At 53.0% G+C, this 56,784-nt stretch carries 55 protein-coding genes, 6 tRNA genes and 3 pseudogenes (1 of these 64 only partly in view); 48 read left to right on the top strand and 16 right to left on the bottom strand.

The genetic code is table 11. The features are described 5' to 3' along the window. The first annotated feature begins 21 nt into the window (after positions 1–21). Positions 22–98 (top strand) — tRNA-Asp (locus ACLJR2_RS18160). An 8-nt stretch (positions 99–106) separates the two neighbouring features. After that, a tRNA-Trp gene (locus tag ACLJR2_RS18165) sits at positions 107–182 on the top strand. A gap of 125 nt (positions 183–307) precedes the next feature. Here the strand turns inward: ACLJR2_RS18165 and hdfR are convergent. Next, positions 308–1,156 carry an HTH-type transcriptional regulator HdfR gene (gene hdfR, locus ACLJR2_RS18170; protein WP_001541181.1) on the bottom strand — a complete coding sequence of 283 codons (849 nt, stop codon included), beginning with the start codon at positions 1,154–1,156 and terminating at the stop codon, positions 308–310. Positions 1,157–1,262: 106 nt separating this feature from the next. Here hdfR and maoP point away from each other — a divergent pair, with 106 nt between their 5' ends. Then, complete coding sequence (maoP, locus tag ACLJR2_RS18175) at positions 1,263–1,601, top strand: macrodomain Ori organization protein MaoP (protein WP_000840996.1); 339 nt, start codon at positions 1,263–1,265, stop codon at positions 1,599–1,601. A 24-nt stretch (positions 1,602–1,625) separates the two neighbouring features. Here the strand turns inward: maoP and ACLJR2_RS18180 are convergent, their stop codons facing one another. After that, positions 1,626–3,146: a YifB family Mg chelatase-like AAA ATPase gene (locus ACLJR2_RS18180; RefSeq protein ID WP_000050215.1), complete on the bottom strand. Its 1,521-nt coding sequence runs from the start codon at positions 3,144–3,146 to the stop codon at positions 1,626–1,628. Between the two features lie 351 nt (positions 3,147–3,497). On the opposite strand from ACLJR2_RS18180, the gene ilvL reads away from it, so the two are divergent. From ilvL to ACLJR2_RS18225, 9 genes are all read left to right on the top strand, one after another. Next, the gene (ilvL, locus tag ACLJR2_RS18185; protein ID WP_001311244.1) at positions 3,498–3,596 is read left to right on the top strand and encodes an ilv operon leader peptide; all 99 of its coding nucleotides are present in this window, start codon (positions 3,498–3,500) and stop codon (positions 3,594–3,596) included. An 86-nt stretch (positions 3,597–3,682) separates the two neighbouring features. After that, on the top strand, positions 3,683–3,733 hold the full coding sequence (ilvX, locus tag ACLJR2_RS18190; RefSeq protein ID WP_192930503.1) for a peptide IlvX: 51 nt from the start codon (positions 3,683–3,685) through the stop codon (positions 3,731–3,733). 2 nt (positions 3,734–3,735) lie between these two features. Further along, positions 3,736–5,382 (top strand): acetolactate synthase 2 catalytic subunit, encoded by a 1,647-nt coding sequence (ilvG, locus tag ACLJR2_RS18195; RefSeq protein WP_001012555.1) that lies wholly within the window; start codon positions 3,736–3,738, stop codon positions 5,380–5,382. Beyond that, the gene (gene ilvM / locus ACLJR2_RS18200) at positions 5,379–5,642 is read left to right on the top strand and encodes an acetolactate synthase 2 small subunit (protein WP_000983260.1); all 264 of its coding nucleotides are present in this window, start codon (positions 5,379–5,381) and stop codon (positions 5,640–5,642) included. The genes ilvG and ilvM overlap by 4 nt, the downstream gene beginning before the upstream one ends. 17 nt (positions 5,643–5,659) lie before the next feature. Beyond that, entirely contained in the window at positions 5,660–6,589 is a 930-nt protein-coding gene (gene ilvE / locus ACLJR2_RS18205; protein WP_000208532.1) for a branched-chain-amino-acid transaminase, read from the top strand. A gap of 159 nt (positions 6,590–6,748) precedes the next feature. After that, the gene (ilvD, locus tag ACLJR2_RS18210) at positions 6,749–8,599 is read left to right on the top strand and encodes a dihydroxy-acid dehydratase (protein WP_001127434.1); all 1,851 of its coding nucleotides are present in this window, start codon (positions 6,749–6,751) and stop codon (positions 8,597–8,599) included. A 2-nt stretch (positions 8,600–8,601) separates the two neighbouring features. Then, positions 8,602–10,146: a threonine ammonia-lyase, biosynthetic gene (gene ilvA, locus ACLJR2_RS18215; RefSeq protein ID WP_001535023.1), complete on the top strand. Its 1,545-nt coding sequence runs from the start codon at positions 8,602–8,604 to the stop codon at positions 10,144–10,146. Positions 10,147–10,428: 282 nt separating this feature from the next. Further along, positions 10,429–10,746, top strand: coding sequence for a type II toxin-antitoxin system RelE/ParE family toxin (locus ACLJR2_RS18220; RefSeq protein ID WP_000535852.1), 318 nt, complete (start codon positions 10,429–10,431; stop codon positions 10,744–10,746). After that, positions 10,743–11,084, top strand: coding sequence for a helix-turn-helix domain-containing protein (locus tag ACLJR2_RS18225; protein WP_000560822.1), 342 nt, complete (start codon positions 10,743–10,745; stop codon positions 11,082–11,084). The genes ACLJR2_RS18220 and ACLJR2_RS18225 overlap by 4 nt, the downstream gene beginning before the upstream one ends. A gap of 2 nt (positions 11,085–11,086) precedes the next feature. Here the strand turns inward: ACLJR2_RS18225 and ilvY are convergent, their stop codons facing one another. Beyond that, positions 11,087–11,974: an HTH-type transcriptional activator IlvY gene (gene ilvY / locus ACLJR2_RS18230; RefSeq protein ID WP_001535026.1), complete on the bottom strand. Its 888-nt coding sequence runs from the start codon at positions 11,972–11,974 to the stop codon at positions 11,087–11,089. Positions 11,975–12,138: 164 nt separating this feature from the next. Here ilvY and ilvC point away from each other — a divergent pair, with 164 nt between their 5' ends. Further along, positions 12,139–13,614, top strand: coding sequence for a ketol-acid reductoisomerase (ilvC, locus tag ACLJR2_RS18235; protein ID WP_000024943.1), 1,476 nt, complete (start codon positions 12,139–12,141; stop codon positions 13,612–13,614). A 91-nt stretch (positions 13,615–13,705) separates the two neighbouring features. Here the strand turns inward: ilvC and ppiC are convergent, their stop codons facing one another. Then, on the bottom strand, positions 13,706–13,987 hold the full coding sequence (ppiC, locus tag ACLJR2_RS18240) for a peptidylprolyl isomerase PpiC (RefSeq protein ID WP_001096806.1): 282 nt from the start codon (positions 13,985–13,987) through the stop codon (positions 13,706–13,708). Between the two features lie 193 nt (positions 13,988–14,180). Between ppiC and ACLJR2_RS18245 the strand changes: the two are divergent. The 3 genes and pseudogenes from ACLJR2_RS18245 to rep all read left to right on the top strand — a co-directional run. Further along, positions 14,181–14,336: pseudogene (locus tag ACLJR2_RS18245) on the top strand (Crp/Fnr family transcriptional regulator); the annotation flags it as partial. Beyond that, positions 14,288–14,425 (top strand): annotated as a pseudogene (locus ACLJR2_RS18250) (nicotinamide riboside transporter PnuC); the annotation flags it as partial. The pseudogenes ACLJR2_RS18245 and ACLJR2_RS18250, both read left to right, overlap by 49 nt. Before the next feature lie 99 nt (positions 14,426–14,524). Beyond that, positions 14,525–16,549: a DNA helicase Rep gene (rep, locus tag ACLJR2_RS18255; protein ID WP_001238842.1), complete on the top strand. Its 2,025-nt coding sequence runs from the start codon at positions 14,525–14,527 to the stop codon at positions 16,547–16,549. Positions 16,550–16,588: 39 nt separating this feature from the next. Here the strand turns inward: rep and gppA are convergent, their stop codons facing one another. Continuing rightward, positions 16,589–18,070 (bottom strand): guanosine-5'-triphosphate,3'-diphosphate diphosphatase, encoded by a 1,482-nt coding sequence (gene gppA / locus ACLJR2_RS18260; protein WP_001089447.1) that lies wholly within the window; start codon positions 18,068–18,070, stop codon positions 16,589–16,591. Between the two features lie 118 nt (positions 18,071–18,188). Then, positions 18,189–19,454: an ATP-dependent RNA helicase RhlB gene (rhlB, locus tag ACLJR2_RS18265; protein ID WP_000047524.1), complete on the bottom strand. Its 1,266-nt coding sequence runs from the start codon at positions 19,452–19,454 to the stop codon at positions 18,189–18,191. Between the two features lie 143 nt (positions 19,455–19,597). On the opposite strand from rhlB, the gene trxA reads away from it, so the two are divergent. The 20 genes from trxA (at position 19,598) to ACLJR2_RS18365 (ending at position 36,102) form a co-directional block, all read left to right on the top strand. Continuing rightward, positions 19,598–19,927, top strand: coding sequence for a thioredoxin TrxA (trxA, locus tag ACLJR2_RS18270; RefSeq protein ID WP_001280776.1), 330 nt, complete (start codon positions 19,598–19,600; stop codon positions 19,925–19,927). Positions 19,928–20,174: 247 nt separating this feature from the next. After that, complete coding sequence (locus tag ACLJR2_RS18275; RefSeq protein ID WP_134820045.1) at positions 20,175–20,258, top strand: rho operon leader peptide; 84 nt, start codon at positions 20,175–20,177, stop codon at positions 20,256–20,258. A gap of 87 nt (positions 20,259–20,345) precedes the next feature. Continuing rightward, the gene (gene rho, locus ACLJR2_RS18280) at positions 20,346–21,605 is read left to right on the top strand and encodes a transcription termination factor Rho (RefSeq protein WP_001054532.1); all 1,260 of its coding nucleotides are present in this window, start codon (positions 20,346–20,348) and stop codon (positions 21,603–21,605) included. 229 nt (positions 21,606–21,834) lie between these two features. Beyond that, on the top strand, positions 21,835–22,938 hold the full coding sequence (gene wecA / locus ACLJR2_RS18285; RefSeq protein ID WP_000771937.1) for a UDP-N-acetylglucosamine--undecaprenyl-phosphate N-acetylglucosaminephosphotransferase: 1,104 nt from the start codon (positions 21,835–21,837) through the stop codon (positions 22,936–22,938). A gap of 11 nt (positions 22,939–22,949) precedes the next feature. After that, positions 22,950–23,996 carry an ECA polysaccharide chain length modulation protein gene (wzzE, locus tag ACLJR2_RS18290; protein ID WP_000193413.1) on the top strand — a complete coding sequence of 349 codons (1,047 nt, stop codon included), beginning with the start codon at positions 22,950–22,952 and terminating at the stop codon, positions 23,994–23,996. A 55-nt stretch (positions 23,997–24,051) separates the two neighbouring features. Further along, entirely contained in the window at positions 24,052–25,182 is a 1,131-nt protein-coding gene (gene wecB, locus ACLJR2_RS18295; RefSeq protein ID WP_000866685.1) for a non-hydrolyzing UDP-N-acetylglucosamine 2-epimerase, read from the top strand. Next, complete coding sequence (gene wecC, locus ACLJR2_RS18300; protein WP_000011232.1) at positions 25,179–26,441, top strand: UDP-N-acetyl-D-mannosamine dehydrogenase; 1,263 nt, start codon at positions 25,179–25,181, stop codon at positions 26,439–26,441. The genes wecB and wecC overlap by 4 nt, the downstream gene beginning before the upstream one ends. Then, complete coding sequence (gene rffG, locus ACLJR2_RS18305; protein WP_000822154.1) at positions 26,441–27,508, top strand: dTDP-glucose 4,6-dehydratase; 1,068 nt, start codon at positions 26,441–26,443, stop codon at positions 27,506–27,508. The genes wecC and rffG overlap by 1 nt, the downstream gene beginning before the upstream one ends. Further along, positions 27,451–27,765 carry a sugar phosphate nucleotidyltransferase gene (locus ACLJR2_RS18310; protein WP_223151143.1) on the top strand — a complete coding sequence of 105 codons (315 nt, stop codon included), beginning with the start codon at positions 27,451–27,453 and terminating at the stop codon, positions 27,763–27,765. The genes rffG and ACLJR2_RS18310 overlap by 58 nt, the downstream gene beginning before the upstream one ends. Continuing rightward, a complete protein-coding gene (gene rffC, locus ACLJR2_RS18315) occupies positions 27,743–28,420 on the top strand; it encodes a dTDP-4-amino-4,6-dideoxy-D-galactose acyltransferase (protein ID WP_001145158.1) in 678 nt (225 codons plus the stop codon). The genes ACLJR2_RS18310 and rffC overlap by 23 nt, the downstream gene beginning before the upstream one ends. 4 nt (positions 28,421–28,424) lie before the next feature. Further along, positions 28,425–29,555 (top strand): dTDP-4-amino-4,6-dideoxygalactose transaminase, encoded by a 1,131-nt coding sequence (rffA, locus tag ACLJR2_RS18320; protein WP_000612080.1) that lies wholly within the window; start codon positions 28,425–28,427, stop codon positions 29,553–29,555. A gap of 1 nt (position 29,556) precedes the next feature. Continuing rightward, positions 29,557–30,807 (top strand): lipid III flippase WzxE, encoded by a 1,251-nt coding sequence (gene wzxE, locus ACLJR2_RS18325; RefSeq protein WP_000050291.1) that lies wholly within the window; start codon positions 29,557–29,559, stop codon positions 30,805–30,807. Beyond that, complete coding sequence (locus ACLJR2_RS18330; RefSeq protein WP_000217184.1) at positions 30,804–31,883, top strand: TDP-N-acetylfucosamine:lipid II N-acetylfucosaminyltransferase; 1,080 nt, start codon at positions 30,804–30,806, stop codon at positions 31,881–31,883. Before wzxE ends, ACLJR2_RS18330 begins: the two co-directional genes overlap by 4 nt. Continuing rightward, entirely contained in the window at positions 31,880–33,238 is a 1,359-nt protein-coding gene (gene wzyE, locus ACLJR2_RS18335; protein WP_000055605.1) for an ECA oligosaccharide polymerase, read from the top strand. The genes ACLJR2_RS18330 and wzyE overlap by 4 nt, the downstream gene beginning before the upstream one ends. Further along, positions 33,235–33,975: a lipopolysaccharide N-acetylmannosaminouronosyltransferase gene (wecG, locus tag ACLJR2_RS18340; RefSeq protein WP_000183617.1), complete on the top strand. Its 741-nt coding sequence runs from the start codon at positions 33,235–33,237 to the stop codon at positions 33,973–33,975. Before wzyE ends, wecG begins: the two co-directional genes overlap by 4 nt. 206 nt (positions 33,976–34,181) lie before the next feature. After that, positions 34,182–35,567, top strand: a complete 1,386-nt coding sequence (thrP, locus tag ACLJR2_RS18345; RefSeq protein WP_000818384.1) for a bifunctional threonine/serine APC transporter ThrP — start codon at positions 34,182–34,184, stop codon at positions 35,565–35,567. 102 nt (positions 35,568–35,669) lie between these two features. Next, a tRNA-Arg gene (locus ACLJR2_RS18350) sits at positions 35,670–35,746 on the top strand. A gap of 54 nt (positions 35,747–35,800) precedes the next feature. Continuing rightward, positions 35,801–35,876: transfer RNA gene (locus tag ACLJR2_RS18355), tRNA-His, on the top strand. Positions 35,877–35,896: 20 nt separating this feature from the next. Continuing rightward, positions 35,897–35,983: transfer RNA gene (locus ACLJR2_RS18360), tRNA-Leu, on the top strand. A gap of 42 nt (positions 35,984–36,025) precedes the next feature. Further along, a tRNA-Pro gene (locus ACLJR2_RS18365) sits at positions 36,026–36,102 on the top strand. A 581-nt stretch (positions 36,103–36,683) separates the two neighbouring features. Here the strand turns inward: ACLJR2_RS18365 and hemY are convergent. From hemY to hemC, 4 genes are read right to left on the bottom strand one after another with little or no spacing between them, the layout of a single operon-like run. After that, entirely contained in the window at positions 36,684–37,880 is a 1,197-nt protein-coding gene (gene hemY / locus ACLJR2_RS18370; protein WP_001546072.1) for a protoheme IX biogenesis protein HemY, read from the bottom strand. 2 nt (positions 37,881–37,882) lie between these two features. After that, positions 37,883–39,052, bottom strand: coding sequence for a uroporphyrinogen-III C-methyltransferase (hemX, locus tag ACLJR2_RS18375; protein WP_000138953.1), 1,170 nt, complete (start codon positions 39,050–39,052; stop codon positions 37,883–37,885). Between the two features lie 21 nt (positions 39,053–39,073). Next, positions 39,074–39,814, bottom strand: a complete 741-nt coding sequence (gene hemD, locus ACLJR2_RS18380) for a uroporphyrinogen-III synthase (protein WP_000025494.1) — start codon at positions 39,812–39,814, stop codon at positions 39,074–39,076. Further along, positions 39,811–40,752, bottom strand: a complete 942-nt coding sequence (hemC, locus tag ACLJR2_RS18385; RefSeq protein WP_001521319.1) for a hydroxymethylbilane synthase — start codon at positions 40,750–40,752, stop codon at positions 39,811–39,813. Before hemC ends, hemD begins: the two co-directional genes overlap by 4 nt. 376 nt (positions 40,753–41,128) lie before the next feature. Here hemC and cyaA point away from each other — a divergent pair, with 376 nt between their 5' ends. The 4 genes from cyaA to ACLJR2_RS18405 all read left to right on the top strand — a co-directional run bounded on the left by cyaA (position 41,129) and on the right by ACLJR2_RS18405 (position 45,238). Beyond that, positions 41,129–43,675: a class I adenylate cyclase gene (gene cyaA / locus ACLJR2_RS18390; protein ID WP_000281718.1), complete on the top strand. Its 2,547-nt coding sequence runs from the start codon at positions 41,129–41,131 to the stop codon at positions 43,673–43,675. A gap of 107 nt (positions 43,676–43,782) precedes the next feature. Next, positions 43,783–44,136 carry a membrane protein gene (locus ACLJR2_RS18395; protein ID WP_000752579.1) on the top strand — a complete coding sequence of 118 codons (354 nt, stop codon included), beginning with the start codon at positions 43,783–43,785 and terminating at the stop codon, positions 44,134–44,136. Between the two features lie 185 nt (positions 44,137–44,321). Then, on the top strand, positions 44,322–44,864 hold the full coding sequence (locus ACLJR2_RS18400) for an STM3941 family protein (protein WP_015633187.1): 543 nt from the start codon (positions 44,322–44,324) through the stop codon (positions 44,862–44,864). 11 nt (positions 44,865–44,875) lie between these two features. Continuing rightward, positions 44,876–45,238 carry a hypothetical protein gene (locus ACLJR2_RS18405; protein ID WP_010989084.1) on the top strand — a complete coding sequence of 121 codons (363 nt, stop codon included), beginning with the start codon at positions 44,876–44,878 and terminating at the stop codon, positions 45,236–45,238. 70 nt (positions 45,239–45,308) lie between these two features. Here ACLJR2_RS18405 and cyaY read toward each other — a convergent pair whose 3' ends face one another. The 3 genes from cyaY to ACLJR2_RS18420 all read right to left on the bottom strand — a co-directional run bounded on the left by cyaY (position 45,309) and on the right by ACLJR2_RS18420 (position 48,079). Beyond that, a complete protein-coding gene (gene cyaY, locus ACLJR2_RS18410) occupies positions 45,309–45,629 on the bottom strand; it encodes an iron donor protein CyaY (RefSeq protein ID WP_000999929.1) in 321 nt (106 codons plus the stop codon). Between the two features lie 69 nt (positions 45,630–45,698). After that, the gene (locus ACLJR2_RS18415) at positions 45,699–46,088 is read right to left on the bottom strand and encodes a DUF3021 family protein (protein ID WP_001125569.1); all 390 of its coding nucleotides are present in this window, start codon (positions 46,086–46,088) and stop codon (positions 45,699–45,701) included. Then, on the bottom strand, positions 46,076–48,079 hold the full coding sequence (locus ACLJR2_RS18420; protein WP_001200018.1) for a hypothetical protein: 2,004 nt from the start codon (positions 48,077–48,079) through the stop codon (positions 46,076–46,078). Before ACLJR2_RS18420 ends, ACLJR2_RS18415 begins: the two co-directional genes overlap by 13 nt. A 185-nt stretch (positions 48,080–48,264) precedes the next feature. Between ACLJR2_RS18420 and lptM the strand changes: the two genes are divergently transcribed. From lptM to corA, 8 genes are all read left to right on the top strand, one after another. After that, positions 48,265–48,468, top strand: coding sequence for an LPS translocon maturation chaperone LptM (lptM, locus tag ACLJR2_RS18425; protein ID WP_000799903.1), 204 nt, complete (start codon positions 48,265–48,267; stop codon positions 48,466–48,468). Positions 48,469–48,504: 36 nt separating this feature from the next. Next, the gene (dapF, locus tag ACLJR2_RS18430) at positions 48,505–49,329 is read left to right on the top strand and encodes a diaminopimelate epimerase (protein WP_001160671.1); all 825 of its coding nucleotides are present in this window, start codon (positions 48,505–48,507) and stop codon (positions 49,327–49,329) included. Next, positions 49,326–50,033 carry a DUF484 domain-containing protein gene (locus tag ACLJR2_RS18435; RefSeq protein WP_000812768.1) on the top strand — a complete coding sequence of 236 codons (708 nt, stop codon included), beginning with the start codon at positions 49,326–49,328 and terminating at the stop codon, positions 50,031–50,033. The genes dapF and ACLJR2_RS18435 overlap by 4 nt, the downstream gene beginning before the upstream one ends. Further along, the gene (gene xerC, locus ACLJR2_RS18440) at positions 50,030–50,932 is read left to right on the top strand and encodes a tyrosine recombinase XerC (RefSeq protein WP_000132874.1); all 903 of its coding nucleotides are present in this window, start codon (positions 50,030–50,032) and stop codon (positions 50,930–50,932) included. The genes ACLJR2_RS18435 and xerC overlap by 4 nt, the downstream gene beginning before the upstream one ends. Further along, entirely contained in the window at positions 50,932–51,648 is a 717-nt protein-coding gene (gene yigB, locus ACLJR2_RS18445; RefSeq protein WP_001213560.1) for a 5-amino-6-(5-phospho-D-ribitylamino)uracil phosphatase YigB, read from the top strand. The genes xerC and yigB overlap by 1 nt, the downstream gene beginning before the upstream one ends. 135 nt (positions 51,649–51,783) lie before the next feature. Then, a complete protein-coding gene (gene uvrD / locus ACLJR2_RS18450; RefSeq protein WP_000383436.1) occupies positions 51,784–53,946 on the top strand; it encodes a DNA helicase II in 2,163 nt (720 codons plus the stop codon). 259 nt (positions 53,947–54,205) lie between these two features. Then, complete coding sequence (gene ysgD / locus ACLJR2_RS18455) at positions 54,206–54,262, top strand: YsgD/CorL family protein (protein ID WP_212723238.1); 57 nt, start codon at positions 54,206–54,208, stop codon at positions 54,260–54,262. A gap of 155 nt (positions 54,263–54,417) precedes the next feature. Next, positions 54,418–55,368, top strand: coding sequence for a magnesium/cobalt transporter CorA (corA, locus tag ACLJR2_RS18460; RefSeq protein ID WP_000947139.1), 951 nt, complete (start codon positions 54,418–54,420; stop codon positions 55,366–55,368). A 48-nt stretch (positions 55,369–55,416) separates the two neighbouring features. Here the strand turns inward: corA and yigF are convergent, their stop codons facing one another. The 3 genes and pseudogenes from yigF to rarD all read right to left on the bottom strand — a co-directional run. Beyond that, positions 55,417–55,797 (bottom strand): inner membrane protein YigF, encoded by a 381-nt coding sequence (yigF, locus tag ACLJR2_RS18465; RefSeq protein WP_000356594.1) that lies wholly within the window; start codon positions 55,795–55,797, stop codon positions 55,417–55,419. A gap of 15 nt (positions 55,798–55,812) precedes the next feature. Then, positions 55,813–56,272, bottom strand: a pseudogene (locus ACLJR2_RS18470) (hypothetical protein). A gap of 34 nt (positions 56,273–56,306) precedes the next feature. After that, positions 56,307–56,784, bottom strand: partial view of an EamA family transporter RarD gene (rarD, locus tag ACLJR2_RS18475; protein ID WP_000339080.1) — the 3' portion only. 407 nt of this gene lie beyond the right edge of the window; 478 of the gene's 885 nt are visible here — the last part of the coding sequence; the start codon falls outside the window, past its right edge; it ends in the stop codon at positions 56,307–56,309.

Genomic DNA, 56,784 nt, shown 5'->3' on the forward strand with positions numbered 1-56,784 from the left:
GTGGTTGTAAAAGAATTCGGTGGAGCGGTAGTTCAGTTGGTTAGAATACCTGCCTGTCACGCAGGGGGTCGCGGGTTCGAGTCCCGTCCGTTCCGCCACCCTAATTAGGGGCGTAGTTCAATTGGTAGAGCACCGGTCTCCAAAACCGGGTGTTGGGAGTTCGAGTCTCTCCGCCCCTGCCAGAAATAATCCTTAGCATCTGCTAAGGATTTTTTTTTGCCTAAAATTACCTGATTACCTGATTACCTGATTACCTGATTACCTGGTCAGGTAATCGTAAGTTCCCTTCTTTTTCTTTTCATCATTTTCATTGTTCATCCAGCACATCCGTTTTTAACAGATCGCAAATCAGCGAGTATTTATCGCTGTTTTGCAGCCAAATGGCGTATAGCGGCCGTGAAAGCGTTGCGCTGTCGGCAACGGTATGTAATCCGCCCTTTTCATTTGCCCAGTTTACAGGAAGCCAGCTACAGCCATTTAATGCGCTAAGCTGCTGTCGGGCGAGTTCGGCTGAGCTGGTTGTTAATACCGGCACTTCATCTGCTGCGATCAGCCCGGTTTCATGCTGTTGGAAGTCTGGTCCCCACTCCAGCCGCAGATAATTGAGTTCTGATTTCTTACGGGCAGGGCTGCTGCAATATAACGCCAAAGTGAAGTGCCCTAACAGCTGACTGCTGAACTCATCCATTTTGGGCGCTTCGGTAGTAATGAGGAGATCAAGCTGGCGTTCATGAAGTTGCTTCACAAGCGATTGCCGTTGAGCGATTCTGGCTTCGAATTGCAGGCCGCTTTGCGGCTCCTGTAGTTGGTACAGTCGACCCAGCCAGGCGTTAAGCATACACTCCCATAAAGACGCGCTGGCGCCGATGGAAAACTCGTTATGACGTGAGGTATGCGCCACCTCTTTACGTGCCGCCTGCCACGTATTCATCAGCGTTTCCGCATACGGTAAAAGTTTTTCGCCAGCCGTGGTTAAACGGATATTGTTTCTGTGCCGAGTAAAAAGGTTTACGCCCAGTTGATTCTCCAGTTGCCTGATACGAAAGCTCACCGCGGATTGCGTCAGGTAAAGTGCTTCTGCGGCCCGCCCGAAATGGCGTGTCCGGCTAACTTCCAGGAAAGTTTTTAACAATTCCGTATCCACTGTGCTCTCCACAAAATTATTTGTCGTTATGATTTAAATGTTTTGTTTTACACTCTGTCAAGCGTAACTAATACTCCGCGCCATAAATAGCTCAGACAAAGAATTAGGAGCGTGCAGGATGGCGGAAAGCTTTACGACGACTAATCGATATTTTGACAATAAACATTATCCACGTGGATTCTCTCGTCACGGTGATTTCACGATTAAAGAGGCACAACTGCTTGAGCGTCATGGTCATGCCTTTAATGATCTGGATCTTGGCAAGCGTGAGCCTGTGACTGAAGAAGAGAAGCTGTTTGTAGCGGTATGCCGCGGTGAACGTGAGCCGGTAACGGATGCAGAACGCGTGTGGTCCAAGTATATGACGCGTATCAAGCGTCCAAAACGCTTCCACACCTTGTCTGGCGGCAAGCCGCAAGTTGAAGGCGCAGAAGACTACACCGAAGCTGATGATTAATAAAAAGGGCGTAATGCCCTTTTTTTACGCCAGCAGCTTTTGCAAATGAATTAACAACCTGTCTATCGCCCGATAGCTTACCGCCTCCTGCAAATGCTGGCGCGAGATCTGGTCAGCCAGTTCTATGTCGGCAATGGTTCTGGCCACTTTTAGTAAACGCTGCCAGGCGCGAATGGATAACCCAAGATGCACCAGCGTGTCTTCAAGCCAGCGAGCGTCATCGTGATGCAAAACACAATATTTTTGGATTTCGCGACCCTCCAGACGCGCGTTTAACTTCTTCTGGCGTCGGTACTGCCGTTCATGGGCGGCGATGACCCGCTTTTTTACCGTAGCGCTGCTCTCACCCTTTGAGGCGTGTTGGCTAAGAATCCCGGGCGGAGGAAGCGGTATCTCAAGCGAAAGGTCAAAACGATCAAGAAACGGGCCTGACAACCGATTAAGGTAACGTAGTGTCTGTTCTGGCGTGCAGCGATTATGGTTTCCCTGATAATGTCCGGTCGGGCTGGGATTCATTGCGGCGATTAACTGGAACCTGGCAGGGTACGTTATTTTCGCTCTGGTACGGGATAAATGAATTTGACCGGATTCTATAGGTTCACGTAGCGCATCCAGTGTGCGTCGTTCAAATTCAGGCAATTCATCAAGGAACAAAATTCCGTTGTGCGCCAGCGATATCTCTCCCGGTGCGGGTATTGCGCCGCCGCCGACCATAGCAGTAAGTGAGGCGCTATGATGAGGTGAGCGAAAGGGACGTTGCTGCCATCGTTTTTGTACCGTATCGGCATTAACCAGACTGAGGATCGCGGCGCTTTCCAACGCCTCTTCATTGCTTAATGGTGGAAGAATCCCGCTTAGTCGACTGGCCAGCATGGTTTTACCCGTACCCGGCGGGCCGATCAATAGCAGATTATGTCCCCCTGCCGCTGTAATCTCCAGGCCGCGTTTACCCTGCTCCTGACCGATCACATCGCGAAGATCGGCAGTTGCGGTAGGCGATGCCATATCCTGAGCTAAAGGTCTTTCCAGGGCGTGTTTCCCTTCCAGAAAGGCGCAGACGGTTTGTAGATGATCGGCGATAAAACATCCTTCTTTGCTGATAAGCCCAACCTCCGCCGCGTTCTCTGTTGCGACGATAATATTTCTGCCGGCCCTGATGGCTTCCGTTGCACTTGATATTGCGCCAGGAACGCCGCGTAATGCGCCTGTAAGCGCTAACTCACCCACCAGCTCATATGCCTCAAGATTCGACGCTGTAAGCTGCTCAGACGCGGCCAGAAGCGCAACAGCAATAGGCAGGTCATACCTTCCGCCCTCTTTCGGTAGATCGGCTGGAGCAAGGTTAATGGTTATTTTTTTAGCCGGAAATTCATATCCGCTATTAATAATCGCACTACGTACCCGATCACGCGCCTCTTTTACCGTGGTTTCCGGTAGGCCAACCATGGTTAGTCCCGGTAAACCATTACTGATATGCACCTCTATAGTGATAGGCGGCGCATTGACGCCAAGTGCGGCGCGGGTATGAACAATCGCCAGTGACATAATCCCTCCTGTTACGTGGATTATGCGGAATAGAAGAGAAAATCGAATTACTGACTTTTTGTTTTTTAGCGGCTGATTCCTGAATTTTGGCGTCATTTTCAGGTAAGAAACATCAAACTGGAAGAGCGCTCGCAGAAGCGAAAAGAAGGAAAACAGGGTGTAAAGCGCGCCAAAAGGGGGAGGAAAACGTGAAAATTTTTCAGTTGCTAATTTTTCTTATAAAAAACAAAGCACTTTTAGGCATTCACCTGCATTATCTGAAACGTGGTTAAAAAAATATCTTGTGCTATTGGCAAAACCTATGGTAACTCTTTAGGTATTCCTTCGAACAAGATGCAAGAATAGACAAAAATGACAGCCCTTCTACGAGTGATTAGCCTGGTCGTGATTAGCGTGGTGGTGATTATTATCCCACCGTGCGGGGCTGCACTTGGACGAGGAAAGGCTTAGAAATCAAGCCTTAACGAACTAAGACCCCCGCACCGAAAGGTCCGGGGGTTTTTTTTGGCCTGAAAAACTTAAGCGAGGAGCAGAACGTGAATAACAGCATAAAATTCTGTTTCTCAAGATTTACGACGGGGATGTAACTATGAACGGGGCACAGTGGGTGGTACATGCTTTGCGAGCGCAGGGGGTGAAAACCGTATTTGGTTATCCTGGCGGAGCAATTATGCCGGTTTACGACGCGTTGTATGACGGTGGTGTGGAGCATTTGTTGTGCCGACACGAACAGGGTGCGGCAATGGCGGCAATCGGTTATGCCCGTTCTACCGGCAAAACCGGTGTTTGTATCGCCACTTCCGGCCCTGGCGCCACTAACCTGATCACTGGCCTGGCGGATGCGTTGTTAGATTCGGTCCCCGTCGTCGCGATCACGGGTCAGGTTTCCGCCCCGTTCATCGGCACTGATGCGTTCCAGGAGGTGGATGTGTTAGGCCTGTCGCTGGCCTGTACCAAACACAGCTTCCTGGTGCAGTCGCTGGCAGAGCTGCCTCGTATCATGGCGGAGGCTTTTGAAGTCGCCAACGCTGGCCGTCCTGGCCCGGTTCTGGTGGATATCCCGAAAGATATCCAGTTGGCCAGCGGTGAGCTGGAACCCTGGTTTACTACCGTTGCTAACGAAGCGACCTTCCCGCAGGCTGATGTTGAACAGGCGCGCCAGATGCTGGAACAGGCGAAAAAACCCATGCTGTACGTCGGCGGTGGTGTTGGTATGGCGCAGGCGGTTCCGGCGCTGCGTAAATTTATCGCGGTAACGCAAATGCCAGTTACCTGCACGCTGAAAGGGCTGGGGGCTGTTGAAGCTGATTATCCGTACTATCTGGGCATGCTGGGAATGCACGGTACTAAAGCGGCTAATTTCGCGGTGCAAGGGTGTGATTTACTGATCGCAGTGGGTGCACGTTTTGATGACCGGGTGACCGGTAAGCTGAATACGTTTGCGCCGAACGCCAGCGTAATCCATATGGATATCGACCCGGCGGAAATGAACAAACTGCGTCAGGCACACGTCGCGTTGCAGGGCGATTTAAATTCGCTGTTGCCGGCATTACAGCAACCGCTGAAGATCGACGCATGGCGTCAGTCCTGTGCAGAGCTGCGCGCAGAACACGCCTGGCGCTATGACCATCCTGGCGAGACTATCTATGCGCCGTTGTTGTTGAAGCAATTGTCGGAACGCAAACCCGCAGACAGCGTGGTGACGACGGATGTGGGGCAGCATCAGATGTGGTCAGCCCAGCATATGACTTACACCCGCCCGGAGAACTTCATCACTTCCAGCGGTCTGGGGACGATGGGATTCGGCTTACCGGCGGCCGTTGGCGCGCAGGTAGCGCGACCGAATGATACCGTTATCTGTATCTCCGGTGACGGCTCCTTCATGATGAATGTTCAGGAGTTGGGCACCGTAAAACGCAAGCAGTTACCGTTGAAGATAGTCTTACTCGACAACCAGCGGTTAGGGATGGTTCGACAATGGCAGCAACTGTTTTTCCAGGAGCGATATAGCGAAACCACCCTGACCGATAACCCCGATTTCCTCATGCTGGCCAGCGCCTTCGGCATTCCAGGCCAGCACATTACTCGTAAAGACCAGGTTGAAGCGGCACTCGACACTATGTTGGCAAGCGAAGGGCCGTACCTGCTTCACGTCTCAATCGACGAACTTGAAAATGTCTGGCCGTTGGTGCCGCCTGGCGCCAGTAACTCTGAAATGCTGGAGAAATTATCATGATGCAACATCAGGTCAATGTATCGGCACGCTTTAATCCAGAAACCTTAGAACGTGTTTTACGCGTGGTGCGCCATCGTGGTTTTCAGGTGTGCTCCATGAATATGGAAGCCGCGACCGATGCGCAGAATATAAATATTGAATTGACCGTTGCCAGTCCCCGGTCGGTCGACTTACTGTTTAGTCAGTTAAGTAAACTGGTAGATGTTGCGCATGTCGCGATCTGCCAGAGCGCTGCCACATCACAACAAATCCGCGCCTGAGCGCAAAAGGAAGAAAAATGACGACGAAAAAAGCTGATTATATTTGGTTCAATGGCGAGATGGTGCGCTGGGAAGACGCGAAGGTTCACGTAATGTCTCACGCGCTGCACTACGGTACGTCGGTATTTGAAGGGATTCGGTGCTACGACTCTCACAAAGGCCCGGTAGTGTTTCGTCATCGTGAACATATGCAGCGCCTGCGCGACTCAGCAAAAATTTATCGTTTTCCGGTTTCCCAGAGTATTGATGAGCTGATGGAAGCCTGCCGCGAAGTGATCCGCAAAAACAACCTGACCAGCGCCTATATCCGTCCGTTGGTATTTGTCGGCGATGTCGGTATGGGCGTTAACCCGCCCCCGGGATACACCACTGACGTCATCATCGCCGCGTTCCCGTGGGGGGCATACCTGGGCGCCGAAGCGCTGGATCAGGGGATCGATGCGATGGTTTCTTCCTGGAATCGCGCTGCGCCGAACACCATTCCAACCGCTGCGAAAGCGGGCGGTAACTACCTCTCCTCACTGCTGGTGGGTAGCGAAGCGCGCCGCCACGGCTATCAGGAAGGCATCGCCCTGGATGTAAACGGCTATATCTCCGAAGGCGCAGGCGAAAACCTGTTTGAGGTAAAAGATGGCGTGCTGTTTACTCCGCCGTTTACCTCTTCCGCGCTGCCAGGCATTACTCGCGACGCGATCATCAAACTGGCGAAAGAGCTGGGTATTGAAGTGCGCGAGCAGGTGCTGTCCCGTGAATCGCTGTATCTGGCCGACGAAGTGTTTATGTCCGGAACCGCGGCAGAAATTACTCCGGTACGCAGCGTTGATGGTATCCAGGTAGGTGAAGGCCGTTGCGGCCCTGTTACCAAGCGTATTCAACAAGCCTTCTTTGGTCTCTTCACTGGAGAAACCGAGGATAAATGGGGCTGGTTGGATCCGGTAAATTCATAATAAATAAAATTAATATTTTCCCAAAATAATTTGCGTCACAGGAAGGCGGCAACGCAGCGAATCCCCAGGGCTTACTGTCGTAAGTGACTGGGGTGAGTGAGGCAGCCAACGCACCTGTGGCGTGAAGTATGAAGGGAAAAGATGGGGAGTAAATAAAGCATGCCTAAGTACCGTTCCGCCACCACCACCCATGGTCGTAATATGGCGGGTGCCCGCGCGCTGTGGCGCGCCACCGGAATGACCGACAGTGATTTTGGCAAACCGATTATCGCCGTGGTGAACTCATTCACTCAGTTTGTGCCGGGTCACGTTCATCTGCGCGATCTCGGTAAGCTGGTCGCCGAACAGATTGAAGCTTCCGGCGGTGTGGCGAAAGAGTTCAACACTATTGCCGTGGATGACGGGATCGCCATGGGGCACGGGGGTATGCTCTATTCACTGCCGTCGCGCGAGCTGATCGCCGACTCCGTGGAGTACATGGTGAACGCTCACTGCGCTGACGCGATGGTGTGTATCTCTAACTGCGACAAAATCACCCCAGGGATGCTCATGGCCTCGCTGCGCCTGAATATTCCGGTGATCTTTGTCTCTGGCGGACCGATGGAAGCCGGGAAAACCAAGCTTTCAGACAAAATTATCAAGCTGGATCTGGTTGATGCCATGATTCAGGGCGCGGACCCGAAAGTCTCTGACGATCAAAGTAACCAGGTTGAACGCTCCGCCTGTCCAACCTGCGGCTCCTGCTCCGGCATGTTTACCGCTAACTCCATGAATTGCCTGACCGAAGCGCTGGGCCTGTCGCAGCCGGGCAACGGTTCGCTGCTGGCAACTCACGCTGACCGTAAGCAGTTGTTCCTCAATGCCGGTAAGCGGATTGTTGAACTGACTAAACGCTATTACGAGCAAAACGACGAAAGTGCACTGCCGCGTAACATCGCCAGCAAAGCCGCGTTTGAAAACGCCATGACGCTGGATATCGCGATGGGCGGTTCGACCAACACCGTTCTTCACCTGCTGGCGGCGGCGCAGGAAGCGGAAATCGACTTCACCATGAGTGATATCGACAAGCTGTCCCGCAAGGTGCCGCAGCTGTGTAAAGTGGCGCCAAGTACCCAGAAATACCATATGGAAGACGTTCACCGTGCCGGCGGTGTGCTGGGTATTTTAGGCGAGCTGGATCGCGCCGGGCTGCTGAACCGCAACGTGAAAAACGTATTAGGCCTGACGTTGCCGCAAACGCTGGAACAGTACGACATCACGGTTACGCAGGACGAAGCGGTTAAAAAAATGTTCCGTGCTGGCCCTGCCGGTATCCGTACTACCCAGGCGTTCTCGCAGGATTGTCGCTGGGATTCGCTGGATGACGACCGCGCAGCGGGTTGCATCCGCTCGCTGGAATATGCCTATAGCAAAGACGGCGGTCTGGCGGTGCTGTATGGCAACTTCGCCGAAAACGGCTGCATTGTGAAAACCGCAGGCGTGGATGACAGCATCCTTAAATTTACCGGCCCGGCTAAAGTGTATGAAAGCCAGGACGACGCGGTAGAGGCGATTCTCGGCGGCAAAGTAGTGGAAGGCGATGTAGTCGTGATCCGCTACGAAGGGCCGAAAGGCGGGCCGGGAATGCAGGAAATGCTCTATCCGACCAGTTTCCTGAAGTCGATGGGGCTGGGCAAAGCCTGCGCGCTCATCACCGATGGGCGTTTCTCCGGCGGTACTTCGGGTCTTTCCATCGGCCACGTCTCGCCGGAAGCGGCCAGCGGCGGCACTATTGCGCTGATTGAAGATGGCGACACTATTGCGATTGATATCCCGAACCGCAGCATTCAGTTGCAGTTGAGTGAGGCTGAAATCGCCGCACGCCGCGAGGCGCAGGAAGCTCGTGGCGACAAAGCCTGGACGCCGAAAAATCGTCAGCGTCAGGTTTCATTTGCCCTGCGTGCCTACGCCAGCCTGGCGACCAGCGCCGATAAAGGCGCGGTGCGCGATAAATCGAAACTGGGAGGTTGATGATGGCGGAATCTCAACCTCTGTCAGTCGCGCCGGAAGGGGCGGAGTATCTGCGCGCGGTGCTACGCGCGCCAGTATACGAAGCGGCGCAGGTGACGCCGCTGCAAAAAATGGAAAAGCTCTCGTCACGTCTGGACAACGTTGTTCTCGTCAAACGCGAAGACCGGCAGCCGGTACATAGCTTTAAGCTGCGCGGTGCTTACGCGATGATGGCCGGATTGACCGAAGAACAAAAAGCCCACGGCGTGATTACCGCGTCGGCGGGGAACCATGCACAGGGCGTGGCGTTTTCCTCCGCGCGGCTTGGCGTGAAGTCGCTGATTGTCATGCCAAAAGCAACGGCGGATATTAAAGTCGATGCGGTACGCGGTTTTGGCGGCGAAGTGCTGTTGCACGGCGCTAATTTTGATGAAGCGAAAGCGAAAGCTATTGAGCTGGCGCAGCAGCAGGGTTTTACCTGGGTGCCGCCGTTTGATCACCCAATGGTGATCGCCGGGCAGGGCACGCTGGCGCTGGAACTGCTTCAGCAGGATTCGCATCTCGATCGTGTCTTTGTGCCGGTTGGCGGCGGCGGCCTGGCGGCGGGCGTAGCGGTACTGATCAAACAATTGATGCCGCAAATCAAAGTGATTGCCGTCGAAGCGGAGGATTCCGCCTGCCTGAAAGCGGCGTTGGAAGCCGGTCATCCAGTGGATCTCCCGCGCGTTGGGTTATTTGCTGAAGGCGTGGCGGTAAAACGCATCGGCGACGAAACCTTCCGCCTGTGCCAGGAATATCTCGACGACATTATTACAGTCGATAGCGACGCTATCTGCGCGGCGATGAAAGATCTGTTTGAAGATGTGCGTGCGGTGGCGGAGCCGTCCGGCGCGCTGGCGCTGGCGGGGATGAAAAAATATATCGCCCAGCACAATATTCGCGGCGAACGCCTGGCGCACGTCCTTTCCGGCGCCAACGTCAACTTCCACGGCTTGCGCTATGTGTCTGAACGCTGCGAGCTGGGGGAACAGCGCGAAGCGTTACTGGCGGTGACCATTCCGGAAGAAAAGGGGAGCTTCCTCAAATTCTGCCAGTTGCTTGGCGGGCGTATGGTCACCGAATTTAACTACCGTTTTGCCGACGCGAAAAATGCCTGTATTTTTGTCGGCGTACGCGTCAGTCAGGGGCTAGAGGAGCGAAAAGAGATTATCACCCAACTGTGCGACGGCGGTTATAGCGTAGTGGATCTCTCCGACGATGAAATGGCGAAGCTGCATGTGCGCTATATGGTCGGCGGACGCCCCTCCAAGCCATTACAGGAGCGTTTGTATAGTTTCGAATTTCCGGAGTCGCCCGGCGCGTTGCTCAAATTCCTGCATACGCTTGGCACGCACTGGAATATTTCGCTATTCCATTACCGCAGCCACGGTACCGATTATGGCCGCGTGCTGGCGGCGTTCGAGTTAGGCGATCATGAGCCGGATTTCGAAACCCGGCTGCATGAGCTGGGCTATGAATGCCATGATGAGAGCAATAACCCGGCGTTCCGGTTCTTTCTGGCGGGTTAATTCAGCGTTTAGTTTTTCAGGCCCACAAAGTAAAGTGGGCCTGATATCCAGATATGATCTTCCCTCAGTTATTGGGCTTTTCTGCCAGCCCGGAGCATCCACTCATTTAATTTTGCGAGACGTTTTCCAGAAGGCGCCCAATCTGCTTGTGGTGAAACTCGGCTCACCATATCGTTAGCACCGCTATCACTTGCATCTGCTAAAAACAATGTATAAAATTTTATACACATGAGTGTTATGTTACTCACCCGAGCTTTCTCCAATGAAAAAGAAATTCGATGGGTGGGATCTTCTCTGGAGGATCTCCTGGCTTTTCCCATAACGGTACGCAAAGCAGTCGGTTATCAGCTTCACAAAATTCAGTATGGAATTGAACCCGATGACTGGAAACCGTTTTCAGAAATTGGGGCTGGGGTAAATGAAATTCGGATTCGTGACAACAATGGTATCTATCGCGTTATGTATGTCGCTAAGTTTGAAGAAGCACTCTACGTTTTGCATAGTTTCCAAAAACAGACGCAACAAACCAGTCAGCACGATAAAAACATCGCCAGAACGCGTTATAACCGGGTGGTGCAACAACGGAGAAACAGCTTGTGATTGCCAAAACTGATAGTGATATTCGCCATGTGACGCCATCTGGCGGTAATGTTTTTGCTGATTTGGGGTTTGATAAGCAGGACGCAGAAAAGTTTTACGCTGATTCCCTGAGTGAAATCGAAAACACGTTAGCCATTAAAGAACAGCTCATGGAAGAAATTACCCTCTGGATTACGCGAAACCAGATGAAGCAAGCCGAGGTTGCTACAGTTTTGCATATATCCCGACCGCGCGTTTCGGATGTCGTCAACAAGAAATGCAGCAAATTCACCATTGATGCTCTGGTGAATATGCTTAGCCGTATTGGGAAGCCTGTTCGGGTAATGGTAGGGCCGTAAAACTAATTCGGTAAAATCTTCCAGAACGCATCAATTAGCGGCTCATGCAGCCGCTTTTTTTGCGCGCAGACGCCAAGCTCAAACGGCGTTTTTTCATCACTACGTTCTAAAATCATCACCCGGTTGCGCACCGGTTCCGGGCTATTTTCCAGCACCACTTCCGGCAGCAGTGCCACGCCGCAGCCCAGCGCCACCATTGAGACCATCGCTTCGTGACCGCCGACGGTGGCGTAAATCTGCGGATTGCTGATTTTATGGCGGCGGAACCATAGCTCAATGCGGCGGCGTACCGGCCCCTGATCGGCCATGATAAACGGCACCGTCGACCAGTCGGGCTTATCAACCGAAACCTGATTACGCACCGGGCAGGGCAGCGCCGGGGCGATCAGCACCACCGCCAGATTTTCCAGCATCGAAAACGCCACCGCGCCGGGCAGCGTTTCTGGTTTGCCGGCGATTGCCAGGTCCGCTTCTCCCGTTACCACCTTTTCCATCGCATCGGCAGCATCTCCGGTCGTCAATTTGATTTCAACAGAAGGGTGTTCGGCGCGAAAACGGTCGAGGATCGGCGGCAGATGACTGTATGCCGCGGTCACTGAACAGAAGATATGGAGTTCGCCGGAAAGGGACGGCCCCTGCTGATCGAGGGTATGGCGCAACTGCTGATATTGCAAAAGCGTCTGTTGGGCAAACACTCGCAGCTCTTCGCCGGCTTCGGTCAGTGTGACCGTGCGGTTATCACGCACAAACAGCGCCTGACCGAGGTCCTCTTCCAGCCGCTGAATTTGCCGGGAAAGCGTGGAGGGGCTGACGTGCATCGCTCGCGCGCTGCGGCCAAAGTGGCGGCTTTCCGCCAGATGCAGGAAGGTTTTTAGATCGCGTAAATCCACAGACAGACCTCCGGTTTTTGACGTTGCATAAACCGCAACATAACGTTGTGAATATATCAATTTCCGCAATAAATTTCCTGTTGTAATGTGGGTTAATTCGCACAGATAGCAATCTGTAAACCGAACAATAAGCGCGACAACACAACATCACGGAGTACACCATCATGGCTAACTACTTTAATACACTGAATCTGCGCCAGCAGCTGGCGCAGCTGGGTAAATGCCGCTTTATGGGCCGCGACGAATTCGCCGACGGCGCGAGCTACCTGCAGGGTAAAAAAGTGGTCATCGTCGGCTGTGGCGCTCAGGGGCTGAACCAGGGCCTGAACATGCGTGACTCCGGTCTGGATATTTCCTACGCCCTGCGTAAAGAAGCCATTGCTGAGAAGCGTGCCTCCTGGCGTAAAGCGACCGAAAACGGCTTCAAAGTGGGTACTTACGAAGAGCTGATTCCGCAGGCTGACCTGGTGGTTAACCTGACGCCAGACAAACAGCACTCCGACGTGGTGCGCTCCGTACAGCCGCTGATGAAAGACGGCGCGGCGCTGGGCTACTCCCACGGCTTCAATATCGTGGAAGTGGGCGAGCAGATCCGTAAAGACATCACCGTGGTGATGGTAGCGCCGAAGTGTCCGGGCACCGAAGTGCGCGAAGAGTACAAACGTGGTTTCGGCGTGCCGACGCTGATCGCCGTTCACCCGGAAAACGACCCGAAAGGCGAAGGCATGGCGATTGCGAAAGCCTGGGCTGCGGCCACCGGCGGTCACCGTGCGGGCGTACTGGAATCTTCTTTCGTTGCGGAAGTGAAATCTGACCTGATGGGCGAGCAGACTATTCTGTGCGGTATGCTGCAGGCCGGTTCTCTGCTGTGTTTCGACAAGCTGGTGGCAGAAGGCACCGACCCGGCATACGCCGAAAAACTGATTCAGTTCGGCTGGGAAACCATCACCGAAGCGCTGAAGCAGGGCGGCATCACCCTGATGATGGACCGTCTGTCTAACCCGGCGAAACTGCGTGCTTACGCGCTGTCCGAACAATTGAAAGAGATCATGGCGCCGCTGTTCCAGAAACACATGGATGACATCATCTCCGGCGAATTCTCTTCCGGCATGATGGCTGACTGGGCTAACGACGATAAGAAACTGCTGACCTGGCGTGAAGAGACCGGTAAAACCGCGTTCGAAACCGCGCCGCAGTTTGAAGGTAAAATCGGCGAGCAGGAGTACTTCGATAAAGGCGTGCTGATGATTGCGATGGTGAAAGCGGGCGTTGAGCTGGCGTTCGAAACCATGGTCGATTCCGGCATCATCGAAGAGTCCGCTTACTACGAATCACTGCACGAACTGCCGCTGATCGCCAACACCATCGCCCGTAAGCGTCTGTACGAAATGAACGTGGTTATCTCCGATACCGCAGAATACGGTAACTACCTGTTCTCTTACGCTTGCGTACCGCTGCTGAAACCGTTTATGGCGGAATTGCAACCGGGCGATCTGGGTAGTGCTATCCCGGAAGGCGCGGTAGACAACGCACAGCTTCGCGACGTGAACGACGCGATTCGTAGTCATGCGATTGAGCAGGTAGGTAAGAAACTGCGCGGCTATATGACGGATATGAAGCGTATTGCGGTAGCGGGTTGATATACCTTGTCTGGGGGCGCTAGCGCTTACCCGACCTACAAAATCAAGCAGACGATGTAGGCCGGGTAAGGCGTAGCCGCCACCCGGCTTTTTATTTACGATACAATACTTTAATGATGTGGTAACCGAACTGAGTATGCAGCGGGCCGGTTGGCTCCAGTACCGGGCAGGAAAAGACTACTTTATCGAATGCCGGAACCATCTGGCCCTGACGAAATTCGCCTAAATGACCGCCTTTTTTACCGGATGGGCAGATAGAATGCTTCTTCGCCAGCTTCTCAAAATCGCCGCCGTTTTTAATTTGCTCCAGAAGATCTAAAGCCAGTTTCTCTTCTTTTACAAGAATATGCAGTGCTGCTGCCATTTTTGCCATTATTGTGTTCTCACGTCGCAAAGATTGGCCGTCACTTTATCACTCCTTAGGCCGTCAGACATATACTCTTCGCCATTACAGGACAGATGTCCCGCCTGATTTAATGAACCGGGAGATAAGCGGCATTTTTAGCAGGCGTATTTCGGATGTGCGGGACGGCGGTCCTGTCCTTTCTGACAAGGGGCGAGATACCATGAACATAATGAAAAACGCAGAATTTCCAGACGACTGGCTTTTAGGGCTACGCCAGGTCGTACGCGACCCAGTGCTCTATGAATTACTCAAATACTGCCCGTTGGAAATCATGCAGTGCAGGGCGTTTATGCGATGTCGCTTGAGTATGTTCTGCTGACGGCGATCGCGCTAATGGGGTCTTACAGTTGGATCAAGAGCGCACAGCGTAATGGCTATACGCCGCTTGCCGCCAGATCCTGCTGATTGACCTTTTCCTGGCTGCCTGAAAAGGCAGCCTGGTCTTCTCTGGGCCTCGCTTTCTGCTACAATCCCTCCCCCGTTCGAAGATTGAGCACTATTCCCATGCGTTTAAATCCCGGCCAACAACACGCTGTCGAATTCGTCACCGGACCCTGCCTGGTGCTGGCAGGAGCGGGTTCTGGTAAAACTCGCGTAATTACCAATAAAATCGCCCACCTGATCCGCGGATGCGGCTATCAGGCCCGGCATATTGCGGCGGTGACGTTTACCAACAAGGCAGCGCGTGAGATGAAAGAACGCGTCGGGCAGACGCTCGGCCGTAAGGAAGCGCGCGGTTTGATGATCTCCACCTTTCATACGCTAGGGCTGGATATTATTAAGCGCGAGTACGCTGCGCTGGGGATGAAATCGAACTTTTCATTGTTTGACGATACCGACCAGGTCGCCTTGCTCAAAGAGCTGACCGAAGGCCTGATCGAAGACGACAAGGTTCTGTTGCAACAGCTGATCTCCACGATCTCCAACTGGAAAAACGATCTCAAAACGCCTGCGCAGGCAGCGGCGGGGGCGAAAGGCGAACGCGATCGTATTTTTGCCCACTGCTACGGGCTTTACGACGCCCATATGAAGGCATGTAACGTTCTCGATTTTGATGATTTGATTTTGCTGCCGACGCTGCTGCTGCAACGCAATGACGAGGTGCGCGAGCGCTGGCAGAATAAAATTCGTTATCTGCTGGTGGATGAATATCAGGATACTAACACCAGCCAGTATGAGTTGGTTAAGCTGCTGGTCGGGCAACGCGCGCGCTTTACGGTCGTAGGCGATGACGATCAGTCTATCTACTCCTGGCGCGGGGCGCGTCCGCAAAACCTGGTGTTACTGAGCCAGGATTTTCCGGCGCTGCAGGTGATTAAACTGGAGCAAAACTATCGTTCTTCGGGCCGCATCCTGAAAGCGGCGAATATTCTCATCGCCAACAATCCGCACGTCTTTGAAAAGCGCCTCTTTTCCGAGCTCGGTTACGGCGCGGAACTCAAAGTGTTAAGCGCAAACAATGAAGAGCATGAAGCTGAGCGCGTTACCGGCGAACTGATTGCCCATCACTTTGTGAACAAGACCCAGTACAAGGATTACGCCATTCTGTATCGCGGGAATCATCAGTCGCGGGTATTTGAAAAATTCCTCATGCAGAACCGTATTCCGTACAAAATTTCCGGCGGCACCTCATTTTTCTCCCGTCCGGAGATTAAAGACTTGCTGGCCTATCTGCGGGTGTTGACCAACCCGGATGATGACAGCGCTTTCCTGCGCATCGTGAATACGCCAAAACGCGAAATCGGTCCGGCTACTCTGCAAAAGCTGGGTGAATGGGCAATGACGCGTAATAAAAGCCTGTTTACCGCCAGCTTTGATATGGGGCTTAGCCAAAAGCTGACCGGACGTGGTTACGATTCATTGACGCGTTTTACCCACTGGTTGGGGGAAATCCAGCGTCTGGCCGAACGCGAGCCTGTCGCCGCCGTGCGCGATCTCATCCACGGTATTGACTATGAGTCCTGGTTGTACGAAACCTCGCCGAGCCCCAAAGCGGCGGAAATGCGTATGAAAAACGTTAACCAGCTCTTTAGCTGGATGACTGAGATGCTGGAAGGCAACGAACTCGATGAGCCGATGACGCTGACCCAGGTGGTTACACGCTTTACGCTGCGCGATATGATGGAGCGCGGCGAGAGCGAAGAAGAGCTGGATCAGGTACAGTTGATGACGCTTCATGCGTCGAAAGGACTGGAATTCCCGTATGTCTATATGGTGGGAATGGAAGAAGGATTTTTGCCGCATCAAAGCAGCATTGACGAAGATAATATTGAGGAAGAGCGTCGGCTGGCCTATGTCGGGATCACTCGCGCGCAGAAAGAGCTCACCTTTACATTATGTAAAGAGCGCCGTCAGTATGGGGAACTGGTGCGCCCGGAACCCAGTCGCTTCCTGTTAGAACTGCCGCAGGATGATTTAATCTGGGAGCAGGAGCGCAAAGTGGTAAGCGCTGAGGAGCGAATGCAAAAAGGGCAAAGTCACCTGGCTAATCTGAAAGCCATGATGGCGGCAAAGCGAGCGAAATCGTAGGCCGGATAAGCGAAGCGTCATCCGGCAATCAGACTACGATTAGCGAACGTCCAGCGGCCAGTGTACATAGCTTTGCCACTGGCTTTCCTGATCAATCAACTCTTTACCCAGCGGGTGATGCGCCAGCCAGTCGCCAGGTAAGGTTAACGTCAGATTTTCATTTAGCGCCTGTAGCGTAATTTCTGGTACCAGATCGTCACGACGGCGACCGGCAAAGAGAATCGCCAGGCGCAGCAAACGGCATAGCTGTTCCGCAACACGGGGCGGTACCGCGTTTTGCTGATGAAGCGAAGAGAGATCGACCGGATTGGTCTGATTCAGTAAGAGGGTGGCGAGCAACTTTTTCTGCGCGGGCGTATAGCCAGGCAGATCCAAATGGCGTACTAAATAGGCGGCATGATAGGGCGCCTGTTTAAAATCAACGCTCAGACCGATCTCATGCAATTGGCAAGCGCTAAGCAACAGTTCACGACTGATAGGCTCAATATGCCAGGCATTTTCTACCTGTTTGAGGAAGTTATCTGCCAGCTTCGCCACGCGATTTGCCTGATCGGTATCGACGATAAACCGACGCTGAATGTTTCGCAGCGTGCGGCTGCGGATATCCTGATCTACCGCCAGATGCAACATCCCATACACCAGCCCTTCGCGTAACGCGCCGCCTGCCAGCGTCATGCTCTGGATGTTCAGCTCGGTAAATATCGCGATCAGAATAGCCAGCCCGCTTGGGAAAACCAGCGCGCGCTCCAGCGTCAGTCCTTCGATTTCCAGCTCTTCCAGACGCCCGCACTGTATCGCGCGTTGTTTTAGCTGCTGCAGTTTGGCGAGCGTAATGCGCTCGTCCATCCCCTGCGCCATCATGATTTCCTGCAATGCCTGTACGGTGCCGGAGGCACCCACGCAGACCTTCCAGCCATGAAAACGCAGTTCATCGGCGACCGGACGCAGTACATCGCGCGCGGCTTTCTCCGCATCATCAAAGTTTTCTTGCGCCAGATTACGATCGCTAAAATAGCGTTCAAGCCACGTTACGCAGCCCATCGACAGGCTAAACAGCGACGTGGTTTGCGCGCCAGTGCCGGTAACCAGTTCAGTGCTGGCGCCGCCGATATCCACCACCAGTCGCTGATCTGCGCCGCCGGTGGTATGAGCGACCCCCTGATAAATTAGCCGCGCCTCTTCTTCGCCGCTGATAACCTGCACCGGACAACCAAGGATAGTCTGCGCTTTCGCGATAAATTCACCTGCATTGACGGCGAGACGCAATGTTGCGGTGGCAACCACGCGGATTTGTGGCTGCGGGATATCCTGCAAACGTTCAGCAAACAGGCGCAGGCATTGCCAGCCGCGTTCCATTGCTTCGGCTGAAAGGTGGTTGTCGTTGTTCAGACCCGCGGCCAGACGCACCTTGCGTTTTATTCGGGTCAGCGTCTGGATGCTTCCCGCCGCCTCGCGCACGACCAGCATATGAAAACTATTGGAACCGAGATCAATGGCGGCATACAACGAGGTGGAATTCATACACTTCATCCTTCAACCTGTATCCATGTTGGCTGCGTACTCTTCCTAAGCTCATCGGGATTTGTTTTCTTGCCGCCTTGATACAGGCTAAATGATTTTGTGTATGGCATAACTTTTCTTAACCTGAACGACGACGATTACGCGGAGCGCCAGCGCGGCGCGGACCATTGCCAGGACGCGCACGCGTCAGGCGCAACGGCTTGGGCAGATCGTTCATGAGCGCTTCCGGATTGTATTTGCTGACCGGAATCGAGTGGCCGATATAGCTCTCAATAGCGGGCAGATTCAGCGCATACTCTTCGCAAGCCAGGCTGATGGAATGTCCGCTGGCGCCAGCGCGACCGGTACGACCGATACGGTGAACATAGTCTTCACAATCGTCTGGCAGATCGTAGTTAAAGACGTGCGTTACGGCGGGGATATGCAACCCGCGCGCCGCGACATCGGTCGCCACAAGAATATCCAGATCGCCGCGGGTGAACTCATCCAGAATCCGCAGGCGCTTTTTCTGCGCGACATCGCCGGTCAGCAGACCAACACGATGGCCATCTGCCGCCAGGTGTCCCCAGATATCTTCGCAACGATGCTTGGTGTTGGCGAAAATAATGGCGCGATCCGGCCACTCTTCTTCGATCAGCGTTTGCAGTAAACGCATTTTCTCTTCATTAGAGGGATAGAAAAGCTCTTCTTTAATGCGGTGGCCGGTCTTTTGCTCCGGTTCCACTTCAACATATTCGGCGTTGTTCATCTGTTCAAACGCCAGTTCGCGAACCCGATAAGACAGGGTGGCGGAGAACAACATGTTCAGACGCTGCGCAGCCGGCGGCATACGACGGAACAGCCAGCGGATATCTTTAATAAAGCCCAAATCGTACATGCGATCGGCTTCATCGAGTACGACGACCTGAATGGCGCCGAGGTTAATGTGATTTTGTTTGGCGTAGTCGATCAGTCGGCCCGTCGTACCAATAAGAATATCAACGCCGCTTTCCAGCACTTTAAGCTGCTTGTCGTAACCATCGCCGCCGTAAGCCAGGCCTAATTTTAAGCCTGTCGCTTGCGCCAACGGCTCCGCGTCTGCGTGAATTTGTACGGCTAATTCACGCGTCGGCGCCATGATCAGCGCGCGCGGCTGGTTCACCTTGCGATCGTCGATCGCGGGATGAGAAAGTAAATAATGAAACGTTGACGTCAGAAACGCCATCGTTTTCCCGGTACCGGTTTGCGCCTGCCCTGCAACGTCACGACCCGCCAGCGTTAGCGGAAGGGCCAGTGCCTGAATGGGCGTACAATTATAAAACCCTTTTTTTTCAAGGGCTTCAACCACCTGTGGGTGCAGGGCGAAGTCGGAAAACTTCTGTTCTGTTAAATGTGTTTTGCTCATAGTGTGGTAGAATATCAGCTTACTATTGCTTTACGAAAGCGTATCCGGTGAAATAAAGTCAACCTTTGTTGGCGAAGTTAACATCAGCACCTCGTTGGTTAATGCTACACCAACACGCCAGGCTTATTCCTGTGGAGTTATATATGAGCGATAAAATTATTCACCTGACTGACGACAGTTTTGACACGGATGTACTCAAAGCGGACGGGGCTATCCTCGTTGATTTCTGGGCAGAGTGGTGCGGGCCGTGTAAAATGATCGCTCCGATTCTGGATGAAATCGCTGACGAATATCAGGGCAAATTGACCGTTGCCAAACTGAACATTGACCAGAACCCAGGTACTGCGCCTAAATATGGCATCCGCGGTATTCCGACTCTGCTGCTGTTTAAAAACGGCGAAGTGGCGGCAACCAAAGTAGGCGCACTGTCTAAAGGTCAGTTGAAAGAGTTTCTCGACGCCAATCTGGCGTAATACCTTTTATACGTCGAATGACAAAGGCGCTGTATGGTCAGGCGTCTGTCATTCGACGAATGATTAAGGTATCAGGCAGTTTCGTGGCGTCTGTTGTCCTTACGTTATTCTTAAATTGTCAGGATCTCTGGACGCCCGGTCTGAGTCGTGCTAAGTTAGTATTGACTTCGAATTAAACATACCTTATTAAGTTTGAATCTGGTTTTATCCGTCACTTCCCGTTTTTTCTCGCACGAGAAGTGGAAAGATTCCTGGCTCTTCGCTCATTCCGTCTTGTCGTTTCAGTTCTGCGTACTTTCCTGTGACCAGACAGCGAACAGACATGAGTTGATAGCCGTAAACAGGCATGGATGACCCTGCCATACCATTCACAACATTAAGTTCGAGATTTACCCCAAGTTTAAGAACTCACACCATTATGAATCTTACCGAATTAAAGAATACGCCGGTTTCTGAGCTGATCACTCTCGGCGAAAGTATGGGGCTGGAAAACCTGGCCCGTATGCGCAAGCAGGACATTATTTTTGCCATCCTGAAGCAGCACGCAAAGAGTGGCGAAGATATCTTTGGCGACGGTGTGCTGGAGATATTGCAGGATGGATTTGGTTTCCTCCGTTCTGCAGACAGCTCCTACCTCGCCGGTCCTGATGATATCTACGTTTCCCCCAGCCAAATCCGCCGTTTCAACCTCCGCACTGGTGATACCATTTCTGGTAAGATTCGCCCGCCGAAAGAAGGTGAACGCTATTTTGCGCTGTTGAAAGTTAACGAAGTTAACTACGACAAACCGGAAAACGCCCGTAACAAAATCCTCTTTGAGAACTTAACCCCGCTGCACGCAAACTCTCGTCTGCGTATGGAGCGTGGTAACGGTTCTACCGAAGACTTAACGGCGCGCGTTCTGGATCTGGCTTCGCCGATCGGTCGCGGCCAGCGCGGTCTGATTGTCGCGCCGCCGAAGGCGGGTAAAACCATGCTGCTGCAGAACATCGCGCAGAGCATCGCGTATAACCACCCAGACTGCGTGCTGATGGTGCTGCTGATTGACGAACGTCCGGAAGAAGTAACCGAGATGCAGCGTCTGGTGAAAGGCGAAGTTGTTGCCTCTACCTTTGACGAACCGGCATCCCGCCACGTTCAGGTTGCCGAAATGGTTATCGAGAAGGCGAAACGTCTGGTTGAACACAAGAAAGACGTTATCATCCTGCTCGACTCCATCACCCGTCTGGCGCGAGCCTACAACACCGTGGTGCCGGCTTCCGGTAAAGTATTGACCGGTGGTGTGGACGCTAACGCCCTGCATCGTCCGAAGCGTTTCTTCGGCGCGGCGCGTAACGTGGAAGAGGGCGGTAGCCTGACTATCATCGCGACGGCGCTAATCGATACCGGTTCCAAGATGGACGAAGTTATCTACGAAGAGTTTAAAGGCACCGGTAACATGGAGCTGCACCTCTCGCGTAAGATCGCTGAAAAACGTGTCTTCCCGGCTATCGACTACAACCGTTCCGGTACCCGTAAAGAAGAGCTGCTCACCACTCAGGAAGAGCTGCAGAAAATGTGGATCCTGCGTAAAATCATCCATCCGATGGGTGAAATTGACGCGATGGAATTCCTCATTAACAAACTGGCGATGACCAAAACTAATGACGACTTTTTCGAGATGATGAAGCGCTCATAACCTGGTCTTTACCTGAAAACGCCACGTTTTTACGTGGCGTTTTTGTTTTGCGATTCATCTTAGCGTCATGTCATATAAACTGGTCATCGGGATATGCGCTACAGAGTAACACCATGCACAATACACATTGTTTGCGGTAAAAAGTGTAATGTTCTAACAGGTCTCTTCTAGGAGCTGGCGTAACGCATTATACTTTAAGGAAATGATATATGCTGAGAGCACATACACTGTGAAGTTACTCACCGCTTTATCTGAGCTAATCAGTATTTTTTTATTCACGACCATTTTTATTTTTCTTGCGCGAAAAGTAGCCATAAAAATTGGTTTAGTGGATAAACCAAACTTTCGTAAACGACATCAGGGTGTTATCCCATTAGTCGGCGGGATTTCTGTGTTTGCAGGAATCTGCTTTATGTTTGGCCTCTCGGATTACTACATACCGCACTTATCGCTATATCTTATTTGCGCTGGTGTATTGGTTTTTGTTGGTGCGATGGATGACCGTTTTGATATCAGTGTAAAAATTCGTGCTGTGGTTCAGGCTGTTATTGCGGTTGTAATGATGGTTATCGCAAAACTTCACTTAGGTAGCCTTGGTTACATCTTTGGGCCTTGGGAGTTAGTGCTTGGCCCCTTTGGCTATTTCCTTACGCTGTTTGCGGTATGGGCGGCGATCAACGCTTTCAATATGGTGGACGGTATTGACGGCCTGCTGGGTGGGTTATCCAGCGTCTCATTTGCGGCGATGGGGCTGATTTTATGGTTTGATGGTCAGACTAGTCTGGCAATGTGGTGCTTTGCCATGATCGCCGCGATTCTGCCTTACATTATGCTTAATCTCGGTATTTTGGGGCGGCGTTATAAAGTCTTTATGGGCGATGCCGGTAGTACACTGATTGGCTTTACCGTCATCTGGCTCTTACTGGAAACGACGCAGGGGAAAACTCACTCTATCAGCCCGGTTACCGCGCTATGGATTATCGCTATTCCATTGATGGATATGGTGGCGATTATGTATCGCCGTCTGCGTAAAGGGATGAGCCCCTTTTCCCCTGATCGCCAACATATTCATCATTTGGTTATGCGAGCAGGGTTTACTTCCCGCCAGGCATTTGTTCTTATTACGCTCGCAGCGGCGATTCTGGCGGGAGTAGGCGTAACGGCAGAATACTCTCATTTTGTTCCTGAATGGGTTATGTTGGTGCTCTTTTTGCTAGCATTCTTCCTCTATGGCTACTGCATTAAGCGGGCCTGGAAGGTGGCGAGATTTATTAAGCGTGTGAAGCGTCGCCTGCGCAGGCAACGTGAGAACCGGCCAAACTTAACCAAGTAAATGAGGATACGATGACACAACCATTACCGGGGGCACGCGCGGTGAGCGCTGAAAATGAACTGGATATTCGCGGGTTGTTTCGTACTTTATGGGCTGGCAAATTCTGGATTATCGGCATTGGCCTGCTATTTGCCCTTATCGCGTTAGCCTATACCTTTTTTGCTCGTCAGGAGTGGAGTGCGACGGCGATCACCGATCGCCCAACCGTAAATATGTTGGGCGGTTATTACTCCCAGCAGCAGTTTCTGCGCAACCTGGATATTAAGACCGATCCTGCTTCTTCCGATAAACCCTCGGTGATGGATGAAGCGTATAAAGAGTTCATCATGCAACTTGCCTCCTGGGATACGCGTCGCGATTTCTGGTTACAGACGGACTATTACAAGCAGCGAATGGTCGGGAATAGCAAAGCTGATGCGGCGATGCTTGATGAACTGATCAATAACATACAGTTTACGCCCGGCGATTTTACACGCGCCATCAACGACAATGTGAAGCTGATTGCTGAAACTGCGCCGGACGCCAATAATCTGCTGCGTCAGTATGTCGCATTCGCCAGCCAGCGGGCGGCGAGCCATCTGAATGATGAATTAAAAGGTGCCTGGGCTGCGCGTACCGTGCAGATGAAAGCCCAGGTCAAACGGCAGGAAGAGGTTGCGAAAGCGATCTATTCACGTCGTGTAAACAGTATTGAGCAGGCGCTCAAAATTGCGGAACAACATAATATTTCTCGTAGCGCGACGGATGTCCCGGCGGATGAATTACCGGACTCAGAGCTTTTTTTACTCGGTCGCCCTATGTTGCAGGCGCGTCTTGAAAATCTGCAAGCGGTTGGCCCTGCGTTCGATTTGGACTACTTTCAAAATCGGGCAATGTTGAATACGCTTAATGTGGGGCCGACCCTGGACCCTCGTTTTCAGACCTATCGTTATTTGCGTACACCGGAAGAACCGGTAAAACGTGATAGCCCACGCCGAGCCTTCCTGATGATTATGTGGGGTATCGTTGGGGCGCTAATCGGTGCGGGCGTTGCCTTAACCCGTCGCCGCACGATTTAGCAACACCTCTGCAGTAGGGGGCTGGGCCCCTACTGTCTATTCGAAGAGAATCGATGTGAAAGTACTGACTGTATTTGGTACACGACCGGAGGCCATTAAGATGGCGCCTCTGGTCCATGCGCTGGAAAAAGATCCTCATTTCGAGGCCAAAGTATGCGTTACTGCGCAGCATCGGGAGATGCTTGATCAGGTATTAACTCTTTTTTCTATTGTGCCTGATTACGATCTCAACATTATGCAGCCGGGACAGGGGTTGACGGAAATTACCTGCCGAATTCTGGAGGGATTAAAGCCGATCCTGGCAGATTTTAAACCTGATGTGGTGCTGGTTCATGGCGATACCACCACTACGATTGCTACCAGCCTGGCGGCTTTCTATCAACGAATTCCGGTAGGGCACGTAGAAGCCGGGTTGCGAACCGGCGATCTCTATTCCCCCTGGCCGGAAGAGGCAAACCGCACGCTGACCGGACATCTGGCGATGTACCACTTTGCGCCGACGGAAAACTCGCGGCAGAATCTGTTGCGGGAGAACATTCCGGATGAGCGCATTTTTGTCACTGGCAATACCGTTATCGACGCGCTGATCTGGGTACGCGATCGCGTTCTGACGAGCGATACATTACAGGCTGAACTGGCCGAGCAGTATCCTTTCCTCAACGCGAATAAGAAAATGATTTTGGTGACCGGTCATCGGCGTGAAAGCTTTGGTCAGGGCTTTGAGCATATCTGCCAGGCGCTGGCGGAAATCGCCGCCGCGAACCAGAATGTGCAAATTGTCTATCCGGTGCATCTCAATCCCAACGTCAGCGAACCTGTCAACCGTATCCTCGGCCATGTTGAAAACGTGGTACTGATTGAACCGCAGGACTACTTACCTTTTGTCTGGCTGATGAATCACGCCTGGCTCATTCTGACCGATTCCGGCGGTATTCAGGAAGAAGCGCCGTCATTAGGTAAGCCGGTATTGGTCATGCGTGAAACCACAGAGCGTCCGGAAGCCATTACCGCTGGTACGGTAAGACTGATCGGCACGGACTCCCGGCGCATTGTGGCGGAAGTTATGCGTCTGCTGCACGACGAAAATGAATATCAAACCATGAGCCGCGCCCATAATCCTTATGGTGACGGGCAATCATGCGCGCGCATTTTACAGGCGTTAAAAAGTTATCGGGTATCGTTATGAGTTTTACGACCATTTCTGTTATTGGGCTGGGGTATATCGGATTACCGACTGCGGCCGCTTTTGCTTCCCGCCAGAAGCAGGTTATCGGCGTGGATATCAACCAACATGCGGTAGACACCATAAATCGCGGTGAAATTCACATCGTGGAGCCGGCGTTGGGCAATGTGGTGAAGATGGCGGTGGAAGGCGGCTTTCTGCGTGCGACGACGACACCTGTCGAGGCCGATGCGTACCTGATTGCCGTGCCGACGCCATTCAAAGGCGATCACGACCCTGACATGGCCTATGTGGAAGCCGCGGCGAAATCCATTGCGCCGGTATTAAAAAAAGGGGCACTGGTGATTCTGGAATCAACATCGCCGGTCGGCGCAACGGAGCAAATGGCCGGCTGGCTGGCCGGGATGCGCCCGGATCTGACCTTTCCCCAGCAGGCGGGCGAGCAGGCCGACGTGAATATCGCCTATTGTCCGGAGCGCGTGCTGCCGGGTCAGGTGATGGTGGAACTCATTAAAAATGACCGCGTGATTGGCGGTATGACGCCAGTATGTTCGGCTCGCGCCAGCGCGCTGTACAAAATTTTCCTTGAGGGCGAATGCGTTGTCACCAACTCGCGCACCGCAGAGATGTGCAAGCTGACGGAAAATAGCTTCCGTGATGTGAATATCGCTTTTGCGAATGAATTGTCGCTGATTTGCGCCGAACAGGGGATTAACGTCTGGGAATTGATCCGTCTGGCGAACCGCCATCCGCGCGTCAATATTTTGCAGCCGGGCCCAGGCGTTGGCGGGCACTGCATTGCGGTCGATCCGTGGTTTATTGTGGCGCAAAATCCGCAGCAGGCGAGACTGATTCGCACCGCGCGTGAAGTGAATGACGGCAAACCGCACTGGGTGGTCGATCAGGTAAAAGCCGCGGTCGCAGATTGCCTGGCGGCCACCGATAAACGCGCCAGCGAAGTGAAAATCGCCTGTTTTGGGCTGGCCTTTAAGCCGAATATCGACGATCTGCGCGAAAGCCCGGCGATGGGGATCGCGCAAAGTATCGCCCGCTGGCACAGCGGCGAAACCCTGATCGTCGAACCGAATATCCGTCAGTTGCCGAAAAAATTGGACGGACTTTGCACGCTGGCGAAACTGGACGCGGCGCTGGCCGCCGCCGATGTGCTGGTGATGCTGGTCGATCACGACGAATTTAAAGCGATTCCCGGCGATGCGGTTCATCAACGTTATGTGGTTGATACCAAAGGAGTCTGGCGCTGATGAAACGCATTCTGGTGACCGGCGGCGCAGGCTTTATCGGATCTGCGGTGGTGCGGCATATCATCCATGAAACGGCAGACGCGGTGGTGGTGGTGGATAAACTCACCTATGCGGGCAACCTGATGTCTCTGGCATCGGTGACGCAAAGCGACCGTTTCGCCTTTGAGAAGGTGGATATCTGCGATCGGGCATCACTGGAGCGAGTCTTCCAGCAGTATCAGCCCAATAGCGTGATGCACCTGGCGGCGGAAAGCCATGTAGACCGTTCCATCGACGGCCCGGCGGCGTTTATTGAAACGAATATCGTTGGTACTTACACCTTGCTGGAAGCCGCTCGCGCTTACTGGTCCGCGCTTGACGCGGACGCTAAAGCGGCGTTCCGCTTCCACCATATCTCCACCGATGAAGTGTATGGCGATCTGCATACTGCAGACGATTTCTTCACCGAAACCACGCCATATGCGCCAAGCAGCCCTTATTCCGCCTCCAAAGCCAGCAGCGACCATCTGGTACGCGCCTGGTTACGTACCTACGGTCTGCCTACGCTTGTCACCAACTGCTCTAATAACTACGGGCCCTACCATTTCCCGGAAAAACTGATCCCGCTGATGATTCTGAACGCGCTGGCGGGTAAACCATTGCCGGTCTATGGCAACGGTCAGCAAATTCGCGACTGGCTGTATGTAGAGGATCATGCCCGTGCGTTGTATCACGTGGTGACGAACGGCGCGGTGGGCGAAACGTATAATATCGGCGGTCATAACGAACGTAAAAATCTGGATGTGGTCAGGACGATCTGCGCTCTGCTGGAAGAACTGGCCCCACAAAAACCGCAGGGTGTGGCGAATTATCACGATCTCATTACCTTCGTCGACGATCGACCCGGCCATGACTTACGTTATGCCATCGACGCGTCGAAAATCGCCCGCGAGCTGGGCTGGACGCCGCAGGAAACCTTCGAAAGCGGGATGCGAAAAACCGTTCAGTGGTATCTCGCCAATGAGGCCTGGTGGAAACCCGTGCAGGATGGCAGTTATCAGGGCGAACGCTTAGGACTGAAACGCTAAACGGCAGGTTCTTACTCCTGGAGGAGAAACGAATGAAAGGCATCATTCTGGCGGGAGGTTCCGGTACCCGGTTGCATCCCATTACGCGCGGCGTATCAAAGCGCCAGGGCTTCAAAATTGCCTGTCTGGAGGAGATTGCCTGGCGCAACGGCTGGCTGGATGATGATGGTTTGAAACGCGCCGCCAGTCAGCTTGAAAAAACCGGCTATGGCCAATATTTACTGGAGTTGCTCCGTGCCCGTCCGCGCCAGTATTGAACCGTTACTCTGGGAAAATACGTTCTTTGGCGTGAATAGCGGCATTGTGCGTATCGATGCCTCAGCGCCCGAATTAACGCCAGAAGCGCTGCAGGCGTGGCAACGCGTGCAGGTAAAAGTGCCGGCTGAAAATATCGCCTGGCTGTCGGCGTTGCAATCGCTGGGATTCTCTTTGGTTGAAGGCGAGGTGGATTTTGCGTTGCCGGTAAAAGGGCATCGCGACCAGCATGGCGCGGGAATTGCACATCTTAAAGACATTCCTGCTTTGCGTCAGTTGGCCGGAGAGGCGTTTACGCAGAGTCGTTTTCGCGCGCCGTGGTATGCGCCCGATGCCAGCGCCCGTTTTTACGCCCAGTGGATTGAGAATGCGGTACGCGGCACGTTTGATCACCAATGCCTGGTGCTTCGCACAGAGACAGGCGCTATCCGTGGTTACGTCTCGCTGCGGGAATTGAATGATACCGACGCGCGCATCGGTCTGTTGGCCGGACGCGGCGCGGGAGCGGAACTTATGCAGGCGGCGATCTGTTGGGCGCAGAGTCGCGGCAAAGCAACATTGCGGGTGGCGACCCAGTTGGGCAACACCGCCGCGCTTAAACGTTACATACAAAGCGGTGCCAACATCGAAAGCACTGCGTACTGGTTATACAGGTGACAACATGATTCCTTTTAATGCGCCGCCGGTGGTGGGAACCGAACTCGAATACATGCAGTCTGCAATGAGCAGCGGCAAACTGTGCGGCGACGGCGGCTTTACGCGTCGTTGCCAGCAGTGGCTGGAGCAACATTTCGGCAGCGCGAAGGTGTTGCTGACGCCTTCCTGTACCGCATCACTCGAGATGGCGGCTCTGTTGTTGGATATTCAGCCCGGCGATGAAGTGATCATGCCGAGCTTTACGTTTGTCTCCACCGCTAACGCTTTTGTCCTGCGCGGCGCGAAAATTGTGTTTGTCGATATTCGTCCGGATACGATGAATATTGACGAAACGCTGATTGAGGCGGCGATTACTGATAAAACCCGCGCTATCGTGCCGGTACACTACGCTGGCGTCGCTTGTGAAATGGACGTCATCATGGCGCTGGCGGATAAGTATAATCTGTTCGTTGTCGAGGATGCCGCCCAGGGTGTGATGTCCACGTACAAAGGGCGCGCGTTAGGGACGATCGGTCACATCGGCTGTTTTAGCTTCCATGAAACCAAAAATTACACCGCTGGCGGCGAAGGCGGCGCGACGCTGATCAACGATCGTACGCTAATTGAACGCGCGGAGATCATCCGCGAAAAAGGCACCAACCGTAGCCAGTTCTTCCGTGGTCAAGTGGACAAATACACCTGGCGGGATATCGGCTCCAGTTATTTGATGTCCGATCTGCAGGCTGCCTATCTGTGGGCGCAACTGGAGGCCGCCGATCGTATCAATCAACAGCGTCTGTCGCTGTGGCAGACTTACTACGATGCGTTAACGCCGCTGGCGCGCGCCGGGCGTATCGAGCTGCCTTCTATTCCGGAAAACTGCGGGCATAATGCCCATATGTTTTACATCAAACTGCGGGATATCGCCGATCGCAGCGCGCTGATTAATTTCCTGAAAGAGGCGGAAATCATGGCGGTATTCCATTACATTCCGCTGCATGATTGTCCGGCGGGCGATAAATTCGGCGAGTTTATCGGGGACGATGTCTACACCACAAAAGAGAGCGAACGTTTGCTGCGTCTGCCGCTGTTTTATAACCTTGCGCCCGTCGATCAACGAACGGTGATTACTACCTTGCTAAATTATTTCTCCTGATATGTCGCTTGCTAAAGCCTCCCTGTGGACGGCGGTCAGTACGCTGGTAAAAATTGGCGCCGGACTGCTGGTGGTGAAACTACTGGCCGTCTCTTTTGGCCCGGCGGGCGTCGGACAAGCGGGTAACTTCCGCCAGATGATCACCGTGCTGGGCGTATTGGCTGGCGCGGGGATATTTAACGGCGTTACCAAACTCGTCGCACAACATCATGATGACCCGGCGCAGTTACGTACCGTGGTGGGAACCTCCTCCGCGATGGTATTGGGGTTCTCTACGCTGCTGGCGCTGGTCTTCCTGCTGGCGGCGGCACCGATTAGCCAGGGACTGTTCGGTCACACGGACTATCAAGGGCTGGTGCGTCTGGTTGCGCTGGTACAAATGGGGATCGCCTGGGCGAACCTGCTGCTGGCGCTAATGAAGGGCTTTCGTGACGCGTCGGGTAATGCCTTATCGTTAATTGTCGGCAGCTTTTTGGGCGTCGTCGCCTGGTATCTCTGCTATCGTGTCGGCGGCTATGAAGGCGCTCTGCTTGGCCTGGCGCTGGTGCCGGCGCTGGTGGTAGTGCCTGCCGGTATAATACTGATTAAGCGCGGCACCGTCCCGCTACGTTATCTCAAGCCCTCCTGGGATAACGGTCTGGCAGGGCAGCTCAGTAAATTTACCCTGATGGCGCTGATTACCTCCGTTACGATGCCGGTCGCCTATGTGATGATGCGAAACCAACTGGCCGCGCACTATAGCTGGAGCGATGTCGGGATCTGGCAGGGCGTAAGCAGTATTTCTGACGCCTATCTGCAATTTATCACCGCCTCCTTCAGCGTTTACCTGTTACCCACGCTCTCACGCCTGACGGAAAAACAGGACATTACGCGTGAAGTGGTAAAAGCGCTGAAATTTGTTTTACCGGCGGTTGCGGCGGCGAGTTTTACCGTCTGGCTACTGCGCGATTTTGCTATCTGGCTGCTTTTTTCCGCCAAATTCACCGCGATGCGCGATCTGTTCGCCTGGCAGTTAGTGGGCGACGTGCTGAAAGTCGGCGCCTATGTTTTCGGTTATCTGGTGATTGCCAAAGCGTCGTTGCGATTTTACATTCTGGCCGAAATTAGCCAGTTCATTCTGTTAACGGCGTTCGCTCACTGGCTGATTCCCGCTCACGGCGCGCTGGGTGCGGCACAGGCTTATATGGCCACCTATATTGTCTATTTTTCACTTTGTTGCGGCGTATTTTTACTCTGGCGTAGGCGAGCATGACTGTACTGATTCACGTCCTGGGATCGGATATCCCTCACCATAACCACACCGTGCTGCGGTTTTTCAATGATACGCTGGCCGCCACAAGCGAGCACGCGCGCGAATTTATGGTTGCTGGCGAAGATAACGGCTTCACGGAAAGCTGCCCGGCGCTCTCGCTTCGTTTTTATGGCAGTAAGAAAGCGCTGGCGCAGGCGGTCATCGCCAAAGCGAAAGCAAATCGTCGACAGAGATTCTTCTTTCACGGTCAGTTCAACACCAGCCTGTGGCTGGCGCTGTTAAGCGGCGGTATTAAGCCAGCTCAGTTTTACTGGCATATCTGGGGCGCGGATCTCTACGAAGTGTCCCACGGGCTGAAATTCCGTCTTTTCTACCCGCTTCGTCGTATCGCGCAGGGGCGAGTAGGGGGCGTATTCGCGACGCGCGGCGATCTCAGCTATTTTGCGCGCCTGCATCCGGGCGTACGCGGCGAGTTGCTCTATTTCCCGACGCGCATGGACCCTTCCCTGAATGCTATGGCAAAAGAGCACCAACGTGCGGGGAAATTGACCATTTTGGTAGGGAACTCCGGCGATCGCAGTAACCAACATATTGCGGCGTTACGGGCGGTGTATCAGCAGTTTGGCGACACGGTAAACGTGGTGGTGCCGATGGGCTATCCGGCCAATAACCAGGCCTATATTGATGAGGTTCGTCAGGCCGGTCTGGCGCTGTTTAGCGCCGAAAATCTACAAATTCTTAGCGAAAAAATGGAATTTGATGCCTATCTTGCGCTGTTGCGCCAGTGCGACCTCGGTTATTTTATTTTTGCCCGCCAACAGGGGATCGGGACGTTGTGTCTGCTAATTCAGGCCGATATCCCGTGCGTACTGAACCGCGACAATCCTTTCTGGCAGGATATGGCGGAACAGCATCTGCCCGTCCTGTTTACCACGGACGATCTTAATGAGCAGGTCGTGCGCGAGGCGCAGCGTCAGCTCGCATCGGTAGATAAAAGCGGCATCACCTTCTTTAGCCCCAACTACCTGCAACCGTGGCATAATGCGTTGAGAATCGCCGCAGGAGAAGCCGAATGAGTTTAATGCAATTCAGCGGGCTGCTGGTGGTCTGGCTGCTCTCTACGCTGTTTATCGCCACGCTGACCTGGTTTGAATTCCGCCGCGTGCGTTTTAACTTCAACGTTTTCTTTTCGTTGCTGTTTTTGTTGACCTTCTTTTTTGGTTTTCCGCTAACCAGCGTGCTGGTATTTCGTTTCGACGTTGGCGTTGCGCCGCCGGAAATCTTATTGCAGGCTCTATTATCCGCCGCCTGTTTCTACGGCGTGTATTACGTGACCTATAAAACGCGTTTACGCAAACGCGTTGTGGATGTACCACGCAAGCCGCTATTTACCATGAACCGGGTGGAAACCCACCTTACCTGGGTGATCCTGATGGGCATCGCGCTGGTGAGCGTGGCGATTTTCTTTATGCATAACGGCTTTTTGCTGTTCCGGCTGCACTCCTACAGCCAGATCTTTTCCAGCGAAGTCTCCGGCGTGGCGTTAAAACGGTTCTTCTATTTCTTCATTCCGGCGATGCTGGTGGTCTATTTCCTGCGCCAGGACAGCAAAGCGTGGCTGTTCTTTCTGGTGAGCACCGTCGCGTTTGGTCTGTTGACCTACATGATTGTCGGCGGCACGCGCGCTAACATCATTATTGCGTTTGCTATCTTCCTGTTTATCGGCATTATTCGGGGCTGGATCAGCCTGTGGATGCTGGCAGCGGCGGGCGTGCTGGGGATTGTCGGTATGTTCTGGCTGGCGCTCAAACGCTACGGATTAAATGTGAGCGGCGATGAGGCGTTCTATACGTTTCTTTATCTGACGCGCGATACCTTTTCGCCGTGGGAGAATCTGGCGCTGCTGTTGCAAAATTACCACAATATCGATTTTCAGGGGCTGGCCCCTATCGTGCGTGATTTCTACGTCTTTATTCCCACCTGGTTATGGCCGGGACGACCCAGTATTGTGCTGAACTCTGCGAATTACTTCACCTGGGAAGTCCTGAACAACCATTCTGGCCTGGCGATATCGCCAACGCTTATCGGATCGCTGGTGGTCATGGGCGGGGCGCTGTTTATTCCGCTCGGCGCGATCGTCGTCGGGCTGATTATCAAATGGTTCGACTGGCTGTATGAACTGGGTAACCGGGAGCCCAATCGCTATAAGGCGGCGATTCTGCACAGTTTCTGCTTTGGCGCCATCTTTAATATGATTGTGCTGGCGCGAGAAGGGCTGGATTCGTTTGTCTCGCGCGTGGTTTTCTTCCTGGTGGTTTTTGGCGCCAGCCTGCTGGTCGCTAAGCTTCTGTTCTGGTTATTTGATAGCGCCGGACTGATTCATAAACGTACAACTTCGCTCCCTCAGGCACAGGTGGAAGGAAAACTATGACTAACAATGCCGCTGCGCCCCTTTACTCGCTGCGTGGATTACCTCTGATTGGCTGGCGCGACATGTCACATGCGCTGAATTATCTGTTTGCCGATGGACAACTGAAGCAAGGCACGTTGGTGGCGATCAACGCCGAAAAGCTGCTGACGGCGGAAGATAATCCGGAAGTTCGCGCGTTGATAGCGGCGGCGGAATTTAAATATGCCGATGGCATCAGCGTGGTGCGTTCAATACGTAAAAAATTTCCGCAGGCGCAGGTTTCTCGTGTGGCTGGCGCCGACCTTTGGGAAGCGTTAATGGCGCGCGCGGGGAAAGAAGGCACACCGGTATTTCTTGTCGGCGGCAAGCCTGAGGTGCTGGCGCAGACGGAAGCAAAACTGCGGACGCAGTGGAACGTCAATATTGTGGGTAGCCAGGACGGTTACTTTACGCCGGAGCAGCGTCAGGCGCTATTTGCGCGTATCCATGCCAGCGGCGCGAAAATTGTCACCGTCGCGATGGGATCGCCAAAACAGGAATTGCTCATGCGCGATTGTCGGGAAGTGCATCCCCATGCGCTATATATGGGGGTGGGCGGTACCTATGATGTGTTTACCGGTCACGTCAAACGCGCCCCAAAAATATGGCAGAACCTGGGGCTGGAGTGGTTGTATCGTCTGCTTTCTCAACCGAAGCGTATTACCCGCCAGATGCGTCTGCTGCGCTACCTTCGCTGGCACTATACTGGCGATCTCTAATTCTCCCTTCTGATGACTTGAGCAGCGGATTGTGCTTATGGCGCTGCTCATTTACAACATAATTGATGATTTCTTACACAATAAATGCATTTTTTTAATGCTCCATTTGCCATTTGTCCAAATTTAAGAAAATATTCGCAACAATCGATGTACCCATAACAATAACCGGTACTACCGGAACCGTTGCAAACACGACATGAGGATTTATGGCAGAGAAAAAACCGGAGCTACAGCGTGGGCTGGAAGCTCGTCATATTGAATTGATTGCCCTCGGGGGCACCATCGGCGTCGGACTCTTTATGGGCGCCGCCAGTACGCTGAAATGGGCGGGCCCGTCAGTGCTGCTGGCGTATATCATCGCCGGATTGTTCGTCTTTTTCATCATGCGTTCGATGGGGGAGATGCTCTTTCTGGAACCTGTTACCGGCTCCTTTGCCGTGTACGCCCACCGGTATATGAGTCCTTTTTTTGGCTATCTTACCGCCTGGTCATACTGGTTTATGTGGATGGCGGTCGGAATCTCGGAAATTACCGCCATTGGGGTCTACGTCCAGTTCTGGTTTCCGGAGATGGCGCAGTGGATACCGGCGCTGATTGCCGTCGGACTGGTTGCGTTGGCGAATTTGGCTGCGGTGCGCCTGTATGGTGAAATCGAATTCTGGTTTGCGATGATCAAAGTCACCACGATTATTGTGATGATCATCATCGGTCTGGGGGTGATTTTCTTCGGCTTTGGTAACGGCGGCCAGGCGGTTGGCTTTGGTAATCTGACCGAGCATGGCGGCTTTTTTGCCGGCGGCTGGAAAGGCTTTCTGACCGCATTATGTATCGTGGTGGCCTCTTATCAAGGGGTTGAGTTGATCGGTATTACCGCCGGTGAAGCGAAGAATCCGCAGGTGACGTTGCGTAGCGCGGTGGGTAAGGTGCTGTGGCGTATCCTGATTTTTTATGTTGGCGCGATTTTCGTAATCGTCACCATTTTCCCGTGGAATGAGATTGGCAGCAACGGCAGTCCCTTTGTGCTCACCTTCGCGAAAATCGGCATCACCGCCGCGGCTGGCATTATCAACTTTGTCGTGCTGACGGCGGCGCTCTCCGGCTGTAACAGCGGAATGTATAGCTGTGGGCGTATGCTTTACGCGCTGGCGAAAAACCGTCAACTGCCGGCGGCAGTCGCGAAAGTCTCTCGCCACGGCGTGCCGGTCGCGGGCGTGGCGCTCTCTATTTTGATTTTGCTGGTAGGTTCTTGCCTGAACTACATCATCCCCAATCCGCAGCGCGTCTTTGTTTACGTTTATAGCGCCAGCGTACTGCCGGGGATGGTGCCGTGGTTTGTCATTCTGATTAGCCAACTGCGCTTTCGTCGGGCGCATAAAGAAGCGATTGCGGATCATCCTTTTCGTTCCATTATGTTCCCGTGGGCGAACTATTTGACGATGGCGTTTCTGGTTTGCGTTTTAATCGGCATGTACTTTAATGAAGATACGCGCATGTCGCTGTTTGTCGGCGTCATCTTCCTGCTGGCCGTCACGCTGGTCTACAAAGTTTTCGGTCTGAATCGTCACGGAACCGCCCACAAGGTGGGGGAATAAGCGCCAAAATGCGCAAAGCATAACCAAACGCGCATTTTATTTAAAAAGGCACTGGACAGCGGGGTGTGAAGTCCGTATTATCCACCCCCGCAACGGCGCTAAGCGCCCGTAGCTCAGCTGGATAGAGCGCTGCCCTCCGGAGGCAGAGGTCTCAGGTTCGAATCCTGTCGGGCGTACCATTTATTTAGGTGCTTGAGCTGCGGTGGTTTAATACCGCGTAAAAAGTTTCAGTGGTGGCTATAGCTCAGTTGGTAGAGCCCTGGATTGTGATTCCAGTTGTCGTGGGTTCGAATCCCATTAGCCACCCCATTAATATAGGGTTGTGAAACGCGAAGGTGGCGGAATTGGTAGACGCGCTAGCTTCAGGTGTTAGTGTCCTTACGGACGTGGGGGTTCAAGTCCCCCCCCTCGCACCACGACTCAATGAATTGAACTAAAAATTCAAAAAAGCAGTATATCGGCGAGTAGCGCAGCTTGGTAGCGCAACTGGTTTGGGACCAGTGGGTCGGAGGTTCGAATCCTCTCTCGCCGACCAATTTTGAACCCCGCTTCGGCGGGGTTTTTTGTTTTCTGTTCATTTTCAACCACTTATCCCGCACGTGTTGCCATTATGGTTTATTGGCGATATCCCAGGCTTCATTTGTCGCTATTCGGTGACGAATAATCTATTGATTTATAATCACTTTATAAAAAGTATCCTGTTCTGTCTCCGCCGGGCGACACGCTAAAACCTCGCCAGCGGCGGGGGGATGACAATCGCGTGAATTCTCTACGTTTTTTTAATGCCTGCGCCTGTTTTTTAGCGGTGCAAAGATGGCACGTTATGTGCAATAATGTACGGGTAGATGCTCATTCCATCTCTTATGTTCGCCTTCTGGCCTCATAAACTCAGGAATGATGCAGAGCCGTTTACGGTGCTTATCGTCCACTGACAGATGTCGCTTACGCCTCATCAAACACCCTGGACACAACGTTGAGTGAAGCACCCCTTTATGTTGTCATACAGACCTGTTTTGACGCCTGCCCCTTAACCGGGCAGGCGTTTTTTTATGCATTCCGAATGATTTTGCGTAGGCGGTAAGCCCGGTAAGCGAAGCGCCACCGGGCAAGAGGGAATTACTGCGGGGGATTGTTCTGTAATGTCAGCATCAAGCCATCGCGCCGCATGGCGGCGGCCTCTTCCGGTTGATGCAGTCGATCAAGCGCATCGGCAAGCCAGGCATAATCATACGCGTCCGGGCGTTGTTTTAGCGCGGCGCGGAAAGCCAGGGTCGCCTCCTGCCATTCACCGTGTTTCATTAGCGACTGGCCGAGCGTGCTCCATAACAGCGGGCGATCGCCTACGGTCTTGATTTGCTGGCGCAGCACTTTCTCCAGTTGTTCCGGATTATTGGTTCTGAGGCGAGGAATGGGCAGCACCAGCCGATCGTCATACTGGCGTTTCAGACCGTCAATGATAATCTGCTGCGCCATATCATGATCGTCACATTCGATCAGATGCTCGGCCATTGCGACCTGCAGCGCCACCTGATGGCGGGTTTTACGGCTTTGGTTTTTCCACCAGGTGCGTAATCCTTCGCTGCCCTGCTCGGCGCGCGCCTGATCCATGAGTCCTATCCACGCCTGTTGTTCGAGCATGGCGCGATGCGCTTCATCGCCGACGTGCGCTTTCGCCATGGATGGGATGATATCCAGTAAAGAACTCCATGCGCTGGTGCGAATATAGGCCTGCTCCGCCAGACGCAGAACTTCCGGGTGACGCGGCGTGACCTCCAGCAGTTTGTCCACGCCGTGACGCGCCGCGTGATTTTCATTACGCGCCAGCTGTAAGCGCACGCGCGTGATCTCGACCGGGATGGTGTCGTTCCCCGCCAGCTCTGCCGCACGTTCAAGGTGCTGATTAGCGCGTGCTTCATCGCCGCGCTGCTGCGCCGCTTCTGCCGCCAGCAGATAATTTACCACCGGTTGTTCAGCATGGTCGGCATTTTTTGACATCAGCTTTTCAACCTGCTGATAGTCGCCCTCCGCCAGCTTCAGCAGCGCCTGTTCGGTCTGCTTGCGGGCGCGACGGCGTTTACGACCGGCAAACCAACCGCGGGTGTGCGCGCCGGTACGAAACAGACGGCGTAGCAACCACTCAATGGCGAATAGCACCACCATAGCGACGATGAGAATGATCGCCAGTCCGGTGACGCTGGTTTCAATGTTGTAGTTATCGGTCTGGATTAACACATAGCCCTGGTGACCGGCTATCATCGGGCCGACCACGATACCCGCGAGCAACAACACAAAGAGCAATAATACTTTTAGCATCATTATTCTCCTTGCGGCGCGGTTGCCGGAGCGTCTGTCTGCGTGGCAGGCGCTGCCGTAGAGACTGTCGGTTGCGCCAGCAGATTACGCACGCGGGTTTGCATCAGTTTTTCAAGAATCGCCTGGCTTTCCAGGGTTTCCGGCAGATCCATCGTGATATTTTGCTGGCTTAATTTATCGACCTCCTCCAGGAAGGCTTTTGTCGCGGCGTCGTCAGTATCGTAATAAGCGCGAACCCAGGTCGAAACGTTATCCAGCGCCTGACGGTATGTTTCTTCCTGATGGCGTGGCACGGCCTGCGCGGCGACTAACAGGCGGGAGCGAATATTTTCGCGTAAATAGACGTCCTGGTTGGGCGCCAACAGCGGTACGGCGGTATCATCGCGGCGGCGAATGGTAATAAAGCTGTCCATAAAGTTCTGCCAGCTTTTTTGCAGGTTAACGCGCCATTCGCTTAGCGAGCTGGACAGCTCGCTGCTGTCTGAATCCATCGGCGAACCATCGGTATCGTTATCCGCCAGACGCAGGTTATCGATTTGGTTAGAGAGCTGATTGAGTTTGAGAATAATGCCGTCGTAGTCGATCTGCGCAACGGATGACAGGCTGGCGATATCGTCAGTAATCGCGCGTCGTGCGGTAATCAGGCTGGGGTCATTCATGTCCGCCAGACTGGCGTCAGCGCTTTTGAGCAGCGCAGCGGCGGTAGTGACGTCCTGATCGCTCCACAGCTTGCGTCCGGCGAGTTTCACCAGGAAATCAGCCTGCGCCAGCAGCCAGGTTTTAGCATCGCTGCCGGAAATAGTGGCGACTTTTTGTTGTACTTCATCAAGCTGTTTCGCCAGCGCCGCCTGTTGGCGATTCGCGTCTTCTAACTGCGCCGCTTGTTTTTTGATAATCTCTTCCAGCTCCGCTTTTTGGCTCTCCTGAGCCTTTTGCAAGGCGGTCAGTTGCGTCGCCAGCGCATCGCTGGTTTCCGTTTGCGCGGTTGCTTGCTGTTTCCCCCAGCCATAAAGCCCAATACCTGCCGCCAGGGCAATCGCGATCGCCACCGCGCTTAATACCAGCGCGGCGCCGTTCTTACTTTTTTTCTCGGTATTAACTGGCTGTGGCGTGGTTTCCACGCTCTCCCTGGTCTCATCAACCACGGCGGAGGATTTTTCTTGTTCCGTCATTATGGCATCCCATTATGAGAGTTATTGTAATGCGCGCAACAGCGCATCGTTGTCGGCGTTATCAGCGACCTTAATATCTTGCCAGCCCAGCTCCCGGGCGAGGTGCGCCAGACGTTCACTGACGACCAATAGCCGACAGCGTAGTAACCAGTGCTCACGATACCACTCGGGAGTCAGCGACCAGAGCCGTTGCAACATCTCGCCGCTGGTAACAACAAGCGTTGTTACGCCGCGAGTATGCCAGCGCATCGCTTCTTCCGCGCCATCGTAATGTTTCGCACATCGTTGATAACATTCACAAAAACTGACTTCGGCTCCGCGAGCTGTCAGGGTTTCGCCCAGCAGTTCGCGGCCGCCATTGCCACGCAAAATCAGCGCGCGTTTGCCCGCAATATTTTGTAATTCAGGTAATTGTAGCAAGGCTTCGCTGATTTCCCGATCCAATGGATAACGAATATCGAACCCGCTAACGGTATGAAGGGCGAGCGCCGTGGTGCGGCCAATCGCGAAATAGCGCGGCGACGCAGGCCAGTTTCGACCATCCCGCTGGAGCTGGGCGTGAGCAAAGGCGACGGCGTGCTGTGAAAGGGCAAAAACCAGATCGTTTTCCGTCAGAGTCGCCAGGCGGTCGGCCAGGGTGGGTAGCTCCCGACCGGCGACAAATTCAATCAGTGGAAAACTCCAGGCCACCTGCCCCAGTGCGCGCAGACGGCTCACTAATGCTTCCCCTGCGGGAGAGGGGCGGGTGATCAGAATACTCATGCGGGCGTCTCGCCGTTATAAACTTCCGTCAGAATCGCGCGCGCGCCGTTTTCCAGCAGTTCCTCTGCAAGCGAGATGCCCATTTGCTCCGCCTGCTCGGGAGAACCACGACGTTCGCCGCGCACCATCACCGAACCGTCCGGCGCGCCAACCAGCGCGCGTAGCCAAATTTCACCGTTGATGATTTCTGCATAGCTACCAATCGGCACCTGACAACCGCCTTCCAGGCGGGTGTTCATAGCGCGTTCCGCCGTTACGCGCAGCGCGGTTTGCGAGTGATTCAACGGTGCGAGCAGCGCCTGTGTTCGCGCGTCGTCAAGACGACACTCAATCCCGACGGCGCCCTGGCCTACGGCAGGAAGCGAAACGTCGGGCGGCAAGGCTGTGCGAATGCGCGACTCCAGACCTAAGCGTTTCAGACCGGCCACGGCCAGGATAATGGCGTCATAGTCGCCGTTGTCCAGCTTGCCGAGACGTGTGCCGACGTTGCCGCGCAACGAACGGATAATGAGGTCCGGACGGCGTTCCGCCAGTTGACACTGGCGACGCAAACTGGACGTCCCGACGATACTACCCGCGGGCAGATCGTCCAGACTGTGATATTTATTCGAGACAAACGCGTCGCGCGGATCTTCGCGCTCGCAAATGGTCACCAGACCGAGACCGTCCGGGAAGGCCACCGGAACGTCTTTCATAGAGTGCACGGCGATATCAGCGCGTTTTTCCAGCAGCGCGATTTCAAGCTCTTTAACAAACAGTCCCTTACCGCCCACTTTCGCCAGGGGAGTATCAAGGATCACGTCGCCGCGTGTGACCATCGGCACCAGTTCTACCGTCAGTCCCGGATGGGTTGCCATCAATGCGTCTTTGACATAATGTGCCTGCCAAAGCGCAAGGGGACTTTGGCGTGTGGCAATTCTTAAAACATTGTCTAACATGCTTGTTACCGTCATTATCAATCATTGACCATCCTAACATCCTTATAGAGAGTATGTTAGTTTTCCGGTCACCGTGAGTGAGAGGATAAGGCGCAGTGTCGTCAATGACAGTGAATAATGACGAGAAACCGCCAGCCCGTATTTAAGAATTTACACGCAGCGAACGGTGCTACACTTGTATGTAGCGCATCTTTCTTTACGGTCAATGAGCAAGGTGTTAAATTGATCACGTTTTAGACCATTTTTTCGTCGGTATTAGATAAAAATATGCAGACGAGAAAGGGTAACGGTTATTTTTGACATACGGTTTATCCCGAATGGCGACGGTCAAGTACTGACCTGCACCATGACGGGTAGCAACATCAGGCGATACGTCTTGTACCTCTATATTGAGACTCTGAAACAGAGACTGGATGCCATAAATCAACTGCGTGTGGATCGCGCGCTTGCTGCCATGGGACCCGCTTTTCAGCAGGTTTACAGTCTTCTGCCGACATTATTGCACTATCACCATCCACTGATGCCGGGTTACCTTGATGGTAACGTTCCCAGCGGTATTTGCTTCTACACGCCTGATGAAACCCAACGCCACTATCTGAACGAACTTGAGCTGTACCGCGGTATGACGCCGCAGGACCCGCCGAAGGGCGAGCTGCCGATTACCGGTGTTTACACCATGGGCAGCACCTCCTCGGTCGGGCAGAGCTGCTCGTCCGACCTGGATATCTGGGTGTGCCATCAGTCCTGGCTCGACGGTGAAGAGCGTCAGTTGCTGCAACGTAAGTGTAGCCTGCTGGAAAGCTGGGCCGCCTCGCTTGGCGTTGAGGTGAGCTTCTTCCTGATCGACGAGAACCGTTTCCGCCATAACGAAAGCGGCAGTCTGGGCGGGGAAGACTGTGGTTCTACGCAGCATATCCTGTTGCTTGATGAGTTTTATCGTACCGCTGTGCGCCTGGCCGGGAAGCGTATCCTGTGGAGTATGGTGCCGTGCGACGAAGAAGAGCATTACGACGACTATGTCATGACGCTCTACGCGCAGGGCGTATTAACGCCAAACGAATGGCTGGATCTGGGGGGCTTAAGCTCGCTCTCCGCCGAAGAGTACTTTGGCGCCAGCCTGTGGCAGCTATACAAGAGCATTGACTCGCCGTACAAAGCGGTGCTGAAAACGCTGCTGCTGGAAGCCTACTCATGGGAATATCCCAACCCACGTCTGCTGGCGAAAGATATTAAACAACGTCTGCATGACGGTGAAATCGTATCGTTTGGACTCGATCCCTACTGCATGATGCTGGAACGGGTCACTGAATACCTGACGGCGATTGAAGATCCGACGCGGCTGGATTTAGTCCGCCGCTGCTTTTACCTGAAAGTGTGCGAGAAATTAAGTCGCGAGCGCGCCTGCGTAGGCTGGCGTCGGGAAGTATTAAGCCAGTTAGTCAGCGAGTGGGGATGGGACGACGCGCGTCTGACCATGCTCGATAATCGCGCAAACTGGAAAATCGATCAGGTGCGCGAAGCCCACAACGAATTGCTCGACGCCATGATGCAAAGCTATCGTAATCTGATTCGCTTTGCGCGGCGCAACAACCTCAGCGTGAGTGCCAGCCCGCAGGATATCGGCGTACTGACGCGTAAGCTGTACGCGGCTTTTGAAGCGTTGCCGGGTAAAGTCACGCTGGTGAACCCGCAGATATCGCCGGATCTGTCCGAGCCAAATTTAACCTTTATCCATGTGCCGCCGGGACGCGCCAACCGTTCAGGCTGGTATCTCTACAACCGCGCGCCGAACATGGATTCCATCATCAGCCATCAGCCGCTGGAATATAACCGTTATCTTAATAAGCTGGTCGCGTGGGCGTGGTTCAACGGCCTGCTGACGTCGCGAACGCATCTGTTTATTAAGGGCAACGGTATTGTCGACCTGCCTAAGTTGCAGGAGATGGTCGCCGATGTTTCGCACCATTTCCCGCTGCGCTTGCCTGCTCCGACGCCGAAAGCGCTCTACAGCCCCTGTGAAATTCGCCATCTGGCGATTATCGTTAACCTCGAATATGACCCGACGGCGGCGTTTCGCAATAAAGTGGTCCATTTTGACTTCCGTAAGCTGGACGTTTTCAGCTTTGGCGAAGAGCAAAACTGTCTGATAGGCAGTATCGACTTGTTATATCGCAACTCGTGGAACGAAGTGCGTACTCTGCACTTTAACGGCGAGCAGGCGATGATCGAAGCGCTGAAAACGATTCTGGGGAAAATGCACCAGGATGCCGCGCCGCCGGATAGCGTGGAGGTGTTCTGCTACAGTCAGCATCTTCGCGGTCTGATTCGCACCCGCGTGCAGCAACTGGTCTCCGAATGTATCGAGCTACGTCTTTCCAGCACCCGTCAGGAGACCGGTCGCTTCAAGGCGCTGCGGGTTTCCGGGCAGACGTGGGGACTATTCTTCGAACGCTTGAATGTCTCGGTGCAGAAGCTGGAGAACGCTATCGAATTCTACGGCGCGATTTCGCATAACAAGCTGCACGGGCTGTCGGTACAGGTGGAAACCAACCAGGTGAAATTGCCGTCAGTGGTGGATGGCTTCGCCAGCGAAGGGATTATCCAGTTCTTCTTTGAAGAAACGGGCGATGAGAAAGGCTTTAATATTTATATTCTGGATGAAAGTAACCGGGCGGAAGTGTATCACCACTGCGAAGGTAGCAAGGAAGAACTGGTGCGCGACGTCAGTCGCTTCTATTCGTCATCGCACGATCGCTTCACGTATGGCTCCAGTTTTATCAACTTTAACCTGCCGCAGTTCTACCAGATAGTGAAAACCGATGGCCGCGCGCAGGTGATCCCATTCCGTACGCAGCCTATCAACACCGTGCCGCCAGCAAACCAGGATCATGACGCGCCGCTATTGCAGCAGTATTTTTCGTAAGTGCTGCGCCGGGCAAAGCTGCCCGGCCGGCGTTCACCGCTTCACATTAACTTCACCCAACTTCGTTACCGTGACCTCCGCATTTGGTTTACAGGAGGAGGTTTGAGGTGGCAGATGCGTTCATTTTGTTAGGGATAGTCATGGCGATGGTCAGCCTCGGCTTCATTCTTATAAATAAGTTATTCTGTTTTATATCTGCTGGGTGCCTGCTCTCGCTATGCGCCAGCATGGCCAGTTTTCAACTCTGGGATGCGTCTTACTGGGGGCGATGGGGAAAAGTATGTCCCGGTCTGGATGTGATCATCTCCTGCGACAATTACCATTTTCTCTATGATCTGGGATGGGAATTGTACGGTATCGCCTTTTTGTTCTTTACCGCGTTAATGCTCACATGTGCGGCCATTATTCTTATCAATATGATTATGGCTTTAGAGCGATACTGTGCCGGATGGCGGCGCTAACACGCCTTATCCAGCCTACATTCGAAGAATGCTCATTGAGCGGAACAAGGTTTAGACAATATTTTTTCTTATACAATTTATGTAGTAATATCCAGACCGTTCAAAACGCTATCGCGTCTTTCATTGTTTTCGTAAATATGTTTTGAAAAACCATATTAGAAACAAAAGCTCTTTAATGGTTTCTTATGGATGTTTTTATAAAAGGATATTATATGTCAATAAACAACCCTATTCTTATTTACGTGAATAAGAAACGACAAATAAAATTAGCTTTGTTTTATTCAGTGGTAGCTATAGCTCTTATGATGAGCCTCTTTCTAAATTATAGTATTATGCTAAAGATGATGTGTGTTTTTTTCATAATCCTCATGATAGCAGGCGCAAGTGCTTACTGGTACTCCGCCTTTTCAGGAAAGCCACAGCTAACGTTGAACCAGGAGGGAGTAACATTACACACAACCAGGCTACCAATAGTTTACTGGCATGAAATCAACTATGTTGGTGAGCGTGTTAGCGATAATACGCCTGTGCTGGCCATTTTTGTCAAAGATGTTGAGCTTTATTGTCAGCGAATTACTAATGAGAAAATGCGTAATAATTTTCTGTCATTATTGAATAAGCATGGAAGTAATCGCGTGATGAATATCTCTCTAAACGATCTCGATTATGATTCAGATGAGTTACAGGATATTTTTAAAATGGCTGTTGCCAGAAACCTGGAACAATAGGGTAGAGATATATGTTTTTTGTTATTACTCACCATATTGATGTGCTGCCTCTGGCAACCCTACCCACACATGAAACATGCCCTTATTGTAATAATCAGGATGTATGGTTGATTATTCGCCAAAAAAGGACCCGTACATGTGGTCTGTCTCAGGCGAGAAAAAGAGATAAGTTTGGTTTAGCGATATGCAATCATTGCAGCAATGAAATCAAGGAAAAACGTTGGTCACCAGCGTTACGTCAACTTTTTACCGAGCAGAAGCCACTATTTAACCTAACCTTTTGGCAACGCTACGGCTTTTGGGTTGGTTGGTTGAGTGTATGGCCCGCGCTGTTTCTGGCAACCTGGCTGTATTTCACATTTCGGGGTTGGTAATACGACCGCATATCTCGTTAAATATACGCAGGAAAGCGCTATTCTTCTGGCTCTCCTGCGGAATTAAAACTTAGCGAAAACTCACCTTTTCACCCGCTTGCTGCGTCGCCGCCTGCTCCAGCAGCTCCCAGAAGGTTTCGCCGCTGCGATCGCAAATCCACTCGTCACCTTTCAGGTCAAAGTGATAGCCGCCCTGTTTGGTTGCCAGCCACACTTGGTGCAACGGCTCCTGACGGTTAATAATGATCTTACTGCCGTTCTCAAAGCTGAGGGTCAGCACGCCGCCGTTGATTTCGCAGTCGATATCGCTGTCGCCATCCCAGCTATCGAGGCGTTCTTCAATGGTGAGCCACAGGGCGTCAGCCAGGCGATGAAATTCACTGTCGTTCATTGTTTTATCCCGCTATTGAGTGATAGCGCCAGTATAAGGGGAAGCGTCAGCTTCTGGAACCGATACGAATTACCGTTGTGAGCGGTAAAGGATAAAACCCAGCGGTAGATAAATGACGATAAATAGCGCACTGGTGATAAGTATGACGGACGCATTAACCGGGAAATGGTTCAGAGCCGACAGCATTGCCACTATCAGCGCGACGCAGCCGCCGCAGAGGAGAAAATGCAACAGGATTAAGGGGGCGCGCGGCTTTGCTTTGATATCCAAAAGAGCGCTAAGCAGACCGAGTACCGCGCTTATCGTCAGGACTCCGGCAGCTTCAACACCGTTTATCGTGCCGTGCATAACGCTTTCAATAATGACGTAAAGGCATGAACCGATCCCCACGCCCCGAAGGGCGTTTTTCAGATGTTTATTCAAACGCGCAAAACGGTTTAGCGGCGTCATTTTTGGCATTCCGGTGCCTGCGTTATGATGATGATGTCTTTATTGTTGGTGTACATGACGTTCCTATTCAGAGTATGCGTCTTATCCGGGCAGGGGGATGCTGTTCGGTAAAGCTGGCTGCCAATCCACGTATAAACATAGCGGTTGTCATACGCAAAACGCTTGGTGACTTTTAGCGGCCCATTGATGCTAAAGACTTGAATACCCTGACCTTGCTGGCTATCACGCATAAAATAGCCGTGCTCTTTTCCGGCGTTAATTTCCCGGTTCAGGAAGGGGGCTGGGCTATCCAGTTCCAGCGTTTCCAACTGGTCTTCGCCAAAAGGTGAGAGCCTCGCAATGTATAGCCGGTTCTTATATTGCGCGATGCGATCGTTAACCAGATGAAACTGACTCGGGTCAACGTTGGGAATGGTTTGCCAACGGCCCCACTCGCCGTCAGGTGACAAAGACTTGCGCCAGCGAACCGCTGTTTTGCCGATGTCAAAGGTGCCATCGGTTTTAACATAGGCTGTTTTTACGGAAGGATCTCGTGGGATACCCGTGGCGATAAAAGAGCCATCCTCCATGAGGGCGCCATCTAACTGGGCTATGCGGTAATCCACCCAATAGCCGTATCCTGAGTGCGTTGTTTGCCATTTCACGCGTAGAGCTTTGGGATTGGGCGTGGGATAGCGCCACAGTTGAGCGCCATCAAACGCGTAAACATATCGATCGTCGCGCGCGTACCATTTTTTGTAATGTGGGCTGTCGCCCAGATGCGCTTCTGTCTCGTCCGGAACGTGATAGTCCATCAGAATAAGCGGGCCAGCCGACTCGAATACCTGCAATCCGTCTTCTTCCTTAAAGTCGGATCGCGTTTTAGTGAGTAAATAACCGTGATGCCGCCCGGCATTAAAACGCTTGTCTATCACCAGATTTGGGTTATCCAGCGTGACGACATCCAGTTGGTTTTCGCCGAATTCCGTTTTCCGGATGACATAAAGCCGATCCTGATATTGCGCCACCGCGTTACTGAGCGGATGAAATTGTTCCGGGTCAAGGCCGGGGATTTCGGCAAATTTGCATTCCGGTCCTTTACGCCATAGAACGCGTTTTTCCTGCAGATTGAACGCATCACAGTGTTTTCCAATTTGCATGTCCCGATCCAGGTTGTTCTGGTTGAGAACGTGACGGTGCAAGCCGTTTTTATCGCGCCAGGTCAATAGAGAACCGGGCATCCAGCGCACCACGGAAAAGGTGTCTGGGTCAGCGTCCAGTTGGTCGCCGTTGATGATGATTTTGGTGCGTGTGCGGGCCAGCGTATCCCAGGGACCAAAGGGGACGGCGATACACGGATTAAATGTGGCGGAAAATTTACCGCGCTGATCCCAGGGCTTTTGCGCCAGAACGGTGAAACTGTCCGGGTCGTTCAGGCGATGCCCGTCGACATAAAGAAAGCGATCGTCGCGCAGCGTCAAGCCTATCAGGTCTGGTTTCCACTGGCTGCTAAATTCAACTTTACGCAATGACTGTAAATTAACGCGGTTTTCGCCGCCGTTGTCATCCGTTCGTTTGCCTTCGTCATAGAGACTATCTTTATCAACGCCGACTTTGCCAAAGGCGCGAAATGAGGCGACATCTACCGATGGCGTCCCCGGCGGATTACGCATGATTTTTCCACCGTACAGAATAACGCGTCCGTCACTGTAGTAGGAAAAGCGCGGGAAGATAGCCTGCGCACCGGTATAAACATAATCGGTCGTCAGGTCGGTGAGCGGTGGTTCCCTGTCCCACTCATCCTGAGTTGCCGGGTTAATCAATGAATTGGGTAACCGACGCAGGCGTTTGAAATTCACCTCCGGCAACGAAAGATTGTTCTCCTCTTCTGGCTGGAGATAAACCACGCCGCTGCCTTGCCGTTGATAAACATTGTGCGGAGGTTCACTCAGCCGGCATCCCCAGGCGGGAGGCAGCAGAAGTGAAAGCGAAAAAAGGCAAAACAAATTACGATATTGCATAAGGTCATCCGGACGTGGTACGTAAACCTAAAGTGATTAGCAAAGCATGTTCCCTGATGTAAATGCGCAATAATCATGGCAACGCGCCGCTTTTCAGATTTTATAAAGAGCCCCTAAACGCTTGCTTTTACGCCTTCTCCTGCGATGATAGAAAATAGAAAGCATGAACTTACAGGCAATCCATAATGAAAAACGTGTTTAAGACACTCGCTGTACTTCTGACTCTGTTCAGCCTGACGGGCTGCGGTTTGAAAGGGCCGCTTTATTTCCCGCCAGCCGATAAAAATGCGCCGCCGCCGACGAAAAAAGTCGATTCGCAAACGCAGTCCACGATGCCCGATAAGAACGATCGCGCAACGGGAGATGGCCCGTCCCAGGTCAATTACTGAGGATAGTTTTCTGTCCCCGCGTGAACGGAGTGAATGATGCAATTCTCTAAAATGCATGGCCTTGGCAACGATTTTATGGTCGTCGACGCGGTAACGCAGAATGTCTTTTTTTCGCCGGAACTGATTCGTCGGCTATCCGACAGACACCTGGGCGTAGGGTTTGATCAGCTGCTGGTGGTTGAGCCGCCCTATGATCCTGAGTTGGACTTTCATTACCGCATCTTCAACGCCGACGGCAGTGAAGTCTCGCAGTGCGGCAATGGCGCGCGCTGTTTCGCGCGATTTGTTCGCCTGAAAGGGCTAACCAATAAACGCGACATTCGGGTCAGTACCGCGAATGGCCGGATGGTACTGAGCGTCACGGAAGATGAACTGGTGCGGGTGAATATGGGGGAACCAAACTTTGAACCCGCGCAGGTGCCTTTTCGCGCCAACAAAGCGGAAAAGACGTATATTATGCGAGCGGCGGAACAGACCATACTGTGCGGCGTGGTTTCAATGGGCAATCCGCACTGTGTCATTCAGGTTGATAACGTCGACACGGCGGCTGTTGAAACACTGGGGCCGGTTCTGGAAAGCCATGAGCGTTTTCCGGAACGCGCCAACATTGGTTTTATGCAGGTTGTAAGACGTGAGCATATCCGGCTGCGAGTCTATGAACGCGGCGCAGGGGAGACCCGCGCGTGCGGCAGCGGCGCGTGCGCTGCCGTTGCCGTGGGGATTCAGCAGGGGCTGCTGGCTGAAGAAGTACGCGTGGAATTACCGGGCGGTCGGCTGGATATCGCCTGGAAAGGTCCGGGTCATCCGTTATACATGACTGGTCCGGCGGCACATATCTACGACGGATTTATCCATTTATGAAGCAACCAGAGGAAGAACTACAGGAAACGCTCACGGAACTGGACGATCGAGCGGTCGTCGATTACCTGCGCCATCACCCTGAGTTTTTTATCCGTAACGCCCATGCCGTGGAAGCGATGCGTGTTCCACATCCCGTGCGGGGAACGGTTTCGCTCGTTGAGTGGCATATGGCCCGCGCGCGTAATCACATCAATGTGCTTGAAGAAAATATGACGCTGCTGATGGAACAGGCTCATGCCAATGAAAGCCTGTTTTATCGCTTGCTGAATCTGCAAAGCCGTCTGGTCGCCGCGGATAGTCTGGATGAGATGCTGGTGCGGTTTCACCGCTGGGCGCGCGATTTGGGTCTTGCCGGCGCGACGCTGCGTTTGTTCCCGGATCGGTGGCGTCTTGGCGCGCCATCGCGCTATACGCATCTGGCTTTAAACCGTCAGGCCTTCGAGCCGCTGCGTATTCAACGACTGGGACAGTCGCAGCATTATCTTGGCCCGCTAAACGGCCCGGAACTGCTGGTGGTCTTGCCGGAGGCGAAGGCTGTAGGCTCGGTAGCCATGTCGATGATGGGCAGCGATGGCGACCTCGGGGTGATTCTCTTCAGCAGCCGTGACCCGCACCACTATCAGCCGGGACAGGGGACGCAGCTTTTACAGGAGATCGCGCTGATGCTGCCGGAACTGCTGGAACGCTGGATTAAACGCGTATGACGGATGTCGCGCTTTCTCAGGACGTCTCGCGGTTCCTGCGCTATTTAGGCGTGGAGCGCCAGCTTAGCCCTATTACCCTGCTGAACTACCAGCGTCAGCTTGATGCCATTATCGCTTTAGCCGGAGAAACCGGGCTGAAAAGCTGGCAACAATGTGACGCTGCGATTGTGCGCAGTTTTGCGGTGCGCAGTCGGCGTAAAGGGCTTGGCCCTGCCAGTCTGGCGCTACGTCTCTCGGCATTGCGAAGCTTTTTTGACTGGTTAGTCAGTCAGGGCGAATTGAAAGCTAACCCGGCGAAGGGCGTCTCCGCACCGAAAGCGCCGCGTCATCTGCCGAAAAATATTGATGTCGACGACGTTAACCGCCTGCTGGACATCGATCTTAACGATCCGCTCGCCGTACGTGATCGGGCGATGCTGGAGGTCATGTACGGCGCGGGACTGCGTTTATCCGAACTGGTTGGCCTGGATATAAAGCACCTCGATCTTGATACCGGAGAAGTGTGGGTAATGGGTAAAGGCAGCAAAGAGCGACGCCTGCCGATTGGCCGTAACGCGGTGACGTGGATTGAGCACTGGCTGGATCTGCGCGGCCTGTTCGCCAGCGATGAAGAGGCGTTATTCCTGTCGAAGCTCGGCAAGCGTATCTCCGCGCGCAATGTCCAAAAACGGTTCGCCGAATGGGGCATAAAGCAGGGGCTAAACAGCCACGTGCATCCACATAAGCTGCGCCATTCGTTCGCGACCCATATGCTGGAATCGAGCGGCGATCTGCGCGGCGTGCAAGAGCTGCTGGGTCATGCCAACCTTTCCACCACCCAAATTTATACTCATCTTGATTTTCAACATCTTGCTTCAGTGTACGACGCGGCGCATCCGCGCGCTAAACGGGGGAAATAATGCGTTTTTACCGGCCTTTGGGGCGTATTGCCGCGCTCACCTTTGACCTGGATGATACCCTTTATGATAACCGTCCGGTGATTTTGCGTACTGAGCAGGAAGCGCTCGCTTTTATGCAAAATTATCACCCGTCGCTACGTTCGTTTCAAAACGTCGATTTACAGCGGATACGGCAGGCGGTGCGTGAAGCGGAGCCGGAAATCTATCATGACGTTACCCGCTGGCGCCATCGTGCGATAGAGCAGGCCATGCGGGATGCGGGATTATCGGCGCAGGAGGCCATTGCCGGCGCGAATGCGGCGATGATGCATTTTGCCAAATGGCGCAGCCAGATTGAGGTTCCGCAGGCTACCCATGAGACGTTACAGCAGCTTGCGAAAAAATGGCCGCTGGTGGCGATCACTAACGGCAATGCCCAGCCGGAACTGTTTGGCCTCGGCGATTACTTTAAGTTTGTACTGCGCGCCGGCCCGGATGGACGTTCCAAGCCGTTTAGCGACATGTATTTCCTGGCGGCGGAAAAACTGCATGTGCCGATCGGCGAGATCCTGCATGTCGGCGATGATCTGACTACCGATGTGGCTGGCGCTATTCGCTGTGGGATGCAGGCCTGCTGGATTAAACCTGAAAATGCCGACCTGATGCGGACGCAGGACAGCCGTTTACTGCCGCATATCGAAATTTCGCGGTTGGCATCTCTCACCTCGCTGATATAATCACCAGTAGTTCTGTATAAATTCCCAGTTATTCTGGCGGATGGCGCTATGCTTATCCGCCCTACGATAAGTAGCCCCGGTAAGCGAAGCGCCACCGGGCGTTTTTAGTTTTCATGTTTTTACGCGGCGGTGCCAATGGACGTTTCTTACCTGCTCGACAGCCTTAATGATAAACAGCGCGAAGCGGTGGCCGCGCCACGTAGCAACATGCTGGTGCTGGCGGGCGCGGGAAGCGGGAAAACCCGCGTGCTGGTGCACCGTATCGCCTGGTTACTGAGCGTAGAAAACAACTCGCCATACTCCATCATGGCGGTGACCTTTACCAATAAAGCGGCGGCGGAAATGCGCCATCGTATTGGCCAGTTGATGGGGACCAGCCAGGGCGGAATGTGGGTAGGGACGTTCCACGGTCTGGCGCACCGCCTGCTGCGCGCGCATCATATGGACGCTAATTTGCCGCAGGATTTCCAGATTCTCGACAGCGAGGATCAGATGCGTTTGCTTAAACGCCTGATTAAGGCGATGAATCTTGATGAGAAGCAGTGGCCGCCGCGTCAGGCGATGTGGTACATCAATAGCCAGAAAGACGAAGGGCTACGCCCGCACCATATTCAAAGCTATGGCAACCCGGTGGAACAGACCTGGCAGAAGGTGTATCAGGCCTATCAGGAAGCGTGCGATCGCGCTGGTCTGGTGGATTTCGCCGAGCTACTGCTGCGCGCTCATGAACTATGGCTGAACAAGCCGCACATCCTGCAACACTATCGCGAGCGGTTTACTAACATCCTGGTGGACGAATTCCAGGATACCAACAACATTCAGTACGCCTGGGTTCGTCTGCTGGCGGGCGATACCGGTAAGGTGATGATTGTCGGCGACGATGACCAGTCGATTTACGGCTGGCGCGGGGCCCAGGTAGAGAACATCCAGCGCTTCCTCAATGATTTCCCCGGCGCGCAGACCATTCGTCTGGAGCAGAATTACCGCTCGACCAGCAACATCCTTAGCGCGGCGAACGCTCTGATTGAGAATAACAATGGGCGTTTGGGTAAAAAGCTGTGGACTGACGGCGTTGATGGCGAACCGATATCGCTGTACTGCGCTTTCAACGAACTGGATGAAGCGCGCTTTGTGGTTAACCGTATCAAAACCTGGCAGGACAACGGCGGCGCGCTTGCGCAATGCGCCATCCTTTATCGCAGCAACGCCCAGTCGCGCGTGCTGGAAGAAGCGTTATTACAGGCCAGTATGCCGTACCGCATTTACGGCGGTATGCGCTTCTTCGAACGCCAGGAGATCAAAGATGCGCTCTCTTATCTGCGTTTGATTGCCAATCGCAACGATGATGCCGCCTTTGAACGCGTGGTGAATACCCCAACGCGCGGCATCGGTGACCGCACGCTGGACGTGGTGCGCCAGACCTCGCGCGATCGCCAGCTAACATTGTGGCAGGCGTGCCGTGAATTGTTACAGGAAAAAGCGCTGGCCGGGCGTGCGGCCAGCGCGCTACAACGCTTTATGGAACTGATTGACGCTCTGGCGCAGGAAACCGCCGACATGCCGCTGCATGTGCAGACTGACCGGGTGATCAAAGATTCCGGCCTGCGCACCATGTATGAGCAAGAAAAAGGCGAGAAAGGCCAGACGCGCATCGAAAACTTAGAGGAACTGGTGACGGCGACGCGGCAGTTCAGCTACAACGACGAAGATGAAGATTTAATGCCATTGCAGGCCTTCCTCTCTCACGCGGCGCTGGAAGCGGGCGAGGGGCAGGCGGATACCTGGCAGGATGCGGTACAGCTGATGACGCTGCACTCGGCCAAAGGGCTGGAGTTTCCGCAGGTGTTTATTGTCGGCATGGAAGAGGGCATGTTCCCCAGCCAGATGTCGCTGGATGAGGGCGGGCGTTTGGAAGAGGAGCGTCGTCTGGCCTACGTCGGCGTTACCCGTGCCATGCAGAAACTGACGCTAACCTATGCCGAAACTCGCCGTCTGTATGGTAAAGAGGTTTATCATCGCCCGTCGCGTTTTATCGGCGAGTTGCCGGAAGAGTGCGTGGAAGAGGTCCGTCTGCGCGCCACCGTCAGTCGTCCGGTGAGCCATCAACGAATGGGAACGCCGCTGGCGGAAAACGACACAGGCTACAAACTCGGCCAACGCGTGCGCCATGCGAAGTTCGGCGAGGGAACTATTGTCAACCTGGAGGGCAGCGGCGAACATAGCCGGTTGCAGGTGGCTTTTCAGGGGCAAGGGATCAAATGGCTGGTTGCCGCATATGCGAAGCTGGAAACGGTTTGACCGACTCTCATATTGCCGGATGACGCCTCTTATCCGGCCTACGCGCTGGCTAACATTTTGATTTGTAGGCCGGATAAGGCGAAGCCGCCATCCGGCGATATATTGATGTTAATATTCTGAAATCATAGATAAATACTCTCACTCTGCTAACCTTTCTGCATAAGGGGAAATTATTGCTTTTTCGCGTTTCGTTGCGTGTTGACGGCAAATTTTTGCTGGCGTAACATGCGCCCACGATTACGCTAAGAGGACATTCGCCTTGGACACACCCAGTAGATACTGGCTCATTATCCTGTCATCCAGGATCAACTCCTAAGGCTATCCCTTTTTGCTGATAGCCTTAGCGGTTGTCAGCGACCTTTCATTTTTTCCCGTCGCGTTGAGTCAGGCTGTTTAATGGTCTGAAACCCAATTTGTTTCTGTGTGCCCATCTGAACTGTCCGATATTTTTACGCATTGGGAGTCCCGGTCATGCTGAGCGCATTTCAACTGGAAAAAAACCGACTGACCCGGCTGGAAGTCGAGGAGTCACAAAGCCTGATTGATGCCGTATGGGTCGATTTGGTCGAACCGGACGACGACGAGCGATTGCGCGTACAATCTGAGCTGGGCCAGAGTCTGGCGACGCGTCCTGAACTGGAAGATATCGAAGCATCCGCGCGCTTCTTTGAAGACGAAGACGGACTGCATATCCACTCCTTCTTCTTCTTCGAAGATGCGGAAGATCATGCCGGTAACTCTACGGTGGCATTCACTATTCGCGATGGCCGTCTGTTTACGCTGCGTGAACGCGAACTGCCCGCCTTCCGTTTGTATCGTATGCGCGCCCGCAGCCAGGCGATGGTCGACGGTAATGCTTATGAATTACTGCTCGATCTGTTCGAAACCAAAATTGAACAGCTAGCGGATGAGATCGAAAACATTTACAGCGATCTGGAAAAACTGAGCCGCGTCATTATGGAAGGGCATCAGGGCGATGAATACGACGAAGCGCTCTCCACGCTGGCGGAACTGGAAGATATCGGCTGGAAGGTACGCCTGTGTCTGATGGATACCCAACGCGCGCTGAACTTCCTGGTGCGCAAGGCGCGCTTACCGGGCGGACAGCTGGAGCAGGCGCGTGAGATCCTGCGCGATATCGAATCTCTGCTACCGCACAATGAATCGCTGTTCCAGAAGGTGAACTTCCTGATGCAGGCGGCGATGGGGTTCATCAACATCGAGCAGAACCGCATTATCAAAATCTTCTCGGTGGTTTCCGTGGTGTTCCTGCCGCCGACGCTGGTCGCTTCCAGCTATGGGATGAACTTCGAGTTTATGCCGGAACTTAAGTGGAGCTTTGGTTATCCAGGCGCGATTATCTTTATGATTCTGGCGGGGCTTGCGCCGTATCTGTACTTTAAGCGTAAGAACTGGTTGTAAGACATTAAGGCCAGGGTGATTCAGCTGCGGCTGAACCACCCTGAAAAGTTACAGGCTCCAGGTATTGATACCTTTAACCTCTTTTTCATAGAACCACTTATTTGTATTGACGCCGACATAAGCTGCGACAACAAGTCCAAGTATGTTAACGCCGATTAATGCTCCAATAAATATTGCAACGATCCCTAATAAAATAACTATAATTGCTTTTTTCCACAGACCCAGTACAAACAAATAAATCCATGAGAAGAAAAAGGCAATAAAGTTTATTTGAATAGTCAACCGTTGTCGGGGCTTTAATGCTTTAAATGCCTGTTTATATTCTGGGCTTACTTTCCAAAATCCAGGGAAACCATGTTGATCGTAAAATGAAAAACGGTATTTCCATTTTTCAGATAGCGAACCATCATTAATATAATCCTTGTCCATGTAAACTCCATTAAATTACTTGTTGAGTGAATTCGAATCCGGGGGGGGCCAGAAGTAGCAGAGAAAAGGTTGCAAAATACCAGATTAGAAAAAGAGGCATACCAAAGCCATCGCAAGCGAAATCTTCAGCAACCATTATCACGAAGGAGGCAATATAGATTACAAGCGTACCCCATACATAGAATTTTATATATTCAAAGCCACTGTCTCTGAATCGCTGACAGTTTAAATTAATGACGAGATAATGTAGTAAAATTGTGAATAAAATTGCCAGTATCACAAAGCTTAAATATAATAAAACCCCAACCAAAATGGAAAATATTATATTTATTAGCGCGAATGATAATAAATAACGACATCTGGAAACACATCTCTCAGATGAAGGAATAAAAACACTTAACATTAATTTCACATCCATATGTTGGGTTACGTCGTTAGCATGACAATATGCTACCCCCCTTACAAGGGGAGGCATATTTTTTCAGATTATATTTAGAATAATAGTCGCGTTATTTTTTACGCTGCGTATAAATCGCATCCATCACGAAAATCGCCAGCGCGACCCAGATAAACGCAAATGTCACCATCTTATCCGCGCCCGGCACTTCGCCATAAAACGTCACCGCCAGTAAAAACATCAGCGTTGGGCCGATATACTGGAAAAAGCCCAGTGTAGAAAGACGCAGACGCGTAGCCGCTCCGGTGAAGCACAGCAGCGGAATCGTAGTGACCACACCCGCCGCCATTAACAGTAAGTTCAACGATAGTGCGTTTTGCCCCATATGGCTGGTAGGGCTATCGGCGATGCCAAACAGATAAATCGCGGCGACCGGCAACAGCCATAGCGTTTCAACCAGCATACCCGTCTGCGCTTCAACGGCGATCTTCTTACGCACCAGGCCGTAAAACGCAAAACTAAACGCCAGCCCCAGCGCGATAATCGGCAGCGAGCCAAAGGTCCAGAGTTGCACCAGCACGCCGCACACC

The sequence above is a fragment of the Salmonella sp. SAL03688 genome (assembly GCF_046551895.1).
Classification (GTDB): Bacteria; Pseudomonadota; Gammaproteobacteria; order Enterobacterales; family Enterobacteriaceae; genus Salmonella; species Salmonella enterica.

What these genes read in the sequence shown, in the direction of transcription:
- maoP (WP_000840996.1), top strand. Translation starts at nt 1,263, where the DNA reads ATGGCGGAAAGCTTTACGACGACTAATCGATATTTTGACAATAAACAT.
- ACLJR2_RS18180 (WP_000050215.1), bottom strand. Translation starts at nt 3,146, where the DNA reads ATGTCACTGGCGATTGTTCATACCCGCGCCGCACTTGGCGTCAATGCG.
- ilvL (WP_001311244.1), top strand. Translation starts at nt 3,498, where the DNA reads ATGACAGCCCTTCTACGAGTGATTAGCCTGGTCGTGATTAGCGTGGTG.
- ilvG (WP_001012555.1), top strand. Translation starts at nt 3,736, where the DNA reads ATGAACGGGGCACAGTGGGTGGTACATGCTTTGCGAGCGCAGGGGGTG.
- ilvM (WP_000983260.1), top strand. Translation starts at nt 5,379, where the DNA reads ATGATGCAACATCAGGTCAATGTATCGGCACGCTTTAATCCAGAAACC.
- ilvE (WP_000208532.1), top strand. Translation starts at nt 5,660, where the DNA reads ATGACGACGAAAAAAGCTGATTATATTTGGTTCAATGGCGAGATGGTG.
- ilvD (WP_001127434.1), top strand. Translation starts at nt 6,749, where the DNA reads ATGCCTAAGTACCGTTCCGCCACCACCACCCATGGTCGTAATATGGCG.
- ilvA (WP_001535023.1), top strand. Translation starts at nt 8,602, where the DNA reads ATGGCGGAATCTCAACCTCTGTCAGTCGCGCCGGAAGGGGCGGAGTAT.
- ilvC (WP_000024943.1), top strand. Translation starts at nt 12,139, where the DNA reads ATGGCTAACTACTTTAATACACTGAATCTGCGCCAGCAGCTGGCGCAG.
- ppiC (WP_001096806.1), bottom strand. Translation starts at nt 13,987, where the DNA reads ATGGCAAAAATGGCAGCAGCACTGCATATTCTTGTAAAAGAAGAGAAA.
- rep (WP_001238842.1), top strand. Translation starts at nt 14,525, where the DNA reads ATGCGTTTAAATCCCGGCCAACAACACGCTGTCGAATTCGTCACCGGA.
- gppA (WP_001089447.1), bottom strand. Translation starts at nt 18,070, where the DNA reads ATGAATTCCACCTCGTTGTATGCCGCCATTGATCTCGGTTCCAATAGT.
- rhlB (WP_000047524.1), bottom strand. Translation starts at nt 19,454, where the DNA reads ATGAGCAAAACACATTTAACAGAACAGAAGTTTTCCGACTTCGCCCTG.
- trxA (WP_001280776.1), top strand. Translation starts at nt 19,598, where the DNA reads ATGAGCGATAAAATTATTCACCTGACTGACGACAGTTTTGACACGGAT.
- rho (WP_001054532.1), top strand. Translation starts at nt 20,346, where the DNA reads ATGAATCTTACCGAATTAAAGAATACGCCGGTTTCTGAGCTGATCACT.
- wzzE (WP_000193413.1), top strand. Translation starts at nt 22,950, where the DNA reads ATGACACAACCATTACCGGGGGCACGCGCGGTGAGCGCTGAAAATGAA.
- wecC (WP_000011232.1), top strand. Translation starts at nt 25,179, where the DNA reads ATGAGTTTTACGACCATTTCTGTTATTGGGCTGGGGTATATCGGATTA.
- rffG (WP_000822154.1), top strand. Translation starts at nt 26,441, where the DNA reads ATGAAACGCATTCTGGTGACCGGCGGCGCAGGCTTTATCGGATCTGCG.
- rffA (WP_000612080.1), top strand. Translation starts at nt 28,425, where the DNA reads ATGATTCCTTTTAATGCGCCGCCGGTGGTGGGAACCGAACTCGAATAC.
- wzxE (WP_000050291.1), top strand. Translation starts at nt 29,557, where the DNA reads ATGTCGCTTGCTAAAGCCTCCCTGTGGACGGCGGTCAGTACGCTGGTA.
- ACLJR2_RS18330 (WP_000217184.1), top strand. Translation starts at nt 30,804, where the DNA reads ATGACTGTACTGATTCACGTCCTGGGATCGGATATCCCTCACCATAAC.
- wzyE (WP_000055605.1), top strand. Translation starts at nt 31,880, where the DNA reads ATGAGTTTAATGCAATTCAGCGGGCTGCTGGTGGTCTGGCTGCTCTCT.
- wecG (WP_000183617.1), top strand. Translation starts at nt 33,235, where the DNA reads ATGACTAACAATGCCGCTGCGCCCCTTTACTCGCTGCGTGGATTACCT.
- thrP (WP_000818384.1), top strand. Translation starts at nt 34,182, where the DNA reads ATGGCAGAGAAAAAACCGGAGCTACAGCGTGGGCTGGAAGCTCGTCAT.
- hemY (WP_001546072.1), bottom strand. Translation starts at nt 37,880, where the DNA reads ATGCTAAAAGTATTATTGCTCTTTGTGTTGTTGCTCGCGGGTATCGTG.
- hemX (WP_000138953.1), bottom strand. Translation starts at nt 39,052, where the DNA reads ATGACGGAACAAGAAAAATCCTCCGCCGTGGTTGATGAGACCAGGGAG.
- hemD (WP_000025494.1), bottom strand. Translation starts at nt 39,814, where the DNA reads ATGAGTATTCTGATCACCCGCCCCTCTCCCGCAGGGGAAGCATTAGTG.
- hemC (WP_001521319.1), bottom strand. Translation starts at nt 40,752, where the DNA reads ATGTTAGACAATGTTTTAAGAATTGCCACACGCCAAAGTCCCCTTGCG.
- ACLJR2_RS18400 (WP_015633187.1), top strand. Translation starts at nt 44,322, where the DNA reads ATGGATGTTTTTATAAAAGGATATTATATGTCAATAAACAACCCTATT.
- ACLJR2_RS18405 (WP_010989084.1), top strand. Translation starts at nt 44,876, where the DNA reads ATGTTTTTTGTTATTACTCACCATATTGATGTGCTGCCTCTGGCAACC.
- cyaY (WP_000999929.1), bottom strand. Translation starts at nt 45,629, where the DNA reads ATGAACGACAGTGAATTTCATCGCCTGGCTGACGCCCTGTGGCTCACC.
- ACLJR2_RS18415 (WP_001125569.1), bottom strand. Translation starts at nt 46,088, where the DNA reads ATGCCAAAAATGACGCCGCTAAACCGTTTTGCGCGTTTGAATAAACAT.
- ACLJR2_RS18420 (WP_001200018.1), bottom strand. Translation starts at nt 48,079, where the DNA reads ATGCAATATCGTAATTTGTTTTGCCTTTTTTCGCTTTCACTTCTGCTG.
- lptM (WP_000799903.1), top strand. Translation starts at nt 48,265, where the DNA reads ATGAAAAACGTGTTTAAGACACTCGCTGTACTTCTGACTCTGTTCAGC.
- dapF (WP_001160671.1), top strand. Translation starts at nt 48,505, where the DNA reads ATGCAATTCTCTAAAATGCATGGCCTTGGCAACGATTTTATGGTCGTC.
- ACLJR2_RS18435 (WP_000812768.1), top strand. Translation starts at nt 49,326, where the DNA reads ATGAAGCAACCAGAGGAAGAACTACAGGAAACGCTCACGGAACTGGAC.
- xerC (WP_000132874.1), top strand. Translation starts at nt 50,030, where the DNA reads ATGACGGATGTCGCGCTTTCTCAGGACGTCTCGCGGTTCCTGCGCTAT.
- yigB (WP_001213560.1), top strand. Translation starts at nt 50,932, where the DNA reads ATGCGTTTTTACCGGCCTTTGGGGCGTATTGCCGCGCTCACCTTTGAC.
- uvrD (WP_000383436.1), top strand. Translation starts at nt 51,784, where the DNA reads ATGGACGTTTCTTACCTGCTCGACAGCCTTAATGATAAACAGCGCGAA.
- corA (WP_000947139.1), top strand. Translation starts at nt 54,418, where the DNA reads ATGCTGAGCGCATTTCAACTGGAAAAAAACCGACTGACCCGGCTGGAA.
- yigF (WP_000356594.1), bottom strand. Translation starts at nt 55,797, where the DNA reads ATGGACAAGGATTATATTAATGATGGTTCGCTATCTGAAAAATGGAAA.